The sequence below is a fragment of the Kitasatospora sp. NPDC051984 genome (assembly GCF_044593455.1).
Lineage (GTDB): Bacteria > Actinomycetota > Actinomycetes > Streptomycetales > Streptomycetaceae > Kitasatospora.
Genome location: NZ_JBIUCB010000003.1, coordinates 168,026 through 223,484, shown reverse-complemented (window position 1 = coordinate 223,484; position 55,459 = coordinate 168,026). Strand labels below are relative to the sequence as shown.

Below are 55,459 nucleotides of genomic sequence, written 5' to 3'. Positions count from 1 at the left end.
GTTGAGGACCCGGCGGCCGCGGACCACGGCCACCACCAGGTCGGGGAGTTCGCGGGGGCTCAGGCCGGCTTCGGCCTTGGTGACGGGGCGTTCGGCGACGTCCAGGCCGTTGCCGTAGGTGAGCAGGTCCTCCATGACGGCGCCCGCGTTGGGGCTGAGCATCGACATGCCGAGCAGGCGGCCGGCCGAGCTGGAGGAGGTGACCACGACGTCGGCGCCGCTCTGGCGGAGGAGGGGGGCGTTCTCGTCCTCGCGGACGGCGGCGACCACGGTGGCGCCGCGGTTGAGCTGGCGGGCGGTCAGGGTGATGAGTGCGGCGGTGTCGTCGCGTTCGGGGGCGACCACCACCTGGGCGGCGCGGGGCAGTTCGGCGCGCATCAGGGTCGCGGTGCGGGTGGCGTCGCCGAGCACGCCGACCAGGCCGTCGTGGGTGGCCTGGTCGATCGCCCGGGCCTGCGGGTCGACCACCACGATCGAGTCCTTCGGGACGCCCTGCCCGAGCAGGGTGTCCACTGCGCTGCGGCCCTTGGTGCCGTAGCCGATGACGACGGTGTGGTCCCGCACGGTGTGCCTCCAGCGTTCGATCCGCCACTGCAGGCGGGTGCGTTCGGTGAGCACTTCGAGAGTCGTGCCGACCAGGATGATCAGGAAGACCACGCGGAGCGGCGTGATCACGAAGATGTTCACCAGCCTGGCGCTGTCGCTCACCGGGGTGATGTCGCCGTAGCCGGTGGTGGAGAGGGTGACGGTGGCGTAGTACGCCGCGTCGAGGAAGCTGACCGAGCTGTTCGCGTTGTCGTTGTAGCCGCCGCGGTCGGCGTAGACGATCAGCGTGGTCGCCACCAGCACGCCCAGGGCCAGCAGCAGGCGGCGGCCGACCTGCCGCGTCGGCGGGCGGGTCCGGCGGGCGGGCAGGGCGATCCGGCGGGCGGGGTCGGTGTCTTCGGCGCCCTGGTCCCGGAAACGACTGAGCGTCAGACGGGACGGCCGGGCACCCGGGTCGGTGGGCGGGTTGGAGTTCGACACAGGCACAAGAATGAGGGGTGCGGACGTCACCGACCGACCCCGGGGGCGGAGTGTCGCCACCCTGTCCAGTGCCGGTGCCGGCCCTTGACGGACTGCCGGTTGACGGCGGGGGGAAGGGGTGCCCCAAAGGCGGAGGCGTAGCGTGGCGGCCATGCGAGCCATCACGATTCCCGAGCCCGGTGGTCCCGAACAACTGGTCTGGGCCGAGGTGCCCGATCCCGTTCCGGCGGCCGGCGAAGTGCTGGTCGAGGTTGCCGCCACCGCGGTCAACCGGGCCGATCTGCTGCAGCGTCAGGGCTTCTACGATCCGCCGCCCGGCAGTTCGCCCTACCCGGGGCTGGAGTGCGCGGGCCGGATCGCCGCGCTCGGCCCCGGCGTGGCCGGCTGGTCGGTCGGCGACGAGGTGTGCGCGCTGCTGGCCGGCGGCGGTTACGCCCGGCAGGTTGCCGTGCCGGTCGGTCAACTGCTGCCGGTTCCGAAGGGGTTGACGCTGGCGGAGGCCGCCGCGCTGCCCGAGGTGGCCTGCACGGTGTGGTCGAACGTCTTCCAGGTCGCGCACCTGCGCCCCGCCGAGACGGTGCTGCTGCACGGCGGGGCGAGCGGCATCGGCACCATGGCGATCCAGCTGGCCAAGGCGGTCGGTGCCCGGGTCGCGGTCACCGCCGGCAGCCCGGAGAAGCTCGCCAGGTGCGCCGAACTCGGCGCGGACGTGCTGATCGACTACAACAAGCAGGACTTCGTCGCCGAGATCGCCGCGCTCGGCGGGGCCGACGTCATCCTCGACATCATGGGCGCGAAGTACCTGCAGCGGAACGTGGACGCCCTCGCGGTCAACGGCCGGCTGGTGGTGATCGGCATGCAGGGCGGCATCAAGGCCGAGCTCAACCTGGCCACCCTGCTGTCGAAGCGCGCCGCCGTGGTCGCCACCAACCTGCGCGGGCGGCCGCTCGCCGAGAAGGCGGCGATCGTCGCGGCGGTGCGCGAGCACGTCTGGCCGCTGGTCGAGGCGGGCGTGGTCCGGCCCGTGGTGGACCGGGTTCTGCCGATCACCGACGCCGCCGAGGCGCACCGCGTGGTCGAGGCCGGCACCCAGGTCGGAAAGGTCGTCCTGGAGGTGTGAACCCGGGGCCCGAGGCGGCGGAAATGCCCGTAATGTCCGGGTGTGTGAGTCTGGTGGGAAGCTGTTCCGCCTCCGTCCGCACCTCGGTGCGGACGGCCGTCGGGAGGACCTGCTTTCGATGCTCGCTCGCCGCCGCCTCGTGCCCCCGGCCCCGCGCCGCACCCCCACCGCCCGCCCCGGCGTGCTGCTCCGCAGAGCGGCGCTGACCGGCCTGGCGCTGCCGCTGCTGCTGGCCGCCCCCGTCTTCGCCGTCGATCCGGCGGCCGATGCCCGTGATGCCCGTGAGCAGACCCAGGCGCGGCTGGACGCCGCGAGGGAGCAGGCGCGGGCGGAGTTCGACGCCGCGCGCGGGCAGGCGGCGGAGCGGATCGCCCGGGCCGTCGCGGCCGGGCAGTCCGTGCGGCCGGCGGCGCCGACCGACGGCGCGATATCCGCGACCGCCCCGGCCGTCCCCGTGCCGGTTCCGGTCCCGGTGCCCGCCGTCCCGAGCGCGACCCGGATCGCCGCCTCGCCGAGCCCCGCCCCGAGCCGCGCCCCCATGCCCGTTGGACCGGCCGCGCCGTCCCGCACACCGATGCCCGCCGCGGCGCCGTCCGCCGCCGCAGAGCCGTCGCCGTCTGCGGAACCTTCGGCCGAGCCCCCGTCGCCGTCGCGCGAGGAGCCTCCCGGCGCCCCGACGAGCAGCCCGGAGCCGGGCCGGCCCGGGTGGGCGCACCACCACCGGCCGGTGATGCCCCCGGCCCCGGCCCCGGCCCACGCCGCGGCTTCGACCCCGCCCAAGGCCGCGACCCAAGCCCCGGCCCAAGCTCCGACCCAAGCCCCGGTCCATGCCCCGACCCCTGCCGCGAAGCAGCCGGACCCGTCGACGGACCCGCCGGGCGGGGACGGCGGGCAGCAGGCCGCCCCCGGGGCGGGTGCGCAGGGCGGGGCGGATGGGGCCGGGGGGCGCGACGAGGACGTGCTCGAGCCCCCGGCGGAGCCGGGCGCCGGGGCGGGCGCGGACGGTTCGGTGGTCGCGGGCGGGGCGCCGCCGGTGGGCCCGGTGGTGCCGGTGGGGCCGCTCGGGTCGGGGGATCAGTCCGCGAATCAGCTGCCGCTGGGCGTCGGACTGGGCATGATCGGACTGGGCCTCGGCCTGGTCGGAATGAAGCTGCGCCGGCGGTGATGCCGTGCGACGCGGGTAGCCGCCGGGTGGGACGATCCGGATACCAGGTGCGTTGACCTCTGCGGTGGACGAAGCATATGAAGGAGCTATGACCAACCCGATGAACGAGCGGTCGCAGCAGGAGCCTCACCAGGCGTCGAGCGGGAAGTCCGAGGACAGTCCGAAGGTGCTGATCGTCGGACCGGACGGCATGGCGGTGGGCACCGCGCCGGTCGGCGGGCTCGGCCGGAGCGACGACGACGACGAGCCGCGTGAGCTGCCGGTGACCGAGATGGTCGAGCAGCCGGCGAAGGTGATGCGGATCGGCAGCATGATCAAGCAGCTGCTGGAGGAGGTGCGGGCGGCGCCTCTGGACGAGGCGAGCCGGGCCCGGCTGAAGGACATTCACGCCAGCTCGATCAAGGAGCTGGAGCTGGGCCTGGCGCCGGAGTTGGTCGAGGAGCTGGAGCGGCTGTCGCTGCCGTTCGCCGACGACGTCATCCCGACCGAGGCCGAACTGCGCATCGCCCAGGCGCAGTTGGTGGGCTGGTTGGAGGGCCTGTTCCACGGCATCCAGACCGCGTTGTTCGCCCAGCAGATGGCTGCGCGGGCGCAGCTGGAGCAGATGCGGCGGGCGCTTCCGCCGGGACTGCACGGTGCGGAGGGGGACTTGGACGAGCCGGTCCCCGGCCGCGGTATGCGTTCCGGCCCCTACCTGTAGCGGTCTCGGGGGCCGCGCTGCGGCGCGGCCCCGAACCGCTACCCTGGCCCCTGTCCGGAAGTACGGCGCGCCGAGGGGGAGCTGGGACCATGACTGAGGGCACCACCGAGGGCCACTCGCTCGGCCACGGCCGGTATGTGCTGCAGCGGTTGCTCGGGCAGGGCGGCATGGCGGCCGTTCATCTGGCGTACGACACGGTGCTGGACCGTCAGGTCGCGGTGAAGACGCTGCACACCGAGCTGGGCCGGGAGGCCTCGTTCAAGGAGCGGTTCCGGCGCGAGGCGCAGGCGGTGGCCCGGCTTCAGCACACCAACATCGTCTCGGTGTTCGACTCCGGTGAGGACGTCGGTCCGGACGGGACGGCGACGCCGTACATCGTCATGGAGTTCGTCGAGGGCCGTTCGCTGAAGGACGTGCTGGACGAGCAGGTGACCACCCGCGGCGCGATGCCGACCGAGCAGGCGCTGAAGATCACCGCGGCGGTGCTGTCGGCGCTGGAGGCCTCGCACGACCAGGGGCTGGTGCACCGCGACATCAAGCCGGCGAACGTGATGGTGTCCACCAAGGGCGTCGTCAAGGTGATGGACTTCGGCATCGCGCGCGCCCTGCAGTCCGGGGTGACGTCGATGACGCAGACCGGCATGGTGGTCGGTACCCCGCAGTACCTGTCGCCGGAGCAGGCGCTCGGCAAGAGCGTGGACGCCCGGTCCGACCTGTACTCGGTGGGCTGCATGCTGTTCGAGCTGCTCAGCGGGCAGCTGCCGTTCGACGGCGATTCGGCGTTCTCGATCGCGTACAAGCACGTGCAGGAGACCCCGCCTGCGCCGTCCACGCTGAACGGGGCGGTCACGCCCGCGGTGGACGGGCTGGTGGCGCAGGCGCTGCGCAAGGACCCGGCGCACCGGTTCCCGTCGGCGGAGGCGATGCGCGAGGAGGTCGAGCGGGTCGCGGCGGGGGAGCAGGGCGGTACGCCGTTGCAGGCGTCGACTCCGCTGGTGATCGGCGAGGGGCCGCGGTCGGTGCATGCCGCGCCGTCGCTGACCAACTTCCCGCCGGTGAACGGTGGCACTCCGCCGCCGCAGCCGTACCAGCCGGTGCCCGGGCCGCAGACGCCGCCGCCGTACGGGCAGACGCCGCAGCCGTTCCCGCAGACCCCGCCGCCGTTCCCGCAGGCGCCGCAGACGCCGCAGCCGTTCCCGCAACCGCACTTCCAGCAGGGTTTCCCGCAGACCACGCCGCCGCCGTTCCCGCAGCCGATGGCCGGGCCGCCGATGCCGGGCCCGATGACGGGGCCGATGCCGATGGCGTACCCGCCGCCGGCGAACAACAGCAACGGCTGTTCGACCGCGCTGATCGTGGTCGGTGTGATTGTCGGTGTGATCATCCTTGCGATCATCATCGTGTCGATCGCGGCGGCCGGAGCGAGCACCTCGACCTACTGATCCCGGGCCCTGCTCCGTGCTCGAACTCCCCTTCGGAGCAGGCTCGCAGAGTCCGTTGTGAGCCCCGCACCGGCCCTCCCGTGCCACGTCGGCGCGCGCGAGACGGTAGCGTTCTGAGGACGGAACCGACAGGGCGAACGCGCGCCGAGCGAATGCCCGGGGCGAGGAGCGATGGGTCAGAGCGAACGACCGGACGACGGCCGGGCGGACCAGCGGGACGTTCCGGCGCAGTACGCGCGGGACGAGGACGACGGCCGGGCCGCCGAGATCACCGGACCGACCGAGGCACTGCCGGTCGGGTCGGCCACCTCCGGGCGGGGCGGCGCGCTTCCCCTCTCCACCGTCGGTGACGGCCGCTACCGGCTGACCGGCCGGCTGGGCCGCGGCGGCATGGCCGAGGTGCTCGCCGCCCAGGACCTCCGGCTGGGCCGCACCGTGGCGGTCAAGCTGCTGCGCTCCGAACTCGCCGAGGACGACACCGCCCGGCTGCGCTTCACCCGTGAGGCACACTCGGTGGCGGCGCTCAACCACCACTCGATCGTGGCGGTCTACGACACCGGCGAGGAGCACCACGGCGGGGAGTCCACCCCGTACATCGTGATGGAGCTGGTCGAGGGCCGCACAGTGCGCGAGCTGCTGGTGGACGAGGAGGCGCCGCCGGTCGACCAGGCGCTGATCATCACCGCCGGAGTGCTGGAGGCGCTGGCGTACAGCCACCAGCACGGGATCGTGCACCGGGACATCAAGCCCGCCAACGTCATCATCACCAACGGCGGCGCCGTCAAGGTGATGGACTTCGGCATCGCCCGCGCGCTGACCGGCGCGGCCACCACCATGACGCAGACCGGCATGGTGATGGGCACTCCGCAGTACCTGTCGCCGGAGCAGGCCCTCGGCAAGGCCGTCGACCACCGCTCCGACCTGTACGCGGCCGGCTGCATGCTGTACGAACTGCTCACCCTGCGGCCGCCGTTCGTCGGCGAGACCCCGCTGTCGGTGGTGTACCAGCACGTCCAGGACGCGCCGGTGCCGCCGTCCCGGGTGAACGACCGGGTGCCACCGCAGCTGGACGCGCTGGTGCTTCGGGCGCTGGAGAAGAACCCGGACGACCGGTTCCAGAGCGCCGACGAGTTCCGCGCCCACGTGCAGCACGCGCTGCGGCAGCTGCACGGCGCGGCCGCCGGGGGCTACCCGGCCGAGACGGCGGTCCTCGGGGCCGGCGACTGGGACAGCACCCCGCCGGGCGGCTCGTCCGCGCCGACCACGGTGCTCGGCGCCCTCGGTGACCCTGCCGCCCGGACCGAGGCGCTGCCGTACCCGATGGCCTCGGGCTACCAGACGCCCGCCCGCGCGTACCCGGCCGTCGGCGGCGGGGACCACGGCGGCGAGGACGTGGAGGAGCGGCGCCGCCGCAACCCGTGGGGCCTGGTACTGGGCGCGGTCGCCCTGGTGCTGGCCGCCACCATCGGGGTGGCGCTGGCGCTGACCGCGAACGGGGGCAACCACAAGTCCACGGACCAGGACTCGAAGACGCCGGTGCACTCCACCAGCACCCCGTCCCCCGGCGAGCAGTCGGAGCACCCCACCAGCGCCCCGCCGACCCGCAGCCAGGGCACCGGCCGCCAGACCGAGCAGCCGAGCTGGTCGCCCTCGGCCAGCGCCTCCGCCTCCGCCAGCGCGTCCGCGTCCGCCTCGGCCAGCCCCTCGCACTCGACGAAGCCGTCGCCCTCGGCGAGTGCGTCCGGCGACAAGAGCTCGCCGCCGGCCAGCCCGAGCTCCAGCGCCCCGTCGGTGCCCAAGCCGAGCACCAGCCCGGGCACCGGGGCGCAGCTGACGGGCTGAGCGGAGGACGGGGCGCGGCAGGTCAGTTGGCGAACGCGTCCATGACCTGCTCGTAGTCCTGGCACCACCAGGTGAGCTGCCCGGCGGAGGCCGGGAAGAGCGGGTCGGCCCGGTGGTCGCGGCGCTGGTAGTGCCACTGCAGCATCCACAGGTCGTTCAGCCGCTCCCACCAGACCCGGTGGACCGCGGCGGCGACCTGTTCGGCGTCTGCGGCGCCGGTGGCCCGGTAGGCGCGGGCCCAGTGCCGGACCCGGACCAGGTCGAGGACGCCGGTGGTGCGGTCGTTGAACAGCAGCGTGGCGGCCCGTACCGCCTCCTCGGCGACCGGGTGCGGGGCGAGCTTGTCCCAGTCCAGGACGGCGCTGACGGCGTCGCCCCGGTGGAGCAGGTTCAGGCCGTGGAAGTCGCCGTGGGTCCAGCCGGTGGGCGGTGCGGCGGTCGGGCCGGGGCGGCGGTGCCGGTGCGTGGCGAGCAGGTCCAGCCGCTCGGTCAGGCGCTGCTCGGCAAGCCGGTCGAACGGCCCGTAGGGGCGGTGGGCGCGGGCCTGGTCGCGCAGCTCGAGGACGATCCGCTCGGTCTCCTGGACCTCGGCGCTCAGCACCCGGTCCGGCTGCCGCAGGGGGGCGCAGACCTCGTGGAGTGCGCCGTGCAGTGCTCCCAGCAGGGTGCCGAGTTCGCCGCACCGGGCGGGTTCGAGTTCGGTGCCGTGCCGGTGGCTGCCGGGCACCCACGGGTAGAGCGCGAACAGCCGGCCGCCGTACGCGGTGACGGTCCGGCCGTCCCGGTTGGTGAGCGGCGGCGGTACCGGGAGGCCGAGCGCGGCCAGGCCGGCGGTGGCGCGGTGCTGGCGGAGGATCGCGGGCTTGTGGGCGGTGGCCCGGTCGACGTAGCACTTCAGGAAGTATTCGGCGCCGTCGGCGGCAGCGATCCGGTAGCCGCGGTTGAGCAGTCCTTCCGCCACCGGCACCACCGCGCCGGGCGGCGCGGTGCGGTAGGAGCGCAGGACCCCGGCCACGGCGGCGTGCGCCACCGGGGGGCTGAGAGTGCCGATGGGAGGGGCGGTGGCGTCCGGGCGGGCCGGCGCGAGGGAGATGGTCTGACCGTACGTCACGGAGCAGAGCGTATTACTCGGCGTGATAGCGACTTGACACACCGTGTTCGGCGTGATCTCAGTGCTGCGGGTCCGTCCGGCGGCGCGCGACGTACGCGGCGACCTGGGTCCGGCGCTCCATGCCCATCTTCGCCAGCAGGCTGCTGACGTAGTTTTTTACGGTTTTCTCGGCCAGGTGCAGCTCATTGCCGATCTGCCGATTCGTCATCCCCTCGCCGATCAGATCGAGGATGCGGCGCTCCTGTTTCGTCAACTGCGCGATTCGTTCGTCCTCCTTCTCGCCACCGTCGCGCAGCCGGGCCAGCACCCGGCTGGTGGCGACCGGGTCGAGCAGGGATTTGCCGGCCGCGACGTCGCGGACCGCGGAGAGCAGGTCGGTGCCGCGGATCGCTTTCAGGACATATCCGGAGGCCCCCGCCATGATCGAGTCGAACAGCGCCTCGTCGTCGGAGAAGGAGGTGAGCATCAGGCATTTCACCGACGGGTACCGGGAGCGGATCTCCCGGCACACCTCGACCCCGTTTCCGTCGGGAAGTCGGACATCCAGCACCGCCACATCGGGGTGGACCACCGGAATCCGGTTGAGCGCCTCGGCGGCCGTGCCGGCCTCGCCGACCACCTCGATGTCGCCCTCGATCGAGAGGAGCTCGTGCACGCCTCGACGGACCACTTCGTGATCATCGAGGAGAAATACCCTGATATGTCCGTTATCAGTCATTTGCAAAGCCTCGCACAAATCGATGGGCGTTACCCCCTTTCGCAGCGGGCCGCGCCCGGATACCGTGCGCTGGTGTCCTGACCGGGAGGTTAGCCGCGTCACAGCGGCGGTTTCCCCACCGGAGAACAACTAGGACGTCCTAGCGCAAGAGCGCCAAGGGGTGCCGCTGGGTAACGTTCTCGTGAGGGACGCCGTCGGAAAGGGAACACCGCCTGCCCGTACTGCGCGCACACCCACGCGCGCGAGCCGGGAGGGCGACCGGACCGGCCACCTGGCGACCCCGGGCGGCCGGACAGACCGAGGGAGTGAACGTGACCGTCAAAAGCACGGCGAGGGCGCGCAAGAAGGCCGCCCCCGGCGTCCCTGACAAAGCCAGTGCCGGCTCCGCAGCACCGGAGCTCGTCCAGCTGCTCACCCCGGAGGGCGACCGGGTCGAGCACCCGGACTTCCCGCTCACCGTGACACCCGAGGAGCTGCGGGCGCTCTACCGGGACCTGGTACTGGTGCGGCGTTTCGACGCCGAGGCCACCTCACTCCAGCGGCAGGGTGAACTCGGCCTGTGGGCCTCGCTGCTGGGCCAGGAAGCCGCCCAGGTCGGCTCCGGCCGGGCGATGCGCCCCGGCGACTACGCCTTCCCCACCTACCGTGAGCACGGCGTGGCCTGGTGCCGCGACGTCGACCCGCTGAACCTGCTCGGCATGTTCCGCGGCGTGAACAACGGCGGCTGGGACCCGAACGAGAAGAACTTCCACCTCTACACCATCGTGATCGGCGCGCAGACCCTGCACGCCACCGGCTACGCGATGGGCATCACCAAGGACGGCGCGGACGACGCGGTGATCGCCTACTTCGGCGACGGCGCCTCCAGCCAGGGCGACGTCAACGAGGCCTTCACCTTCGCCTCGGTCTACAACTCGCCGGTGGTGTTCTTCTGCCAGAACAACCAGTGGGCGATCTCCGAGCCCACCACCGTGCAGACCCGCATCCCGCTGTACCGCCGCGCCTCCGGCTTCGGCTTCCCCGGCGTCCGGGTCGACGGCAACGACGTGCTGGCCTGCCTCGCGGTCACCCGCTGGGCGCTGGACCACGCCCGTACCGGCCAGGGCCCGGTGCTGGTCGAGGCGTTCACCTACCGGATGGGCGCGCACACCACCTCCGACGACCCGACCCGCTACCGGCAGACCGAGGAGACCGAGTCCTGGAAGGCCAAGGACCCGATCCTGCGGCTGAAGGCCCACCTGGAGAAGGAGGGCCTCGCCGACGAGGCGTTCTTCGCCGAGGTCGAGGCCGAGAGCGAGAAGCTGGGCCTGCGCGTCCGTGAGGGCGTCCGCTCGATGCCGGACCCGGACCCGACCCTGATCTTCGACCACGTCTACACCGAGCAGCACCCGCTGGTGGACGAGGAACGCGCCGAGTACGAGGCGTACGCCGCCTCCTTCGAGGGTGGGGAGCACCACTGATGGCCGGTCAGCTCAGCATTGCCAAGGCGCTCAACGACGCGCTCCGCAAGTCGCTGGAGAGCGACCCGAAGACCGTCCTGATGGGCGAGGACATCGGAAAGCTCGGCGGCGTCTTCCGAATTACCGACGGCCTGCAGAAGGACTTCGGCGACGACCGGGTGATCGACACCCCGCTCGCCGAGTCCGGCATCGTGGGCACCGCCATCGGCCTCGCGCTGCGCGGCTACCGCCCGGTGGTGGAGATCCAGTTCGACGGCTTCGTGTACCCGGCCTTCGACCAGATCGTCTCCCAGCTCGCCAAGATGCACGCCCGCGCGCTCGGCCACGTCAAGATGCCGGTCACCGTCCGCATCCCGTTCGGCGGCGGCATCGGCGCGGTGGAACACCACAGCGAGTCGCACGAGGCGTACTTCGCGCACACCGCCGGCCTGCGGGTGGTCAGCCCGTCCAACGCGCACGACGCGCACTGGATGCTGCGCCAGGCCATCGAGTCGGACGACCCGGTGATCTTCCTGGAGCCCAAGCGCCGCTACTGGGACAAGGGCGAGGTCGGCGAGGACCCGATGCTGCCGCTGCACTCGGCGCGCATCGTCCGGCCCGGCACCGACGCCACGCTGATCGCCTACGGGCCGATGGTGAAGGTCTGCCAGGAGGCCGCGAAGGCCGCCGAGGAGGACGGCCGCCAGCTGGAGGTCGTCGACCTGCGCTCGCTGTCGCCGATCGACTTCCCCACCCTGGAGGAGTCCCTCAAGCGCACCGGCCGCGGCATCGTCGTGCACGAGGCCCCGGTCTTCCTCGGCCTGGGCGCGGAGCTCGCCGCCCGGCTCACCGAGCGCTGCTTCTACCACCTGGAGGCGCCGATCCTGCGGGTCGGCGGCTACCACGCCCCGTACCCGCCGTCGCGGGTCGAGGAGACCTACCTGCCCGACCTCGACCGTGTGCTCGACGCCGTCGACCGCGCGCTCGCGTACTGAGCGGGGAACGAAGATGACCAACGGAACCACCGCGCTCCGCGAGTTCAAGATGCCCGACGTGGGCGAGGGACTCACCGAGGCCGAGATCCTCACCTGGTACGTCAAGCCGGGCGACACCGTCACCGACGGGCAGGTCGTCTGCGAGGTGGAGACCGCCAAGGCCGCGGTCGAGCTGCCGATCCCGTTCACCGGCGTGGTCGAGGCGCTGCACTTCCCGGCGGGCGCCACCGTCGACGTCGGCACCGCGATCATCGCGGTGGCCGTCGCCGGGGCCGCCCCGGCCGAGGCCGCTCCCGCTCCGGCCGCCGCTGCCGCGCCCGCCGCGGAGACCGAGCCCGAGCGCCGCGAGGTGCTGGTCGGCTACGGCCCGCGCACCGGTTCGGTGCAGCGCCGGGCCCGCCGCACCAACGGCGCGGCGCCTGCCGCCGCCCCGGCGGCTCCGGTCGCGGCCCCCGCTCCGGTTGCTGCCCCCGCGCCCGTCGCTCCGGCCGCCCCGGTCGCTCCGGCGGTCGTCGTGGCGGAGGGCGAGCGCCCGCTGGCCAAGCCGCCGGTGCGCAAGCTCGCCAAGGACCTCGGCATCGACCTGCGCACCGTGCGGCCCACCGGCCCGAACGGCGTGGTCACCCGCGAGGACGTGCACGCCGCCGCCACCGCCGCCCAGACGGTCGTCGAGCCGGCCGCCGCGCCGGTGACCGAGCCGGTCGCCGAGCAGGCTGCCCTCCCAGTGGCGACCGCCTCCGGGGACGTCCGGGTCCCGGTCAAGGGCGTCCGCAAGGCCACCGCGCAGGCGATGGTGGCCTCGGCGTTCACCGCGCCGCACGTCACCGAGTTCGTCCAGGTCGACGTGACCCGGACGATGAAGCTGGTGCGCAAGCTCAAGGAGAGCGGCGAACTCGGCGCCGGGGTGCGGGTCAGCCCGCTGCTGCTGGTCGCCAAGGCGCTGCTCACCGCGATCAAGCGGCACCCGGAGATCAACGCCAGCTGGGACGAGGCCGCCCAGGAGATCGTGATCAGGGGCGCGGTGAACCTCGGCATCGCCGCGGCCACCCCGCGCGGGCTGATCGTCCCGAACATCAAGGACGCCGGCGCCAAGACCCTCTCCCAGCTGGCCGTCTCGCTCGGCGAGCTGGTGGAGACCGCGCGGCAGGGCAAGACCTCCCCGGCGGACATGTCCGGCGGCAGCGTCACCATCACCAACGTCGGCGTGTTCGGCGTCGACACCGGCACCCCGATCCTCAACCCCGGCGAGGCCGCCATCCTGGCCTTCGGCGCGGTGCGGGATCTGCCGTGGGTGCACAAGGGCAAGGTGGTGCCGCGCCAGGTCACCACGCTGGCGCTGTCCTTCGACCACCGGATGGTGGACGGCGAGCTCGGCTCCAAGGTGCTGGCGGACGTCGCCGCGATCCTGGAGTACCCGAAGCGCCTGATCACCTGGGGCTGATCCGCCCCGGCCGCCGGCCCCGTTCCGTTCGCGGAGCGGGGCCGGCGGTTTTTCAGGGACCCTAGCCTCTGGCGGTCCGCCAGGCGGCGTGCGCCAGGGTGTGGAAGGCCTCGGTGCCCGGCCGGTCCAGGCCGAGTGCGGCGGACAGCAGTGCGGCGGTGGCCGGGCGCGGGCCGGCGGTGCCGCGTTCCAGGTCGGACAGCGTGCGGATGCCCAGGCCCGCCTTGACGGCCAGCTCCTGCTGGGTGAGCCGGGCCCCCTGCCGAAGTGTCCGCAGGGCCTGTCCGAATGCCCCGCGTGGGTCCGTGTCCGGCCCGATCTCCATGTCCGTCGCCTTTCCCCCCAGGTGGTTCACGTTCGGCAGGGTATCCCGCCCGGCGGCGGATCGTTCGCGGTTTCCAACTCCGCTGCGGGCATATGGAATTGACTGCCCCGATCGTTCTCCTCCGGTGATTCTCCGGTGATTTTCGAGGCCCTCCCGGGGCGCGCCGTGCATTACGCCGCCCGAGGGAGTTTCGCGCCGCCCGCGCCGGGCCGGGGACCGCGATGGGTACGTCTGTGCGACCAGCCACCCGCGCAGTCAGGCCGGGTGTCGTCGCAGCGAGGATTCCCGCGTATGCCGCCTGGTGCTCCCGGCCCCGTGATGCGTTCCGCGGCCGCTCTGGTGCTGGCCGCCGCCGCCGTGCTGCCCGTCGTGGTGGAGCTGGCCTCACCCTCGCCGTCCACCGTCATCGGCCCGCCGCTGCCGGGCCCGGACCGGGCCGCCCCGCCTGCCGCCCGTCCCGACCTGCGGGCGCCCGGCGCGCCGGCCGTGGACCTGCGGACCTCCGGTGATCCGGCCAACCGGATCACCCTGGTGCTGCTGGGCGACGGCTACACGGAGGCCCAGCTGCAGCTGTTCCACGAGCAGGCGGACCGGGCCTGGCACGCGCTGCTGGACATCGAGCCGTTCCGCACCTACCAGGGGTTGTTCAACATACGGCGGGTGGACGTGGTGTCCCCGGTGTCGGGGATAGCCGAGAGCGAGAGCGCCGGGAAGTCGCCCGTCACCCCGCTGGGCATGCACTTCTGGTGCGAGGGCACCGCCCGCCTGCTGTGCGCGGACGAGGACGCCACCGCCCGCTGGGCCGGGCAGGGCGAGGGCCCGCAGTACCTGATAGCGCTGGCCAACTCGACCGAGTACGGCGGGGCCGGCGGCACCGGGGTGACCACGCTGGCCGGCGGCAGCCCGGACGCCGGGCGGATCATCCAGCACGAGATCGGCCACACCGTCGGCCTGCTGGGTGACGAGTACGACACCGCCCCGAGCGACCCGGACTACCCGAACCTCTCCCAGGTGGACGCCGAGGAGATGGCGCGCGAGAAGGTCAAGTGGTGGCGCTGGCTGGGCGCGGTCTCCCCGGACGGCGGCGGCCCGGTGGGCGCCTTCCGCAGCGCGAACGGGCTGTACCGGCCGACCGAGGACTCGGTGATGCGCACCCTCGGCGGTACGTACAACCTGCCGTCCCGGGAGGCGATCATCGAGCAGCTGTACCGCCGGGTGAAGCCCACCGACGACCCCGAACCGGCCGCCGGGCAGGTGACCGGCCGGCCCAAACTGCACGTGCGGCCGCTGGCCCTGACCGGCCCGCGCCAGTTGCAGATCACCTGGTCGCTGGACGGGAAGCCGGTGGACGCCGGCACCGCGGACGGCACCTGGCTGGACACCGGCGCGCTCGCGCTGACGCCCGGTCACCGGCACACCGTCACCGCGACCGTCCAGGACACCACCGACTGGGTGCGCGACGAGGCGTTCCGCGCCCAGTACATGACCCGGACGGTGAACTGGACGATCACCGACTGAGCGGAGCCGCGCGGCGGGTTCCCGCCAGGTTCGTACCCTGACCAAAAGGTCAGGTGATGGGATGACTAGCCTGGTTCCACTATGAGCGTGGACCCCGCCCCCACCGCACCGTCCCTGTCCGTACCCGCTCCCCGTCCCGCCACCGACCCCCGAGCGGCCCCCCGGTCCGCGTCCCCGCACCCGCCCGGCGGCCGCGCCGCCTGGTTCGCCTGGTCGGTCGGCGTCAGCGTCTACGTCCTCGCCGTGGTGCACCGCACCAGCCTCGGCGTGGCCGGCCTGGACGCCGCCGCCCGGTTCGGCATCGGCGCCTCCGCCCTGTCCACCTTCTCGATCCTTCAGGTCCTGGTGTACGCCGGGATGCAGATCCCGGTCGGCCTGCTGGTCGACCGGATCGGCCCGCGCCGGGTGCTGCTGCTGGGCGTGGTGCTGATGAGCGCCGGCCAGTTGGCGTTCGCCTTCTCCACCGCGTTCGGGCCCGCGCTGGCCTCCCGCGCGGTGATCGGCTGCGGCGACGCGATGACCTTCATCAGCGTGCTGCGGCTCGCCATCCGCTGGTTCCCGGCCGCCCGCAACCCGTTCGTCGCCCAGCTCACCGGCCTGGCCGGCATGGGCGGCAACCTGTTCACCACCGTGGTGCTCGCGCAGGCCCTGCACACGGCCGGCTGGCGCACCACCTTCGGCGCCATCGCGGTGACCGGCGTGCTGGTCTTCGTCGCCGTGCTGGCCCTGCTGCGGGAGGCTCCCCCCGGGGCTCCCGCCCCGGTGCCGCGGGAGGGCGGCCGGCTGCCGGTCGGGCGGCTGATCCGGGCCGCCTGGTCCGAGCCCGGCACCCGGCTCGGCCTGTGGGTGCACTTCACCACGGCGTTCCCGGCGAACGCGTTCGGCCTGCTGTGGGGTCTGCCCTACCTGGTCGAGGGCCAGGGCATGTCCCGGGCCGGTGCGGGCGGCCTGCTCAGCCTGCTGGTGCTCAGCAGCATGGCGTTCGGCCTGCTGTTCGGCCGGCTGCTCTCCCGCTCGGCCGCGCTGCGGCTGCCCGTCACCTTCACGGTGCTGGGCGCCACCGCGCTCTGCTGGACCGTCACCCTCGCCTGGCCGCACGGCCACCCGCCGCTCTGGCTGCTGGTGGTGCTGGTGCTGGTGATGGGCAGCAACGGCCCGGCCTCGCTGATCGGCCTCGACTACGCCCGCGCGCACAACCCGCCGGAGCGGATGGGCACCGCGTCCGGCATCGCCAACATGGGCGGCTTCATCGGCTCGATGATCACCCTGCTGGGCATCGGCGTCCTGCTGGACGCGCTGGCCGACCCGGGCAGCGACAGCTACGGCGCGCACGCCTACCAGCTGGCGTTCTGCTTCCAGCTGGTGCCGCTGCTGCTCGGGACGGCGATGATCCTGCGGCTGCGGCGCAAGCTGGCCGCAGCCTGAGGGGCCTGTCCGCCCGGCAGGGTCGTGCGGGTCAGGGGGTGCTTGTCAGATGGGCGAGCACCCGCATGCCCAGCTCCTGGTCGCCGATCACGTTCACCAGCGCCGTCTCCGCGCGGACCCGGCCGCAGCACAGCCGGACGAAGGTCTGCCAGTCCATCGCCAGCCGCACGTCCGGGGCCGGCTCCACCGACTCGTCCACGGTGCCCCGGCCGTGCGCACCGACCCGCACGGTGCGCTGGAACGGCATCGCGCCCGCCACGTCGAACACCACGGTGCTGCCGATCGGCGCGCCCGCCTCCTTGGCCACCTGCTTCGGCAGCGAGTCGATCAGCAGGTCGCGCGTCACCAGGGCCGCCGGGGAGTCCAGGTTGCCGGGCTCCTGCAGCGCCCGGCGCAGGTCCTGCTCGTGCACCCAGACGTCGAAGGCGCGCAGCCGCAGCACCGTCGCGTACGGGAGCTCCCGGGCCAGCGGGCCGGCCGGCCAGCGCACCAGGTCCTCCGCGCCGTGGCGGGAGTTGCGCAGCGCCCGGGAGCGGCGGATCACCGTGTACTCCAGCTCGCTGGTGATCTCCACGGCGGTCCAGCAGCGGCGCTTGTCGACCGGCAGCTCCATGTAGCGGGTGAAATCGTTGCGGACGTGCGGCAGGTCGCGCGGCAGCGCGTGGATCGGCCGCGGGTCGCCGAGCATCTCCGACTCGACGCCGATGATGTGCGACACCACGTCGCGCACCGACCAGCCCGGGCACTCGGTGGCCCGGTTCCACGCGTCGGTCGGCAACGGGGCGAGCAGCTCGGATATGGACTCGATCGACTGCGTCCACGCATCGGTGTACGCCTGCACGGTCTGGTTGTCCGTCACGGGTATCTCCGGCCCCTCCGTCGGCTTGCGTCGTCCCACGTCGCCCGGGCTGCCGAGACCTCCGCACGGACGCGCATACGGCACGTTACGCTGCCGGGTGAGAGCAGGGCAGCGCTTTCGGGTGACGATCGTAGGACTCTTGTCGTGGACGGTGGTACTGTGCGCGCTTCATTGATCCAACTCGCGGTCTCGGACGCCGAGCCGGCCGCCGAGCGGCGGGCCAGGGCCGCGGCGCTGGTCCGCGCCCAGGACGGCGCCGACCTGGTCGTGCTGCCCGAACTGTGGCCGGTCGGCGGCTTCGCCTACGACGCCTGGTCGGACGGCGCCGAACCGCTCGACGGGCCCACCGCCGAGACGATGTCCGCCGCCGCCCGGGCGGTCGGCTGCTGGCTGCACGCCGGCTCGATCGTCGAACGCGACCCCGACGGGCCGATCTACAACACCTCGCTGCTGTTCGCCCCCGACGGCGAACTGGTCCGCACCTACCGCAAGATCCACCGCTTCGGCTTCGACGCCGGCGAGGCCGTCGTGATGGGCGCCGGCCAGGAGATCGTCACCGCGGACGCCGGCTTCGCCACCCTGGGCCTGGCCACCTGCTACGACCTGCGCTTCCCCGAACTGTTCCGGGCGCTGCTGGACGCCGACGCCGAACTGCTGGTGATCCCCGCCGCCTGGCCCGCCCGGCGTGCCGAGCACTGGAACCTGCTGGCCCGCGCCCGCGCCGTCGAGGAACAGGCCTACGTGCTGGCCTGCAACACCGCCGGCACCCACGGCGGCGTCGAACAGGCCGGCCGCAGCCTGGTCGTCGACCCGTGGGGCCGGGTGCTCGCCGAGGCCGGACCGGACGAGCAGGTGCTCACCGTCGAATTCGACCCCGCCGAAGTCGCCAGGAGCCGCGCCGAGTTCCCCGTCCACCGGGACCGGCTGCTCGGAATTCCGGCACCCGTACAACGCTGACATTTCGCCGCACATCGCCGTACCTTGGTCCGGATTGACCATTCCGGGGTAATCTGTGCCCGTTTTGGGGAGCTGGGCCCGGCCGCGATCGGCACGGCCCGGATAGGGGGGAGCGGCGATGAACGCTGCGGGAGCCGGGAGCGGCCGCGCCCTGATCCGGCGCAACAGTCTCCGCGAACAGATCGCCGACGCCCTGCGCGACGAGATGATGTGCGGCCGGCTGCCCGCCGGCCGCAACTTCACCGTCAAGGAGATCGCCGAAATCTACGGCGTCTCCGCCACCCCCGCCCGGGAAGCCCTGGTCGACCTCTCCGCCCAGGGACTGCTGGTCAGCGAACCCAACCGCGGCTTCACCGTCCCCGAGTTCGACTGGGACGACTACCTGGAGATCCTCGAAGCCCGGGCGCTGCTCACCGACAACGCGCTGCGCCACCTCGGCAACCGGGAACACCCCTACGACTGGACCCGGACCGTCTCGCTGCGCCGCCGCGCCGACGCCGCCACCCGCGCCGCCCGGGCCGGCCACCTCGACGTCCTGGTCGGCTGCGACCTGCGGTTCTGGCAGGAGGCCGCGGCCATCCTGTGCAACGAGCGGATCGCCGACTACCTCGGCTGGCTGCGCGTCCAGTCCTGGATGTTCGCCGCTCCCCACCTGCGCGCCGCCGGCGAACTGGCCGGCGTCTGCTGGGACCGGCACGGCGACCTCGTCGACCGGATCGAGGACCGCGACCACGACGGCGCCCGACGGCTCGTCAACCACTACAACCTGTTCACCATCGAACTGCTCGCCGGGCTGCTCGACCGGACCCTCGACGGTTTCTCCGTCATGCGACTGCTGCGCGAACCGGCCCCGGCCGACGCGCCGTCAGCCGCCCCCGAGAAGGGCGAGGACGCCCCCCAACCGCCCCACGGCGCCGTCGCATTGGGCCGGGTCCCACTGCCCCGGGTCGTCCCGCCCGGCCGGTTCACCCGGTCCTTCCGCCCGGGGCGCGGCGAGCCCGCCACGGGCCGGTAGGGTTGGGGCCCATTGCCCCGCCACCGAGAGGATGAGCCGGCCCATGGCCTGCGACCTCTGGCTCGTCCCGCTCGTGGACGTGCTCACGTACAGCCCCGAAAACCCCTTCCGGGACGACCTCGACCGCTACAACGGAGTGCTGGCCCAGCACGGGCTGCCGCCCGTCCCGGTCAACCCCTACGTACCGGGCTTCTCCGGAGACGTCGAGACGATAGCCGCGTTCGACTACGACTCGCTGCACTTCCTGCGCCGCGCCTACCTGTTGGGGCTCACCGGCTTCGAGGTGGCGCCGGTGGACGCACTCGGCAGCGACTACGAACAGCTCCTGGAGATGTTCGAGGCCACCGCCGAACAGTCGCACCTGGTCTGGCACTTCGACCACGCCGGGGCATACGTCCCGGTGGACTTCGCCGTCCCGCTGGTCGCCGACGAACTCCTCGCCGCAGGCGGCCCCTTGGGCTCCTCGTACGGCCTGCTCCGCGAACTCCAGGCCGTCGCCCCCCTGCTGGGCATCGACCCGCTCAACCCCCCGGCCCCCACCCGCCCCCTGGGCCCCACCCAACTGGAACAGCCCTTCGGCCCCCCGATCGACGACTTCCAGCACCCCTTCGCAAGGGAGCGCCACGCCTGGGCCGGCCTGTACTCGGCGGCGGCCCGCAGCGTCTCCCAGTCCTCGATGATCGTCTTCGCCTAAAGGGGATAGCCATCGGGGGGCGCGAGGACCTGCGCGAAGGGGAACGCACACGACCGCAAGATCGCGCCGCAGGACAATGACTTGCACGTGTTCGCGACCTTGCGGACGGGCCCGCGCTTGTCGCGCAGTTCCCGCGCCCCTGTCGGTTCACCGACTAGCGCAGGGGCCCCTCCGGGGGACGCTGTCGCGGCATGGTCGGCCTGGTGCCCGGCGGCGGCAGGACGCGGACCTGTGCGCCGGTGCCAACCTCGTTGCGGCCGCCCCAGCTGCCCGGGGTCTGGGTGGGCAGCTGGGTCATGCCGGCGCGGAATTCGAGCATCCACTCGGAGGTCTCGGTGCGGACCATCTCGGAGACGTCCTCGCAGAAGCGCCGCAGCACGCCGAGGCAGCGTTCGGCGGCCTCGCCGGCGGTGCCTTCGGTGGGGCCGAGGACTTCCCGGACGCATTCCGAAGCCCAGTCGAACTGGAAGGCTTCCAGGCGGCGTTGGAGTGCCTGCGAGGTGGAGACGTCGCGCATCCAGCCGGAGGTGAGTCCGAACGCGCGGTCGGCGGCCAGCGAGGCGGCGGCGAGCGCGAGGCCGACGTAGCCCCATTCGAGGGCGTGCGGGAGGACGCCGGTGAGGGAGACGATCGGGGCGGTGACGCCGGCGACGGTGAACAGGCCGGCGGCCTTGCGGAGCAGCCTGGCCCAGCGGCGCTTCCAGACCCGGTCGCGGCGGTACCACTCGATGGCCTCGACGGCGCGTTCTTCCGACCAGCGGTAGAGCTCCTCGAGGCGTTCGGCCGGTTCACCCCAGTCGCCGAGCGGGAACTGACGGGCGCTCAGGTCGGTGCGGCGGCGGGTGGGGATCCGTCCGCCGGAGCCGGGGGCGCTCTGGTCGTCGTCGGCGACCTCTTTGCCCCAAGGACTCTCCTCGGGCTGCATTTCCGGCTGGCTCACCTGTGGCGCTCCCTGTGGCGGGGTGACTGCGGAGGCCCGGCGGGTACCGGGACTGACGGTTCGGAACATCGAAGTGGCGTGGACATCGGGTTTTCGGCGCGGACCTCGAGTTCGGCGGAGCCGCCCATGGTGCCGTGCCCGCTCTGCGGCCGGGTTCTTGTCCAACAGCACTTCTTACCGCCAAATGGCTGACCGTGTGGGCGCTTCCGCAGTGATCGTTATGTGATTTCACCTCCGGAAGCCGAGGTCGGAGGGTTGTGCTGCCCGGCCGGATTTCACCCGTCCGAGCGAGGTGAACGGGGGCGGTCGGTGTGACTGCGCGGCTGTTCGAACAGGCCAGCTGCTTTTGGTGGGCGGGCACACCGGATTCGGGGCCGCGGACGGTGCCGCCGACGGTGCGGAACCGGCCACCGACTAGGCTCTCGACTCGTGAAGGTCCTCGTCATCGGCGGCGGCGCCCGCGAACACGCCCTGTGCCGCTCCCTGTCCCAAGATCCCGCCGTTACCGAGCTGCACTGTGCCCCGGGCAACGCCGGGATCGCGCGGGTGGCCACCCTGCACCCGGTCGACCAGCTGGACGGCGCCGCCGTCACCGCGCTGGCCCGTGAGCTGGGCGCCGACCTGGTGGTGGTCGGCCCGGAGGCTCCGCTGGTGGCCGGTGTCGCCGACCCGCTGCGGGCGGCCGGCATCCCGGTGTTCGGCCCGAGTGCCGAGGCCGCGCAGCTGGAAGGCTCCAAGGCCTTCGCGAAGGACGTGATGGCCGGGGCCGGCGTCCCGACCGCGCGGTCCTACGTGTGCACCACCGAGCAGGAGGCCGCCGAGGCGCTGGACGCGTTCGGCGCCCCGTACGTGGTGAAGGACGACGGCCTGGCGGCCGGCAAGGGCGTCGTGGTCACCGAGGACCGCGCCGCCGCGCTGGAGCACGCCAAGGGCTGCGAGCGCGTGGTGATCGAGGAGTACCTGGACGGCCCGGAGGTGTCGCTGTTCGCGATCACCGACGGCACCACGGTGCTGCCGCTGGTGCCCGCGCAGGACTTCAAGCGCGCGCTGGACGGCGACCAGGGTCCCAACACCGGTGGCATGGGCGCCTACACCCCGCTGCCGTGGGCCCCCGAGGGCCTGGTCGAGGAGGTGCTGGAGACGGTTCTCCAGCCGACCGTCGACGAACTGCGCCGCCGCGGCACCCCGTTCTCCGGTCTGCTGTACGCGGGCCTGGCGCTGACCTCGCGCGGCACCCGGGTGATCGAGTTCAACGCCCGCTTCGGCGACCCGGAGACCCAGGTCGTGCTGGCCCGGCTGCGCACCCCGCTGGCCGGTGTGCTGCTCGCCGCCGCCAACGGCACGCTGGCCGCGTTGGAGCCGCTGCGCTGGGACGAGGACGCCGCGGTCACCGTGGTGCTGGCGTCCGAGGGCTACCCGGCGAACCCGCGCACCGGTGACCCGATCGAGGGCCTGGACGAGGCGGAGGCCGACGGCACCGCGTTCGTGCTGCACGCCGGTACCAAGACCGGCCCGGACGGCGAGGTGCTGACCGCGGGCGGCCGGGTGCTGTCCGTCACCGCCACCGGCGCGGACCTCGCCGAGGCCCGGGCCAAGGCGTACGCGGGCCTGGCGAAGATCTCCTTCAAGGGCGCCCAGCACCGTACCGACATCGCGGCCGAGGCCGCGCAGTAAGCAGGGAGTACCCGCGGGGCGCTGCGCCCGGACCGACCCGTCCGGACGCAGCGCCCCGCGGCGTTTCCCGGGATCGGGGTGGAGCGGGCCGCACGCCGAAAAAGCAGTCCTTCGGGTGATCTGTTGGTCATCCCGCTGACGGGGCCGGAGCGAGCGCCGTAGGGTGCGCTGCATCGTGCAGGGGCGGGGGCGCCGGCGTGGGCGCGGCTCGTCGCCATGACGCGCCCGGGGGATGCTGGGAGCGGTGGCGGGTCCCGCCGCGGTGTCACCAGGACGGGTGGTCTCCCGGAAGTTCCGGAACACCCGCCCGTACCGGGGCGTCGAGACTGGCAGGAAAGCGCCACGCGAGTCGTACCACCGGGTTCGGCACCCGCCGCTTCCCGTACCGGAATTGATCGAGTCGAGTCGGCTGCGAAGGGGGTGCCGCGGCGATGGCTGCAGTGGACACCGCACGCGCACGAGCCCGGGCCGTCCTGCGTCTGCGCGGACGGGCCGTGGCCGCCGCCGCGCTGCCCGCCGCCTGCGCGGTGGTGCTGCTGGTCGGGCGGTTCACCGGACGGATAGGCGCCCCCGGGTCGCCGGACGCGCCCCTGTGGGACGGCATCCGCTGGGCGGTCTGCGCGGTCGCCGCGCTGACGCTGCTGCTGGCCGCCATGGTGGCCCGCGCGCACCGCCGGGCCGTCCCCCCGGTCACCCCCGCCGTGCCGCTGACCAGGGCGGACGCACCGGAGCTCTACCGGCTGATCGAGGAGCTCGCCGACCGGCTGGACGTTCCGGCGCCCGGCGCGATCGCGCTCACCCCCGACTGCGACAGCTGGCTGGAGGAGCCGCACCGGCCCGGCCGGCGGGCCGCGCCCGGCGCGCCGGTGCTGGTGATCGGCTCCCCGTTCCTGTGGTGGATGCGGGCCGGCGAGCTGCGCGCCCTGCTGGCCCCCGTGGTGGCCGGCACCGCGGCCGCCGCCGATCCGGACATCGCCGCCGCCCGCCGCTGGCTGCGCACCCTGGACGCCGCGCTCGGCGACCGGCACCGCGGCCCCGCCGCGCTGGTCGGCCGGGTCGACCGGCACCTGCTGGGCGCCTGCCGCGAGCACTCCGCCGAGCTGGAGCACGCCGTCGCCGCCTGGGCCTCCGAACAGGCCAAGGCCGTCGACTACGGGCTGCGGATCGCCGCCCAGGAGCAGGTCGGCCTGGCCTACGCGGGCTGGGACCGGCTGCTCACCCGGGTCGCGCTGCCCGCCTGGCGGCTCGGCCGGCACCCCTCGCACCTGAACGCCGGCGTGGTCGCCGCGCTCACCGAGCTCTCCCGCCGCGACCGGCTCGCCGACGGCTACGGGAACCGGCTCGGCGACCGCCCCGCCTGCGACCTGCTGGAGGAGCCCGGCCTGGTGGACACCCGGGTGTCCCGGCTGGCCGCCGAACTGCTGCACGAGGAGCCGCCCGGCGGCTGGCAGCCGCTGGACTGGGAGGACTACCCGGAGCAGGTGGTCGACCACGGCTGGCGGGAGAGCGCCGCAGCCCTGCAGAGCGCCCTCGGCGACGACCACCCGCACACCGGCCCCGCGCTGGACAAACTGCTCGCCCGGCTGGCGGCCGGGGAGTCCGAGACCCTGGCGGCCGCACTGGCGGGAAGGGTGGCGCGCGCCGCCGAGGTCGCGCCCCCCTTGCCTCCTGTGCGCAGCGGACGCGACCTGCTGGTCGAGCACCTCACCGCCACCGTCTGCTGCGCCGCGGTGGACGCGGGCACCGCGAGCCCGGGCCTGGACTGGCTGGACGGCCCGGTCCTGCTGTCCCGCGCGGCACCGAGAGCCGCTCTGTCCCCGGCGGTGACGGCCGCCGCGGAGGCCGGGCAGGACGGCCCGCTGCGGTCCTGGCTGGAGCGGGCCGGAGTGCGACTGGAGCGACCGGTGCGGCTTTCCGGATGAATTTCCGAAAGATCCCGGAAAACCCGGTTTCGCCGATACGAATTGCTACGGTGGGGTGACACTGCGCCAGCAACCTGTGATGTGCTGGTCCGCACGCACATCCGCATGGCAATTGCCACCCTCGGCGGATGCGCAAGGGTGGGGAGGGCGTGTGGGAACGGAATCCAACCGCCGGTGGGAGTCCGGCACGCTGGCGCACGGGGTGTCCGATCCGTTCGGCCAGGGCCCGCTGCCGTGGCTGCGCAGCCCCGACCACTACCTGGCGGACGGCGAGGGCGCGGTGCCCTGGTACGTCAGCGTGGACGCCCCGGGGCAGCAGCCGCTGGAAGGCGCGGCCCGGCCGCCGCGGCCCGCGGTGAGCGGTCCGAGCAACTCCGACGACGTGCGGCAGCAGATCAAGGGGTTCGCGTCCTCGGGCGTGGTCCGGCCGGGCGGTTCGGTGGATCTCCGGGTGACGGTCCACCCGCCGCAGGAGTTCCAGGTCGACGTCTACCGGATCGGCCACGACGGCGGCGACGGCGCCCGCCAGGTGTCCTCCAGCCCGCTGATCGCCGGTCTCGTCCAGCCCGCCCCGATGGTCGCCGACCGCACCGTCTCCTGCCACCACTGGTGGCAGTCCTGGCGGTTGCAGGTCCCGCAGGACTGGCGGCCCGGCGCGTACGTCGCGGTGCTGACCACCGCCGACGGCGGGCACCGCAGCCACATCCCGTTCACCGTCCGGGACTTCAACGCGGCGGAGCTGCTGCTGGTGCTGCCGGACGTGACCTGGCAGGCGTACAACCTGTTCCCGGAGGACGGGCACCTCGGGGCCAGCCTCTACCACGCGTGGGACGCGGCGGGGCGGCTGGTGCGCGAGGAGGAGGCGGCGGTCACCGTCTCCTTCGACCGGCCGCACGCCGGGGCCGGGCTGCCGCTGCACGTCGGGCACGCGTACGACTTCATCCGCTGGGCCGAGCGGTACGGCTACGACCTGGGCTATGCCACCGCCACCGACCTGCACGCCGGGCTGGTCAACGCCGAGCGGTACAAGGCGATGGTGTTCCCCGGGCACGACGAGTACTGGTCGGAGCCGATGCGGCGGGCCGTCGAGCGGGCCCGGGACGGCGGCACCTCGCTGGTGTTCCTGTCCGCCAATTCGCTGTACTGGCGGGTCGAGCTGACGGCCGGCGCGAACGGCGAGCCGTCCCGGCTGCTGAACTGCCGCAAGCGGCAGAAGGTCGGCGCCGACCACCCCGCGGCCGGCCCGGCGGGTTCGGCGAGCGCGCTCTGGCGCGACGCGGGGGAGCCCGAGCAGCATCTGCTGGGCATCCAGTACGCGGGCAGCGTGCCGGCGCCGGTGCCGCTGGTGGCCCGGAACACCTCGCACTGGCTGTGGGAGGGCACCGGCCTGGAGGAGGGCGAGGAACTGCCCGGCCTGGTCGCGGGGGAGGCCGACCGCTACTACCCGAAGGTCGCGCTGCCCGCCTGCACCGAACGCACCCTGCTGGCGCACTCCCCGTACCGGGACGCCGCCGGCCGGCTCACCCACCAGGAGACCTCGCTGTACCGGGCGCCCAGCGGCGCGTACGTCTTCGCGTCCGGGACGTTCGCCTGGTCGCCCGCGCTGGACCGGCCCGGGCACACCGACGAACGGATCCAGAAGGCCACCGCCAACCTGCTCGACCAGCTCTGCAAGGAGGGCCGCACCCGTCCCTGACCTGGTGCTGAGCGGGGCCGCACCCGCCCCCTGCCCCGTGCGCATGAAAGACTCCCCGCAGCAGAGCCCCCCAGCTGTGAGGACTTTACGACCGTGAGCGGATTCGTCACCAAGCCCGAGCCGGTCCAGGTGCCCGGCCTGGTCCACCTGCACACCGGCAAGGTGCGCGACCTGTACCGGGACGGGAACGGCAACCTGGTGATGGTGGCCAGCGACCGCACCTCCGCCTACGACTGGGTGCTGCCCAACGAGATCCCCGACAAGGGCCGGATCCTCACCCAGCTGTCGCTGTGGTGGTTCGAGCGGATCGCCGACCTGGTGCCCAACCACGTGATCTCCACCGAGCTGCCCGAGGGCGCCCCCGCCGACTGGGCCGGCCGCACCCTGATCTGCCGCAGCCTGGAGATGGCGCCGGTGGAGTGCGTGGCCCGCGGCTACCTGGCGGGCTCCGGCCTGGAGGAGTACCGGGTGTCGCGCACGGTGTGCGGCATCGCGCTGCCCGAGGGCCTGGACAACGGCTCGGAGCTGCCCGCCCCGATCTACACCCCGGCGCTGAAGGCCGAGGTCGGCGAGCACGACGAGAACGTCTCCTACGAGGAGACCGCCCACCGGATCGGCGCCGACCTGGCCGCCACCCTGCGGCAGACCACTCTCGCCGTGTACTCGCGGGCCCGGGAGATCGCCCGTGACCGGGGCCTGATCCTCGCCGACACCAAGTTCGAGTTCGGCCTGCTGGACGGCGAACTGGTCATCGGCGACGAGGTGCTGACCCCGGACTCGTCCCGCTACTGGCCGGCCGACGAGTGGCAGCCGGGCCGCGACCAGCCGTCCTTCGACAAGCAGATCATCCGCGACTGGCTGACCTCGCCCGCCTCCGGCTGGGACCGCAAGAGCGACAACCCGCCGCCGGCGCTGCCCGCCGAGATCGTCGAGCACACCCGGCAGCGCTACATCGACGCGTACGAGAAGCTCACCGGTCTCGACTGGAAGTAGATCCCCGGGGCTGGCTGTGACGCGCCGTCACAGCCAGCCGTGCTCGCGGGCGATCCGCACCGCCGCGTGCCGGTTCTCCGCGCCCAGCTTGCCCGCCGCCGAGGACAGGTAGTTGCGCACCGTGCCCTGCGACAGCGAGGCCCGGTCGGCGATCTCGGCTATCGAGGAGCCGTCGGCGGCCAGTTCCAGCACGTCCGTCTCGCGCGGCGTCAGCGGGGAGTCGCCCGCGCTGATCGCCTCCGCGGCCAGTTCCGGGTCCACGTAGCGGCCGCCCGCCCGGACGGTGCGGATGATGCCCGCCAGGTCGGAGGCGGAGACGGTCTTCGGCAGGAAGCCGCGCACCCCGACCTCCAGGGCCCGCTTCAGGTAGCCGGGGCGGCCGTGCCCGGTCACGATCATCACCCGGCAGTCCGGCAGTCGGTGCCGCAGTTCCGCGGCCACCTCCAGGCCGTCCAGGCCCGGCATCTGCAGGTCCAGCACCGCCACGTCCGGGCGGTGCGCGGCGGCCATCGCCAGCGCCTCCGGGCCGGACGCCGCCTCGGCGACCACCGCCAGGTCGTCCTCCAGCGCGAGCAGTGCGGCCAGCGCTCCCCGGATCAGATGTTCGTCGTCGGCGAGCAGTACTCGCACCCGGTCGCTCACGCCACGGACTCCCTTGCCTCGATGGGTAGTTCGGCGGTCACCCGGAACCGCCCGGGGCCGGGTCCGGCCGCCGTCAGGATGCCGTTGTGGGCCGCCAGGCGCTCGCGCAGACCGCGCAGGCCGCTGCCCGCGCCGTCGGTGCGGGACGGCGGGACGGCGGGCACCCCGTCGTTCTCCACTTCCAGCACCGCGAGGCCGCCCGAGACCCGCAGCCGGAACGAGCAGTTGGCGGCCTCGGAGTGCCGCAGCACGTTGGTCGCGGCCTCCCGCACCACCCAGCCGAGCACCGACTGCGCCTCGGAAGGCAGCGCGTCCGTGCCCGCCAGTTCGGTCCGGCAGTCGACGTTCGCGGCGCGCAGCACCGAGGCCGCGCCGATCAGTTCGGTGTGCAGTTCGACGGTGCGGTAGCCGCGCACCACCTCGCGGACCTCGCGCTGCGAGTCCTGCGCGATCCGCTGCACCTCGGTCATCTGGTCCACCGCCTCCGGGCGCCCGCGGCGGGCCAGCTGCACCGCCAGTTCGCTCTTCAGCGCGATGGTGGCGAGGTTGCGGCCCAGCACGTCGTGCAGGTCACGGGAGAACCGCAGCCGCTCCTCGGCGACCGCGAGCCGGGCCTGGGCCTCCCGGGCCCCGTCCAGCTCCCACACCACCTTCGCCGTCCAGGACGAGCAGCGGGCGGTGGCGCCGGCCATCGTGGCGCCGAGCAGGCAGCCCACCAGCAGGCCGACCACCGCGGCCGGGTGGGCGCCGGCCAGCAGCAGCGGCGCCGCGAGCAGCGTCAGCGAGACGGCCGCGGTCAGCAGCGCCTCGCGCACCGACAGGGCGAGCACGCAGGCGCCGAGCCAGAACGTCACCGTCATCGGCGCGATCGCGTTCGGCACCATCGCCTTGTCGCCGGTCATCGATGCGGTGGGCAGCATCATCGCCAGTGACATTCCGACCGCCACCGCCCCCGTCAGCGCCACCCAGCAGTACGGGTGCGGGCGGCGGCCCAGGTAGGCATTCAGCCCGGTGCGGAACAGCACCAGGTTCAGCGCCGCCGCCAGCAGCACGCCCGGCACCGCCAGCAGGAGCTGGCCGGTCGGCACCTCCCGCCGGGCGCTCACCGACCCGACCACCAGGAGCGCGGCCAGCACCTGCATCACCGACACCAGGTACAGCGACCAGCGCACGTACAACTCGGTGCGCTGCGGTTTCGACAGGGACCGCCACCGCCTGATCGGCCTCGGCCTGTTCATCGCTGGGTACCCCGCTTCCTGACGACTCCCCAGCATCCTGCCAGCCCGCCCGCGGCCGCTCAGCGGCGCGGTTCCCAGCGGAACCAGCGCCGGGCCGCCCAGGCGGCCGCAGCCGTCCACACCACGGCCAGCAGCAGCGGCACCGCGCCCTGCGACCACGTGCCCGCGAAGCCCTCCGCCGGGCCGGAGCCGTCGGTGCCGAACCAGCCGATCCGCAGCAGCTCCAGCGCCGGGGTGGTCGGCAGCAGCCGGCAGATGTTCGCCATCGAGTCCGGCATCGACTCCAGCGGGACCATCAGGCCGGAGCCGAGCTGCGCCACCAGCAGCAGCGGCAGGGTGGTGATGCCGGCGGTCTCCACGGTCTTGGTGAAGGCGCTGGACAGCGCGGCCAGCGCGGTCAGCAGGGCCGCCGACAGGGCCAGTCCGGCCAGCATCAGCACCGGGTTCACCGGGGCGGGCAGGTCGAGCAGCAGTGCGCCGCCGACGCCCAGCAGCAGGCACTGGGTGAGCGCCAGCGCGATCGACGGGGCGGCGGTGCCGAGCAGGATCTCGGCGTCGGTGCCCTCGCCGGTGCGCAGCCGCTTCAGCACCAGTTCGCTGCGCCGGGCGGTGTAGGCGGAGGTCAGGTTGCAGTAGATGACGATCATCAGCACGATCCCCATCGATCCGGCCACCAGGTTGCCGTTCACGTCCAGGCCGGGGGAGTGCTCGGAGAGGCGGTCGAGCATCCCGCGGAGCGTGGTGACCAGGATCAGCGGCAGCGCCAGGGCCATGAACATCGCGGTGCGGTTGCGGCGCAGCAGGGTGGCCTCGGCGCGGCCGAGGGCGAGCAGGCGTCCGGCGGGGGTGGTCGCGGCGGTCATGCGGCACGTCCGATCTGCGGCGGGGCGGTGGCCGCGTCGGACGCGGCGATGGCGAGGAAGGCCTCTTCCAGCGAGGCGCTGCGGGCGTCCAGCCGGTCCAGTACGACCTGGTGGTGGGCGGCCCAGCCGAGCAGCTCGGTCAGGGTGCCCTGGAGGTCGGTGGTGCGCAGGGTGATCCGGCGGCCGTCGATCCGCAGGTCGGCGCCGGGCAGGGACGGCAGGTCGAGTGCGGCGTGCGGGCCGGTGCGTTCGGGCAGTTCGAAGCCGATCCGGGCGGGGTGGTCGGCCAGCACCTCGGCGACGGTGCCGCCGGCCACCACCCGGCCGCCGTGCATGATCGCCAGCCGGTCGGCGAGTTCCTCGGCCTCTTCCAGGTAGTGCGTGGTGAGCAGGACGGTGGTGCCGGCCTCGCGCAGTTCGCGGATCAGCCGCCAGACCGAGGCGCGGGCCTCCGGGTCGAGGCCGGTGGAGGGCTCGTCCAGGAACAGCACCTCGGGCCTGCCGAGCAGGGCCATCGCCAGGTCGAGGCGGCGGCGTTCGCCGCCGGACAGCTGCTTGACCCGCACCGAGCGCCGGGGCAGCAGGCCGACCAGGTCGAGCGCCTCGTCCACGGTGCGGGCGTCGCTGGTCATTCCGGCCCAGCAGGTGCCGGTCTCGGCGACGGTCAGTTCGCCGGGGAAGCCGCCCTCCTGCAGCATGATGCCGATCCTCGGCCGGAGTGCGGGCCGCTCCCGGGCCGGGTCCAGGCCGAGCACCCGGACCTCGCCGGCGCTCGGCGCGGCCAGGCCCTCCAGCACCTCCATGGTGGAGGTCTTGCCGGCGCCGTTGGTCCCGAGCAGCGCGAAGAGTTCGCCGCGGGCGACGCTGAGGTCCAGGCCGCGGACGGCCTCGAACCCGGCGGCACCGGACGGTCCGTAGCGGCGGTGCAGGCCGCGGGCCTCGACGGCGGGGCGGGGACGGCTGGTGTCGGTCATGGCTCCAGCCTTCCGCCGGGCCGGGCCGTCCAGTAGTGCGGGCCGTCACCGGGTGCCGGTGGAGTTCCACGGGTCGGCGATGACAAATGTCATCGGGTGGCTGTCGTCGGGCGTCCTGCCGTCGGGGTGCCGGTCGGGGCCGGAAACGCCGAAGGCCCCCTCGGTCGAGGGGGCCTCCGGAACTGGAGCGGACGACGAGATTCGAACTCGCGACCCTCACCTTGGCAAGGTGATGCTCTACCAACTGAGCCACGTCCGCATGATATTGAATTGTTACAGCCTGTAACGCTAGCTGCGAGCGGACGACGAGATTCGAACTCGCGACCCTCACCTTGGCAAGGTGATGCTCTACCAACTGAGCCACGTCCGCACGGTGCCTGGGCACCGGCCGCCCCGCTCGGGTTTCCCCGGTTGCGGCGACGAGAAGAACTCTACAACATCAATCGACCTGCTTGCCCCACCTTTCCCCGGCGGGGCGGCCGGGGAAGGGGCCGGCGGCCCGCAACGGGCCGCCGGCGAGGGTCAGTTGTTCTCGGAGAACGCCTCGTACACGTGCTTCGGGATGCGGCCGCGGGCGGGCAGCTCCATGCCGTTCGACTGCGCCCAGGCGCGGACCGCGGCCGGGTCGGGGGTGAGCGCGGTACGACGGAAGGACTTTCCGCTGCGGCTCTGCCGGCGTCCTGCGGCGACGAACGGGGCGAGAGCCTCCCGAAGCTTTTCCGCGTTGTCGGCGGACAGGTCGATCTCGTACGACTTCCCGTCCACGCCGAAGTGGACGGTTTCCGCGGCGGCGCCGCCGTCCAGGTCGTCGGAGAGCGTGACGACTACACGCTGAGCCATGGGTGTCAATCCTCTCGGGCAATTCGGCCGGCGGAGGTCTCGGATGCCCCGCCGGTCCGTTGGGCCGGGATCACGGCATCCGTCGGCGGGCAGGGGGAGCCCACGCCGAGATGCGGCGCGTTCGGCTGCCGGTCGCCCTATTCTGCACCCGGAACGGGTGGAAATCGAAGAGTTCGGGATTCCTTTTTTCTGGATATTCACGGGGTTCCCTCGGATGCCGATACAGCCTCGTTACAGACGGGATTAAACCGACGAAATCGGGTGCCGCCGGGGATCCGGGTGCCCGGGGGAGAGGCTTGGAGGCCTTGGCTCGTAAGGGGCATGGGTCTACGCGCGTTGCCGCAGGTAGGCCGCAAGAAGGCCTTCCGGCCCAGGTAGGCTGAAGGTCCCCCGCCTTCACGCAATCACCACCGGGAGTGCCAGTGGCACGCGTCGTAGTCGACGTCATGCTCAAGCCGGAGATCCTCGACCCGCAGGGACAGGCGGTGCAGCGTGCACTGCCGCGTCTCGGATTCGCCGGGATCGCCGACGTTCGCCAGGGCAAGCGTTTCGAACTGGAGCTGGAAGGGCCGGTCGATGACGCCGCGCTCGCCCGCATCCGTGAAGCTGCCGAGACCTTCCTCGCCAACACCGTGATCGAGGACTTCACCGTCCGCGTCGAGGAGACCGCGACAATGGTCCCCTCCTCCTCCGTCGGAGGAGACGCCAAGTGACCACCCGCGTTGGCGTTGTCACTTTCCCCGGCTCCCTCGACGACCGCGACGCCCAGCGCGCGGTCCGCCTGGCCGGCGCCGAGCCGGTCGCCCTCTGGCACCGCGACAAGGATCTCCACCAGGTCGACGCCGTCGTCCTGCCGGGCGGATTCTCTTACGGCGACTATCTGCGCTGCGGTGCCATCTCCCGCTTCTCCCCGGTGATGGACACCATCATCGAGCAGGCGAAGCTCGGAATGCCGGTCCTCGGTATCTGCAACGGCTTCCAGGTGCTGTGCGAATCGCACCTGCTGCCCGGCGCGCTCACCCGGAACGACTCGCTGCACTTCATCTGCCGCGACCAGAAGCTCCGCATCGAGAACGCCGACACCGCCTGGACCCGGGATTACTCGGCCGGCCAGGAAATCGTCGTTCCGCTGAAGAACGGCGAAGGCCGGTTCGTCGCCGACGAGCACGTCCTGGACGAACTCGAGGCGGAGGGCCGCATCGTGGCCCGGTACCTGGATGTGAACCCGAACGGTTCGTACCGCGACATCGCCGGCATCACCAACGCCGCCGGCAATGTCGTCGGCCTGATGCCGCACCCGGAGCACGCCGTGGAGCCGCTCACCGGTCCGACCACCGAGGGCCTGGGCTTCTTCACTTCCGTCCTGAAGCAGCTGGTGAACGCCTGATGAGTCTCGATACCGTCAAGAACGCCGAGCAGACCCCGGACGCGGGCCAGCCCTGGGCGGAACTCGGCCTCAAGGAGGACGAGTACGCCCGGATCCGCGAGATCCTGGGCCGCCGTCCGACCGGCGCCGAGCTGGCCATGTACTCGGTGATGTGGTCGGAGCACTGCTCGTACAAGAGCTCCAAGATCCACCTCAAGCAGTTCGGCGAGAAGGCCCCGGAGAACGACGCGATGCTCGTCGGCATCGGCGAGAACGCCGGTGTGGTCGACGTCGGCCAGGGCTACGCGGTCACCTTCAAGGTCGAGTCGCACAACCACCCGTCGTACATCGAGCCCTACCAGGGCGCGGCCACCGGCATCGGCGGCATCGTGCGCGACATCCTGGCGATGGGCGCCCGCCCGGTCGCCGTGATGGACCCGCTGCGCTTCGGTGCGGCCGACCACCCGGACACCCGGCGCGTGCTGCCCGGGATCGTCGCGGGCATCGGCGGCTACGGCAACTGCCTGGGCCTGCCGAACATCGGCGGCGAGGTCGTCTTCGACTCCTGCTACCAGGGCAACCCGCTGGTCAACGCGCTGTGCGTCGGCGTGATGAAGCACGAGGACATCCACCTCGCGAAGGCCTCCGGCCCCGGCAACAAGGTCATCCTGTACGGAGCCCGCACCGGCGGCGACGGCATCGGCGGCGTCTCGGTGCTCGCCTCGGAGACCTTCGACGCGACCGGGCCGGCCAAGCGCCCCGCCGTCCAGGTCGGCGACCCGTTCCAGGAGAAGCTCCTCATCGAGTGCACCCTGGAGATCTTCAAGGAAGACCTCGTCGCGGGCATCCAGGACCTCGGCGGCGCCGGCCTGTCCTGCGCCACCTCGGAGCTGGCCTCGGCCGGCACCGGCGGCATGCGGATCGAGCTGGACACCGTGCCGCTGCGCGACCACACGCTCTCGCCGGAGGAAATCCTCATGAGCGAGTCGCAGGAGCGCATGTGCGCCATCGTCGAGCCCGGCAAGGTCGACCGCTTCCTGGAGATCTGCGAGAAGTGGGACGTCATCGCCACCGTCATCGGTGAGGTGACCGACGGCGAGCGCCTGGAGATCTTCTGGCACGGCGAACTGGTGGTCGACGTGCCGCCGCGCACCGTCGCCCACGAGGGTCCGACCTACCAGCGCCCGTACGCCCGCCCGTCCTGGCAGGACGCCCTGCAGGCCGACGCCCCGACCGCCGAGCGGCTCGCCCGCCCGGCGAACGGCGCCGAGCTGAAGGACGCGCTGCTGAAGGTCGCGGGTTCGCCGAACCAGGCCTCCAAGGCGTGGATCACCAACCAGTACGACCGTTACGTGCTGGGCAACACGGTGCTCGCCAGCCCCGAGGACTCCGGCATGATCCGGATCGACGAGGAGACCAACCTCGGCGTCTCGGTCGCCACCGACGGCAACGGCCGCTACACCAAGCTGGACCCGTACACCGGCGCCCAGCTGGCCCTGGCCGAGGCGTACCGCAACGTCGCGGCCGGTGGCGCCAAGCCGCTCGCGATCTCCGACTGCCTCAACTTCGGCTCCCCCGAGGACCCGGACGTGATGTGGCAGTTCGCCGAGGCCACCCGCGGCCTGGCCGATGCCTGCCTGGTGCTCGGCACCCCGGTCACCGGCGGCAACGTCTCGCTGTACAACCAGACCGGCGACGTCGCCATCCACCCGACCCCCGTGGTCGCGGTGCTCGGCGTCATCGACGACGTCACCCGGCGCACCCCCGTCGGCTTCGCCGAAGAGGGCCAGCTGCTCTACCTGCTCGGCGACACCGCCGACGAGCTGGGCGGCTCCGCCTGGTCGCAGGTCGTGCACAACCACCTCGGCGGCCTGCCGCCCAAGGTGGACCTGGAGCGCGAGCGCCTGCTGGGCGACATCCTGATCGCCGCCTCCCGCGACGGCATGATCGACGCCGCCCACGACCTCTCCGACGGCGGCCTCGCGCAGGCCCTGGTGGAGAGCTGCCTCAAGGGCGGCAACGGCGCCCGGGTGGTCGTGCCCGAGGGCATCGACCCGTTCGTGTTCCTGTTCTCCGAGTCCGCCGGACGCGCCGTGGTGGCCGTCCCGCGCAGCGAGGAGCTCCGGTTCAACGACATGTGCGGCGCCCGCGGCCTGCCCGCCGCCCGCATCGGCGTGGTCGACGGCGACGCCCTGGAGGTCCAGGGTCAGTTCACCGTCACGCTGGCCGAACTGCGCGACGCCCACACCGGCGTCATCGAGGCGCTGCTCGCCTGACGCGGCGTTGTTTCGACGGGCGGTCGGTTCGGAGTTCTCCGGACCGGCCGCCCGCCTTTTTGTACGCTGCGGGCATGCCCACTGCGAAGCCCCGAACCTACGACCCGGTGAAGGTGCGCGCCGCGCTCACCGGGCAGCTCGACGCGATCGCCGCCGTCGTCCGCGCGCTGGACGACGAGCAGCTCGCCCTGCCGACCCGGCTGGACGGCTGGCGGGTGCGTGAACTCGTCGCCCACCTCGGCATGGTGGCCAGCTGGGTGCCGCTGCACCTGCACGACCCGCTGCCGCCGCAGTCCCCGATCACGCCGCTGTACTGGGCCTCGAAGACCCGCACGGCGGCCGCCGCGATCAACTCGACGGCGGTGGAGCTGGTGGCCGAGCAGTTCGCCGGGGACGCCGCCCAGGTCTCCGGCGAACTCGACCGGCAGTTCGGCGAGTTGTGGAAGACCCTGGACAGCGACGAGGGCCGCGACCCCGGCCGGGTGATCCTGATGCGCTTCGGCCCGATGCTGCTGGCCGACTTCCTGGTCACCCGCCTGGTGGAGACGGTGGTGCACGCAGACGACCTGGCGGACGCGCTGGGCATCGACGCCTTCCCGCACGACCGCTTCGCGCTGGCCTCCGCCACCCGGCTGCTCGCCGACGCCTTCGCCGCCCAAGTGCCGGGCGGCGCCGTCGAATTGCGGATCCCCCCGCACGCCGTGGTGCAGGCCGTCGAGGGCCCCCGGCACACCCGCGGCACCCCGCCGAACGTCGTCGAGACCGACCCGCTCAGCTGGATCCGCCTCGCCACCGGCCGCCTCGCCTGGCCCGACGCCCTGGACGCCACCCTCACCGCGAGCGGCGAGCGCAGCGACCTGTCCGGCTACCTGCCGGTGCTGGGCTGAGGCTGCGGGGCGGGCGTCAGTAGCCGTAGCGGAAGTGCCGGACGATCGACTCCCAGCCGGCGTGGCGCAGCAGGTCGGGCTCGATCTGCCGCAGCTTGTCGGAGAGCCGGGCGATCACCTCGTCGGGATGCGGTGCGGTGCCGTCCGGCTCCTCGTCGACCGGATATCCGTCCTCGTCGAGCTCCTCGGGCGGGAACGCTTCGGCGAAGCCGGCGATGTGGGCCCGGCACCAGTTGACGGTGTCCGGGTCCATCAGGTCGCCGAGCAGGCTCAGCTCGTCGGCGCCGAAGGCGATCTGGCAGCGGAGCAGGGAGTGCAGGTCGCGGTGGGCGGGCCGGCCGTCGACGGTGGCCGGCTGGTGGGGGATCAGGGCGTACACCTCGCCGGTGGCGCCGTCGAGGGCGAACGTCGCGCCCCAGTACCCGAGTGCGACCAGGCCGGCGCCGCCGTCCGGCAGGTCGGGCCAGAGCGCGGCCGGATCGCTGACGTACTCCGCCAGCGGGGTCGGTACCTGGCCGAAGAAGAGGAACGCGCCGGGGCCGTCGGGCAGCCCGATGTCGGTGAGCAAGGCACGGGCGGATGGGTCGGTGACGACGGCGGGCAGCTCCGCCGCAGGGTAGCGGCGGAGCCCGTCGGCGCCGTAGACCTGCTCCAACTCGGCGCGGGTGACGGGCCGGACGGGTGGGGTGGGCATCAGGGCACCGACGGGCCCTTGAGGTAGGTGCCGTTGGTGTCGTAGGGCCAGGCGTTGGCGGTGCAGCCGTTCAGGCCGTAGATCTGTTGCATCATCGCGGGGGCGGGCTTGCCGGGGCCGGGGCAGCCCTCGTGGCCGTGGCCTATGCGGTGGCCGACCTCGTGGTTGACGATCAGGGCGCGGTAGTCGTCCAGGGTGCCGTTGAACTGGGGTGAACCGGTCAGCCAGCGCTTGGAGTTGACCACCACCTGCTTGCCGACGTCGCAGTTCACCTCGCCCTTGGTGTCCAGGCCGCCGGCGCCGCAGATCTTGTCGGTGGTGTCGGGCGAGGCGATCATGACGGTGAAGTCGTAGGTGCCGGAGGAGACCAGCTTGAAGCTGTCGCGCTTGTTGGAGATCCAGCTGCGCTTGTCGCCCAGCACCTTGTGGATCGCGTCGGCGGCGGCCTTCGGGTCGATGTTGATGCCGTCCTCGACCTGGACCTGGTAGCGGCGTACGGTGCCGCCGGTGCCGACCGCGCCGCTGCTGGCGGTGGCGGTGGTGAAGTTGCCGCTGCCGTGCTGCACGACCTGCGAGTCGTTCTTGGACGGGTCGTTCTTGGACGGCTCGCTCTGCGGCGGCGCGCTGCTCTCCGCGGGCTTCGCGGGCTCGGGGGAGTCGCTGACCGGGGGGACGGGCCGGGCCTGGGTGGTGGATCCGGCGTCCTGCGGCTGGCCGTCGGTCGGGCCGAGCAGGGTGAATCCGGCCGCACCGAGCACGACCAGCGCCGCGGTGCCGCCCAGCGCCAGGGCCGTCCGGCGGCGGCGCGAGCGGGCGCGGCGCCGGGCGGACCTGCTGGGTGACCTGCGGGCTGCGGGCATCTGGTTTCCCTCGGGACGACGACAGTTGCGGGTGTGCGGTGCGGTTCGGTGGCCCGTTTCGCACGGTTGTGTTGCATCGTGAACATACGCGGCCTGGCTGCGGTTGGTTCCGCCGGGCCGGGTCTCAGCCGTGGATCCGGCCCTGGAGCTGCTTCAGCACCTTGGTCAGCGGTTCCCCGGTCAGGGCCGGGTCGGCCGGGTCCGCGTCGCCCTGGGAGAGCAGCAGTACCAGGTCGCCGTCGCCCTTGAGCGGCACCCGGGCGATGGCGGCGATCCCGTTGCCGGGCAGCAGTTTCGGCCGGTCGCCGGGCTCGGGCCGGCCGGTGACCACTTCGCCGAGCTGGTCGACGGTCAGCTGCCCGGTCCGCTGGAGGGTCGGCAGCATCACGCTCACGCCGACGTCGTCGATCGGTACGGCCTCCAGGTCGAGCCGGACGGTGGCGCTGCCGGCCGTCCAGGTGCAGGTCACCCAGGCGTGCGGGGGCATGCCGGGCGCGGAGGCGGTGGTCGGCGACGGGCTGGTGCCGGACGGCCACGGGTAGGGCGGGGTGCCGTCGCCGGGCTCGCCCTCGACCGCCTTGGTGTCCTTGGCGCCCGGGGCGACGGGGCGGTCGATCCCGGCGTTCCTGAGCGCGGCGGCCAGCTCGTCCAGGCCGAACGGGCAGGCGGTGGACGGCTGTTGGCGGAGCTGCTCGGCGGTGGAGCGCACCTTGGCGTACGACAGGCCGCTGCCGGAGCTGTCGTCCGAACAGGCGGCCGCGCCGAGGGCGAGGCCGACGGCGGCGGGCAGCGCGAGCAGTCGGCGGGCGGCCGGGCCGGGTATGCGGTCAGCAGTCACCGGCCCAGGCTACGTCCTTGGCACGAAGGGTAGTTGAGACCGCGTCAGTCGCGCGCGGTCAGTGCCTCGGCGAGTTCGCGGATGCCGGCCTCGCGCTCGGCGGCGGTGTCGCCGTAGTCGTAGCTGTGGGTGAACGCCGCCTGCGGGAAGGTTTCGGCCATCCACACCGAGCAGTAGTGGCCGGGCATGAAGCAGGCCTGCAGCTCGGTGTAGACCTCGACGACCTGCTCGGACTGGACGCCAAGGGCCCGGGCGCGGTGCCAGAGCGCCTCCTCGGCGTGCAGGGCGAGCGAGCCGCCGGCTGTGATGATCTGCGGCTCGCCCTTGGCGTCCAGGTACTTGAAGGAGGCGTAGCTCGGCACGCCGCGGGTGTGCCGGACGTCCTCCAGGACCCGGGGCCACCACAGTTCGTCGTCCTCGAAGGCGCGCAGGTCGGTGGCGCGCAGCCGGCTCTCCACGGTGGTGAACTCGGCGAAGACCTGGTCGGGCTGTTCGGCGGCGGCCAACGCGGCCAGGCTGCGGTCGAGTTCGGCGAGCGAGGAGAGGAACGCCTCCAGGCTGGTGTTGACCAGCACGGACGGCTCCTCGAAGTCGACGAACACCGACCAGACGCGGCCCTGCGGGTCGAGGCAGAGTTCGGAGCCGCCGTCGGTGCCGAGCCGGGCCCACTGCTCCTCGCCGTCGCGCGGGCCGGGCCGGTCCTGGCCGGCGGTGAGGTCGCCGAGGGCGAGCGCGTCCTCGGCGGAGGTGCGGAAGTAGGGGCCGACCTGGACCGGCAGGCCGGTGGCGGCCAGCAGTTCGGCCGCCGCGGCGGGGATGGTCACGCGGGCGAACTCGGCAGCGTCCGGGCGGCGGAGGCCGGCGGGGCCGAAGCGGTCGAGCAGGCGCTGGGCGAGTTCTGCGGTCATGGCAGCAGTGTATGCGCGGCGCGTTCGGTCGGCGCCGGACCGGCCGCAGGCGGCGGATCGGTGCGATGATACGGCGAGCGCCCCGATCGAGGGCGGCAACTGCGGTGGGCGGGACGGGGGTTGACGTGGACGACATCGCGCACCACTACGACAACGTGGAAAAGGCCGCGGCCGAGTTCGACCAACTGCACGCGAAGCTGAGCGCCAAGAAGCACAAGGTCAACTACGGCCATGCGAAGGCGAGTTCGACCGGCCGTGGGGACAAGCTGGGCGAGGTGGTGGCCAAGGCCGCCTCCACCGCCCTGCAGAGCATCGAGAAGGCCCTGGACGCCCTGGCGGACCACGCCGACAAGGCCTCCAAGGGCCTGCTGACGATGAACAAGAACCACCGCGAGAACGAGGAACGCCTCGGCCAGGAGTTCAAGCGGATCACCGCCAAGCACGACACCACCCCGGTCTACCTGCTCAGCGCCGACGGCCAGCTCCACCGGCTGCACAGCGACGGGAGCGCCCCGAAGCCGATCGCCGGTCACGAGCCGGGCATCCGGGACCTGCTCGATCCCAACCCGCACGGGCCGGGCAACCTGACCACCGTCGGCCCGCCCAACGACCGCAAGAACTACCCGTTCAACCCCAAGCGGCGCCCCAAGACGGGCCGCCCGCTGGTTCCGTCGACCCAGATCGACACCGGCAGCTCCGAACTGGCCCGCGCCACCCAGCGCGCCCGGCGGGCGACCAACCAGTACGGCGGCGGGGTCCTGGAGAACCCGAGCGCCAACTACGCGGCCTTCCACTACGACAACGGCACCGGGAACCCGGTCATCGTGGTGGCCCAGAGCATCCCGCGCAGCTCCCACTCCGAGATCGTGCTCGGCCTGCCCTTCCTGCGCAAAGGCCTGCAGGACAACGTCGACGCCGTCTACACCGAGCGCCAGCCATGCCCGAAGGGCAGCACCTGCGGGGCCTGGCTCAAGCAGTACTTCCCGAACACCACCGACGTCACCCACAGCTTCGACTACAACGGCGACGCATCCTCCGACGGCAACAAGCAGCACAACCGCTATCTGATAAACCTGAAGCGCAGACACCAGCAGATCTACGGCTGAGCCGCGCCGGCCCGCACCGGGCCGGGCGGGGCCGTGGCGGACGGCGGGAGGACCCCGGGTGGCAGTGACACGCGCGGAGATGGAGCGGGAGTTCGGGCCGGACGGCCTGGTCCGGCCCCCCGCGGAGCGGATCGCCGAGTCGGTGACCGACCCGGGCGCCCGGGACTTCCTGACCACCGTCGGCCTGCCGGCCGGCCGCACCGCGGTGTTCGAGGCGGAGGAGCACCTGGCCACCGGGCCCGTGCCGCTGCGCGAGCACTTCGGCGACTGGAGCGAGGCCGAGGACGAGTACCTGGAGCTGTTCGGCCCCGGTGTCGGCTCCTGGCTGATCCTCGGTGAACTCGCCACCGGCACACTGGCGTTGAACGGCGCCACCGGCGGCGTCCACGCCATCCCGCTGGACATCGCCGAGGACGGCCTGGACCGCCCGTACCACGCCGACCTGTCCTCGCTGGCGGCCTTCCTGCTGGCCTTCCAGCGCGAACTGCCGCACTACGACGAGGGCAGCGGGGCGGAGGAGCTGCGCGACTCGGTCGAGCGGCTCACCGCCGAACTGACCGCCCTGGAGCCGCGCGCCATGGCCGAACCGGAGGGCGTCTGGCGGCTGCTGCTCGACGAGATCCGGTACGGCTCCTGACGGCCCATCGGGGTCAGCGTCCGCGCGGGGCGTTGCCGGACGGGGCCGCACCGCGGTTGGCGGCGGCGCCGGAGACCACGTTCTGGCCGAACTGCTCGGCGGAGCCCAGCGGGTCGGCGGCGTAGCCCTTCACCTGGTCGACGGACTGCTGCACGCCGTCCTTGAAGCCGTCCTCGCCGGCCCGCGCCGTGCGGCCCAGGTCGATCCCGTGCTGGGCGCCGACCGCGTTCATCGTCAGCTGCACCACCAGGTCCTGCGCCATGCCGCCGAGCGCCGCGAACACCGGGCCCTCGACCAGCGACATCAGCTGCGACAGCAGCTGCTGCTCGGCCTCCTTGAGGAGGCGTTTGACGATGATCCGGGTGGCCTGGGTGGCGCCCACCGCGCCCGCCTCGGACAGCCCGAAGGTGAACGGCGCGGCCGCCTGCGCGGCGATCAACTCGGTGGCCATGATGATGAGTTGGGCGATCGCGGCGACTTTCGCGCCGGTGATCACCAGCGCGGCGCCGTCCAGCCCGGTGGCGAACAGGTCCAGCGCCTTGCTGACCTGCGGCAGGTGGGTGCCGACCACCTTGTCGAACTTCGCCTGGAACGCCTCCGCGGCCGGCCCCTGGTTCATCCCCATCAGGTTGCCGACGACGTTCGACAGGACGTCCCGGTCCTCGGTGAGCGAGGAGGCGAGCTCGCGGAGCTCGTCCGCCATCTCGCGGTACTCGTCCTCGTCCACGTTGGGCCAGTTCACGCCGATCAGGTCGAGCACCCAGGCGAGTTCACCCGGCAGTACGACGCCCATGCGCTCTCCTTCCCCCGTCTTCCGGAACGACTATTCAGGCTGCACCGAGAGTCGGTCAACTCCCTTGCCCCGGCGGGATTCCCGATGGGTAGGCTCCGACAAGGACAGTGCCGAACACCGAACGGAACGGGGGCCAGGGGATGGACGAGCACCGGATACCGCCGCTGCGCGCCGGCCGCAGGGCCGCCGGAGCGGCCCTGCTCGGCTGGCTGCGGGACCCGAGGGCGCCGCGCCTGTGCCGGGTCTCCGGGTCGCCGGGCAGCGGCCGGACCCACCTGCTGGCCTGGCTGATCGCCGGCGCCACCGCCCCCGACACCCCCGTGGAACGGCGGGTCAACGCCTTCCTGCCCGCCGACGGGTACGGCGTCCGGGCCGCGGTCTGGCAGCTCGGACAGCAGCTGGACGTGCCGGCCCGCACCCCCGGGGACCTGCTCGACCGGCTGGCCGCCGACCCGCGGCGCACCGTGATCTGCGTCCCCGAGCTCGACAAGGCCCTCGACCCGGCCCGGCTGGTGGCCGAACTCCTCGACCCGCTCCTGGGGTTGCCGCACGTCCGGCTGGTGGTCGAGGCCACCCCGGAGCTCGCGTTCACCGCGGTCACCGGGCCCGCCGAGCTCGACCTGGACGACCCCCGCTGGACCGACCGCGAACGCTGGGACGCCTGGTGCGAGCACGAGGGCCACGACCCGACCGGGTACCCGAACCCCGGGCGGGCCCTGGGCGCCGCCGAGCCGCCCGCGCCGCCCGCCTTCGCCGACCTGCTGGCCCGCGTCCCGCTCGGCGCCGACGGCGGGCCCGACCTCCCCGCCGCCGGGACGGAGCTGCTCACCGGCCTGTGGGCGGCCGCGGCCCGCGCCGGCGAGCTCGGCCCGCTGGCCGCCGACCCGCTGCTGTACGTGCTCGCCGAACCCGTCGCCGTCACCGCCGCCCTGGAGAGCGCGGCCCCGGGCACCGTTCCCGCCGTGCTGGACGCCGCCTGGCAGGCCGCCGGCCCCGCGCTGATCGACACCCCCGAGCCCGCCGTCCGGGCCCACCAGCTCCGCGCCCGGCTGCTCGGCACCGACCCCGCGGACCCGGCGGTCGCCGTCGCCGCCGCATTCGCCGCCGACCGGCTCGGCACCGCCCCCGGCCGCTGGGCCGCCCGCTGGGCCCGTCACAGCCCCGGCGCGGCCGCCACCGCTCCCGGCGCCGGCCCGTCCCTCGGCCAGTGGCTGCTCGCCGACGCGGGCGGCGCGGTGCACGCGCTCTCCCCGGCCGACGGCACCGTGCTCGGCCGGATCGCCGTGCCCGGCCCGAAACCGCTGCGCGCCCTCGCCGCCACCCCCGGCGGCAGCGTCGTCCTGCTGGACGTCTGGGGCGGCCTCGAGCTGGTCACGCCCGGCCCGACCGCCCCCGGCCTCGATCCGTACGCCCTGGACGAGGCGCTGGCCCGGCTGCGCGCCGCCGCGGGCGGCGAACCGGCCGTCCTGGCCGCCGCTCCCGGCCTGCCCGGCGCGGCCCCGGCGCTCGGCGACAGCGACGGCGGCGTGCACTGGTACCAGGACGGCGCGGTGCTGAGCGAGAAGCTGCACACCGGCCCGGTCACCGCGCTGGCGGCCGACGCGGTGGGCGCCGACCGGACCGGGCCCGGCGCCCCGCTGCTGGCCAGCGGCGGCCTGGACGGTGCCGTCCGGCTCTGGGGGCCCGGCTCCGAGCCGATGCCCGAACCCGCCGAGCGCCGCCCGTGCCCGGTCACCGCGCTCGCCCTCGGCACCGGGCCGTCCGGGCTGCTGCTGGCCACCGCCTGGTCCGACGGCCTGATCCGGGTCAGGCGCCCGGAGCAGCCCGACAGCGTGCTCGACCTGCGCCTCGGCTCCCCGGCCGGCGGGCTCTCACTGGCCGGCGACGTCCTGCTGGTGGGCCTCGACGAGGGCCCGCTCGCCGTCGACCTGAAGGGCTGACGGGATCGGGCCGCCCCCCGCGGTGGGGGACGGCCCGTCGGTGCGTGTGCTTGCGGTTACTGCTTGAGTTCGGCGTACGCCTCGGCGCTGCTGTCCTTCAGGAACTGCCAGCAGCGGGCCTCCTCCTCGGTCTCGCCGATCGAGCCGGCGGCCCGGGCGAGCGCGGCCAGGCAGCGCAGGAAGCCGCGGTTGCCGCGGTGCTCCCACGGGACCGGGCCGTGTCCGCGCCAGCCGCTGCGGCGCAGCTGGTCGAGGCCGCGGTGGTAGCCGGTGCGGGCGTAGGCGTAGGACTCGACGGTCCGGCCGGCCGCGAACGAGTCGTCCGCGAGCATCGCCCAGGCCAGGCAGAACGCCGGGTACTCGGCGGCCACCTGGGTCGGGGAGGCGGACTCCTCGGCGAGCATCCGGTAGGGCTGCTCCTCCTCGGGCAGGAGGGTCGGCTCCGGTCCGTCGAGCAGGTTCTTGTGCATCTCCATGGTGTGCCAGTCTGCCACTCGGGCGGCCGGTGGTCGCCGCTTCCGGAAACGCCGGTGCCCCGCACCCGGGCGGGTACGGGGCACCGGCGGTGGCGCTGTTACTTCATCCGCTTGCCGGCCGAGCGCAGCTGCTGCGCGGCCTCCAGCACGCGGGCGGCCATGCCGGCCTCGGCCAGCTTGCCCCAGGTGCGCGGGTCGTAGGTGTTCTTCTTGCCGACCTCGCCGTCGACCTTCAGCACGCCGTCGTAGTTGCGGAACATGTGGTCCACGACGGGGCGGGTGAAGGCGTACTGGGTGTCGGTGTCGAGGTTCATCTTGACCACGCCGTTCTCCAGCGCGGTCCGGATCTCCTCCGCGGTGGAGCCGGAGCCGCCGTGGAAGACGAAGTCGAACGGGTCCTGCTTGCCGTACTGCTTGCCGATCTCGGCCTGCAGGTCGGCCAGCAGCTCCGGACGGAGCACCACGTTGCCCGGCTTGTACACGCCGTGCACGTTGCCGAACGAGGCGGCCAGCAGGTAGCGGCCCTTCTCGCCCAGGCCGAGCGCCTCGGCGGTGCGCACCGCGTCGTTCACGGTGGTGTACAGCTCGTCGTTGATCTCGTGCGAGACGCCGTCCTCCTCGCCGCCGGTCGGGGTGATCTCGACCTCGAGGATGATCTTGGCGGCGGCGGCCTGGGCCAGCAGCTCCTGCGCGATGGACAGGTTGTCGGCCAGGGTCTCGGCCGAGCCGTCCCACATGTGCGACTGGAACAGCGGGTTGTCGCCGCGGGCGACGCGCTCGGCGGAGATCGCCAGCAGCGGGCGGACGTAGCCGTCCAGCTTGTCCTTCGGGCAGTGGTCGGTGTGCAGGGCCACGGTGATGTCGTACTTGGCCGCGACGATGTGCGCGAACTCGGCCAGCGCGACGGCGCCGGTCACCATGTCCTTGTTGTGCTGGCCACCCAGGAACTCCGCACCACCGGTGGAGATCTGGATGATGCCGTCGCTCTCGGCCTCGGCGAAACCGCGCAGGGCGGCGTGCAGAGTCTGCGACGAGGTGACGTTGATGGCCGGGTAGGCGAACTTGCCCGCCTTGGCCCGGTCGAGCATCTCGTTGTAGGCCTCGGGAGTTGCGATGGGCATGCGAATCCGCTCCTGTCGGTGTGGGGCGATCGGACGACGCTGTCCGAAGGCTCGATACGCCTGTGGTTCACGACGGATGCGGCACGAGCTGAGGGTGGTTGCTCGACCGCGGGCCGGACACCTCGGTCATCTTCCCAGACTCGCCCCGCGGACACACCCAGCGGCCCGCAGGTTGGGACAACGGCTCGGGCGGGCGCTCCCGCAGAGGGTTCGCGGGCCTCCGGCCGAGCCTTCGCGAAGCGAGTCGGGCTATCCTGCGCGCGTGGAACACATCCAGCTCGCCGTCAACGTCCTTGACGCCAAATCGCTCGTCGCCTCCGTCGGCGCCATCGGGATCCTGGCGATCATCTTCGCCGAGACCGGCCTGCTGGTCGGGTTCTTCTTCCCGGGTGACTCGCTGCTCATCCTGGCCGGTGTCGCCGCCTCCAGCGCCGCCCCGGCGGTGCTCGGCGACGGTGCCCAGATGAACATCGCCATGCTGCTGATCGGCGCACCGCTCTGCGCGATCGCCGGAGCCCAGCTCGGCCACCTGCTCGGCCGCAAGGTCGGCCCGAAGATGTTCGACAAGCCGAACTCGAAGATCTTCCGGCCCGAGTTCGTGGAGAAGGCCGAGGACTACTTCGACAAGTTCGGCCCCGCCAAGGCCGTGGTGCTGGCCCGGTTCATCCCGATCGTGCGGACCTTCCTCAACCCGGTCGCCGGCACCCTGCAGATGCCCGCCAAGACCTTCCTGCTCTGGAACGTCGTCGGCGGTGTGCTGTGGACCGAGACCATGCTGCTGATCGGCTACTTCACCGGCGACCAGCTCGCCCCGGTGATCGACAAGTACCTGCTGCCCGCGATGGCGCTGATCATCCTGATCTCGATCTCGCCGATCATCGTCGAGGTGATCCGCGAGCGGAAGAAGAAGAAGGCCGGCGGCGCCGCCGCCGCCGCCGAGGCCGAGGCCGCGGAGGCGCTCGGCAGCGGCCGGCACCGCAAGCACTGAGCCCGCACCGCTCGACGCGAGAGGCCCCGACCACCTTCCGGTGGCCGGGGCCTCCGGCTTGTTCCACGTGGAACCGGCGCGCTTCCCGGGCGCCGGTTCAGGGGCTCACAGGCCCAGGTCGTCCAGGGTGTACGCGGTGATGTACGGCAGGCCGGTCTCCGCGATCGCCGGGGCCGCGCCGCGCTCCACGATCACCGCGACGCCCACGACCTCGGCGCCCGCCTCGCGCAGCGCCTCCACGGCGGTCAGCACCGAGCCGCCGGTGGTCGAGGTGTCCTCCACCGCCAGCACCCGGCGGCCCTTCACGTCCGGGCCCTCGATGCGGCGCTGCAGGCCGTGCGCCTTGCCCGCCTTGCGGACCACGAAGGCGTCCAGCTTGCGGCCGCGGGCCGCCGCCGCGTGCAGCATCGCCGCGGCCACCGGGTCGGCGCCCAGGGTCAGGCCGCCCACCGCGTCGAACTCCAGGTCCGCCGCCGCGTCCAGCATCACCTTGCCGACCAGCGGGGCCGCCTCCGCGTCCAGGGTGATCCGGCGCAGGTCGACGTAGTAGTCGGCCTCCCGGCCCGAGGAGAGGGTGACCTTGCCGTGCACGACGGCCTTGTTCTTGATCTGCGCCAGCAGGGCGTCCCGGTCGTTGCTCATGGACAGCCAGTTTAGGTGCAGAAAGGGCCTCGTCAGCGCCGCCGCAGCGCCCGGACCAGCACCACCGCGCCGCCGAGCAGCGCCACCCCGCCGCCGATCACCCACGGCAGCGCGCTGCGCTCGCCGCCCGCGCCCGGCACCAGGGCCGGCTCCGCGCCGCCCCAGCGGGTGGCGGCCCGGGCCCGCGCGCTGTGCGCCGGCGGGGCGGGCGCGTACCGGCCGTGCGGCGGGGCGTGGTCGACCTCCTCCGCCGAGCGGCCGACGATGCTGCGCCGCACCGGGGCGCTCTCCTGCTCGAACGCCGGCTCCGGGCGGGTGACCGGCACCGGCTCGGGCAGGTCGTCCTCGCCGAACGCGATCAGGTCGGACAGGTCGTCGTCCAGGTCCGGTCCCTGTGCCCGCTCGTCCAGAAACACCACGGTCGCGCCGTCCGCCGGCTCGTCCTCGGCGTCCTCGCCCGGCCCGGACAGCTCGGCCACCAGGGCCGCCACCGCCCGGTCGATCAGCCGGCGGCCGGCCGTCTCCAGCACCGGGGCGGTGAAGCCCGCCAGCCGGCCGGACGCGGTCAGCGAGGTCGCGAAGCACACCACGGTCTCGCCCGGCCGCTCCCGCAGGGTGACCCGCAGTTCGGCGGTCACCGGGGCGGCGCCGCGGATCTCCTCGCCGGTCAGCCGCAGCTCCAGCGCGCCGTCCTGCCAGTCGCCCACCGACAGCCGGCCGGCGAAGGTGATGGTGGAGCCGGCGATCCGGACCCTGAGCCGGCTGTCCGCCGCCGAGGGCGCGGACGTGGACGCGACCGCGCTCAGCCCCGGCACGCAGCGGGCCACCAGTTCGCGGTCCAGCAGCGCCTCCCGCACCACCTCGGCGGGCACCGGGACGACAACCTCATGCTCCATACCGGCGAGCCTACCGACCGGCCGCCGCCGTGCCGAGCCCCGCACCCGAAGCCGGGCCGGGCGTGCCGCGAACGGGCGCACGGCGAACGGCGGTTCGAACGCCGCGGGCCCGGCCGGACGGCGCCCGGTCAGGGGCCGATCAGCGAGTGCGGCGGCGACAGTTGCGACGGCCGGTGCGCGGACAGCCGGGCCGGGTCTGCCGTGAACGGGCGCACGGCGGACGGTGGTTCGAGCGCCGCGGGCCCGGCCGGACGGTGGCCGAGCGCGGCGACGGCCGGTGGGTGGACAGCCAGGCCCCGCGCCCACAGCCGGGCTGGGTGTGCTCGGAACGGGCGCACGGCGAGCGGTGGTTCGAGCGCCGCGGGCCCGGCCGGACGGCGCCCGGTCAGGGGCCGATCAGCGAGTGCGGCGGCGGCAGCGGCGACGGCCGGTGCGCGGACAGCCGGGCCGCCGTGCCGCGCAGCCCGTCGACGGTGAGCGAACGCGGCGCGGGCGCGGCCGGGTCCAGCGCCAGCGCGGGCGCCTCGTGGGCGGCCAGCAGGAACGCCGGGGCGGGCCCGGCCGCCCCGCAGTCGTCGGCGGCCGGCGCGACGCCCTGGTACGGGACGGCGTCCAGCCCGGCGGCGGCCAGCCCCGCCTCGGAGCTCCACAGCCCGCCGTCCGGGGCGCCGCCGCGCACCGCCAGCCGCCCGTCCGTGGCGAGGCGCCGGGCGGCCAGGCCGTAGAACTCGCGCGAGCGGTACTTGCCGTGCGCGGCCTCGTCGTCCAGGTCGGAGACGATCACGTCGAACTGGTCGGGGGTCTCCCGCAGCCAGCCCATCGGTTCGGCGGTCACCAGCCGCACCCGGGGGTCGTCCCAGGCGTGCTCGGTCAGCGCGTCGTAGGCGTCGTCCCGGCGGGCCAGCGCGGACAGTGCCGGGTCGCGTTCGACCACCAGCACACTGCGCACCGCCGGGTGCCGCAGCACCTCGCGCAGCGCCAGGCCGTCGCCGCCGAGCACCAGCACCCGGTCGCTGGGGCCGCCGGCCAGCGCGGGGCGGACCAGCGCCTCGTGCTCGCGGTACTCGTCGGCGCCGCAGACGGCGAGCCGGCCGTCCAGGAAGAGCTTCAGCGGATCCGGCGGGAGCACGCCGGCCGGGCCGCCGGTGAGGACGATCTCCTGGTAGCGGCTCTGCGCCGCGTACCGGATCGGCCCGCCGTACAGGGCGTGCCGGGCGGCGCGCTCGATCGCGCCGGTGCAGGCGGCGGCCAGCCCGAGGACGGCGAGCACCAGGCCGCAGCCGGTCCACAGCAGCAGGCGGGCCCGCCGGGTGGGTTCGGCGCGGAACAGCCAGAGCACCACCACCGCCCCGGCGACGGCGTTGACGGCGCCCGTCACCAGCGCGCCGGCGGCCTGCCCGAGCGCGGGCAGCAGCACGAACGGGAAGGCCAGGCCGCCGATCAGCGCGCCCACGTAGTCGGCGGCGAACAGGTCGGCGACGGCCCGGCCGGCGTGCTCCCGCCGGATCCGCTGGATCAGCGTCATCAACAGCGGGATCTCGGCGCCGATCAGCAGCCCGATCAGCACGGTGGCGGCGACCAGCGCGACCAGCGTGGCGTGCGGCTGGCGCAGCCAGGCCCAGCCGCAGTACAGGGCGAGTGCGGACAGGCCGCCGGTCAGCGACAGCGCGTACTCGACCAGGGCGAAGGAGGTGGCGGGGCGGCGGGTGAGGCCCTTGGCGAGCAGCGAGCCGATGCCCATCGCGAAGACCATCACGGAGAGCACCACGGAGGTCTGGGTGACCGAGTCGCCCAGCAGGTAGCCGCCGAGCGCGACCAGTTCGAGTTCGTACACCAGGCCGCAGGCCGCGCAGACGAACGCGGCCAGCAGCACCAGGATCCGGGCCGGCCGGGCGGGCAGGGCGAGCGGTATGGCGCCCGCTGCCCGGATCGCGCCGCCGAGGCCCGCGGTGCGGGTGGCGGTGGGCCGGGACTCGGCCGCCGGCGGGGGAGCGGGGGCGTCCGGACCCGGCTGCGCGGACCGTCCGACCGGATGGTTGATCATGAATGAACGCTAGGCGAGAGCCCGGGTGAATGGCTGCGCCCAATCGGGGGACAGCGGGCGGCGTCCGGTTGACGTCCGGTCACCGTCCGGCCTGCGGTTCCGGTCCGTTTCCGGGGCCTAGCCGCTGTGCCCGCTGTGCCCGCCGTGCTCGCCGTGCTCGCCGTGCTCGCCGTGCCCGCTCCGGCCGCCCCCGCCGCCCGGGGCTGCTTCGACGGTGCGGCGAAGCGAGAGCGAGGAGCGGGTGCACACCAGGCGGCCCTCCTGCGGGTAGGCGTGCCAGGTGCGCCAGTGCACCCGGCGGTCCCCGCAGTGGGCGACCAGCGCGGTGAAGGCGCTCGGGTCGCCGGGGAAGACCCCGGCCAGCGCCCGCGGGTGCCCTTCGACCAGGGCCAGCAGCTCCTGGGCGCGGGCCGCGAACACGTGCGGCGGGAGTTCCTCGATCCGGGCGGCGAACTCGTACTCCCAGCCGGCCACCTGCTCGGCGACCCGGGCCGGCAGCGGGGTGCGGCGGCCGGGCAGGCAGGCCACCGTCTCCAGGCAGTCGCCCGGGCCGGCCGCCAGGACGACCTGGTGGGAGGCGCCCAGCAGCCGCAGCTGGAGGGTGCCGCCGAGGGCGCCGGACCGGCCGGTCCCGTCGTCGAGTCCGATGTCACGGACGGCCAGCGCGGGAAGCGGATCGCCGCCCAGCTGCCAGGCCAGGTCGCCGGCGCGGGTGTCCGTGTAGGAGGTCTGCAAGGTGGTGAGCATGCTCGGCTCCGCGTTTCAGCTCCGTACGCGCCCCAACGGCCGGATTCCACTCCTCAGTGCGTGAGGCTGTTCGAGACTGTCTGATCCGGGGCGCGGCCGACCGGGGGGGAAGGAGGAATTCCGGCTGGAGATTCAGCAGCAGAGAAGCATGAATTCTCCGGGTCCGTCAGGGATTTACCCATGTTTGGCACTCATTCACCGTTCTGAGGCCTGTGCCCGACTGGGTGTGATCGGTCCTGGGTTGCACTCTGTCCGACGGGCGCCACCACGCCGGTCTCGTGCGCCGTGCACTCCTAGAGTGCGCTCGGGGTGAAGGGCGTCCGGACACGACAGGACGCCCGGCACCGGAATCGCCGCCCACCGGATGCCCCGTACTCGCGGCGCCTCGCCGGGCCGGGGGGAACCGCGTGGGAAGTCCCGTTCGGCCTTCGTGTTGGAACCAAGCAAGTGTCCGTTCGGATCTGGGGGTTGAGCGTTGTCGATCGAGTTACCGTCGGAGCTTGTCTGGATCACGGCAACGGCGGACACCGTCTGGTCACCATGTTCCCGGAACCCGACAGAGGGAGGAACAGGTGAGTTTCCAGCCGTCCAGCATTCCGTACTTCGACGCCGACCCGGCGATCGGTACGTTCTTCCGCTACGCGCTCTCGCCCGAGTTCATCGATGACGTCCACGAGACGCGGGTGAGCACGGAACGACGGAATTCCGCGTTCTCCCGCCATCTTCGAGAGGCCCTGGAGAACCTACTGCGGGAGCGGCCCTGCGACGTGATCGACTGGGCCCGTCTCACCAAGGTCGCCTTCAACGATGAGGCGCATCTGTACGGTTACCTGCAGGATCTCTTCGACCACCTCTTCGAGGGCCGGAGCGAGCCGCCGGTGGCACCGGACCCGGAGGCCCCGATGCCGGACTGGGTCGACATGCTCTGGTCCTGACCTGTCGGTCCTTGCTCCGATCACACCCTGGAAGGAAGCAGCGGCACCATGCCGCTTCGCAACGAGCTCCCGCCCCGCAGTGGGCCCTGGGCCAGCCGGTTCGACTCCGAGGACGCCCTGTACCAAGCCGAGGACGCCCTGCGGGCTGCGGCACTGAAGAACCACGACCTGTCGCCGATCCTCCCGTTCGAGGCGGTCTACGGCCCGTTCCTGGAGTGCGCGGGCAAGGCCACCGCGTTCGCGATCGATCCGACCGAGATCGGCCTCGGCGAACTCGGGCTGGACGCGCCGGGGGTGGACCGTCGGTTCGTGCACTTCTGCGCCGGGAGTCTCGGAGTGGAGGCGGTCGACGATCTCGGTGAGCTGCGCGAGACCTTCGACGAGGCGTGGCCCGACTATCGGGACGTGATTCGGGCCGGCCTGCTGCACCTCATCCGCAACCGCCCACTGACGGTCGACCAGTGGTACGCGCTGACCTACGTCCGCTTCCCCGACCAGCGCCGGCTGACGGCTTTTCTGGGCCAGGTCTACGCCTACCTGTTCGACGGTTTCGACGCGATGCCGGTGGCTCCCCGGTAACGGGTGGGCCCTCAGAGCCGGTGCAGCCGCTCGACGGCGTCCCGCAGCACCGACTCCCGCTTGCAGAAGGCGAATCGGACCTGGCTGATGCCGAGGTCGGTGTTGTCGTAGAACACCGCGTTGGGAATCGCCACCACCCCGCACCGGCCGGGCAGCGTGCGGCAGAACTCGATGCCGTCCTTCTCGCCGAGCGGGGTGATGTCGGTGGTGATGAAATACGTGCCCTGCGGTTCGAACACCCGGAACCCGGCCTCGGTCAGCCCGGCGGCCAGCAGGTCGCGCTTGCGGTGCAACTCGGCGCGGAATTCGGCGAAGTACGAGTCGGGCAGCCGCAGCGCCTCGGCGACGGCGTACTGGAACGGGCCGGCCGAGACGTACGTCAGGTACTGCTTGGCGGTGCGGACGGCGGCGACCAGCTCGGGTGCGCCGGTGACCCAGCCGACCTTCCAGCCGGTGAACGAGAAGGTCTTGCCGGCCGAGGAGATCGCGACGGTGCGCTCGCGCATGCCGGGGAGGGCGGCGAGGGGGTGGTGGGCGCCGGCGAAGACCAGGTGCTCGTAGACCTCGTCGGTGATCACCAACAGGTCGTGCTCGACGGCCAGTTCGGCGATCGCGGCGAGTTCCTCCGGGGTCAGCACGGTGCCGGTCGGGTTGTGCGGGGTGTTGATCAGCAGTAGCCGGGTGCGCGGGGTGATCAGCGAGCGCAGCTCGTCGAGGTCCGGGCGGAACGCGGGCTGGCGGAGGGTGAGCGGCACCCGGACCGCGCCGGCCATCGCGATGCAGGCCGCGTAGGAGTCGTAGAACGGCTCGAAGGCGATCACCTCGTCGCCGGGCTCCAGCAGGGCGAGCAGGGCGGCGGCGATGGCCTCGGTGGCGCCGGCGGTGACCAGTACCTCGGTGTCCGGATCGACCGTCAACCCGTAGAAGCGGTGCTGGTGTTCGGCGATCGACCGGCGCAGCTGGGGCACGCCCGGGCCGGGCGGGTACTGGTTGCCGCGGCCGTCACGGAGGGCCCGGACCGCCGCCTCCCGGACCTCCTCGGGGCCGTCGGTGTCCGGGAACCCCTGCCCCAGGTTGATCGAGCCGGTGGCGGTGGCCAGGGCGGACATCTCGGCGAAGATCGTCGTCCCCATGCCCGCCAGTCGGCGGTTCAGCAGCGGCCTTGCACCCATTGCGGCTCCTCGCAGGTTGTGGTCGGCCAATCCTCCGACGGCGGCAGGCCGTGGACAAGCACACAGCGGTGCTCGTTCCGGTGGGGCGGATCGGCGCAATCCGGGTTGCGGGTACCGGCCGCGCTGGATTGGCTGATCGCACGTCAAGAGACGTTTTCGATCGGTATGTCAGTCGGTGGGGGGTTACTACAGGAGCTATTGTGCGTGCACGAATTCTGTCTGCCGCGGCCGTGGCCGCCGTCCTCGCCATGACCCAGCCGGGCCTGGCTGTCGCCGACGAGGCGGACGACCCCAGTACCACCGTCACCTTCGTGGTCACCTCCGGCGCGCTGACGCTGTCGGTACCGGCGTCCGCGACCCTCGGCTCGGGAGCGCCGGGCACCACGATCAGTTCCCCGATCGGCCCCTGCACCGTCACCGACGACCGCGCCCTGCTCTCGGCGTCCTGGACGGTGACCGCGGCGGAGACGAACTTCGCGAACGGGACGCAGACGATTCCCGCCTCCGACGCCACCTACACGGTCGGCTCGGTGACGACGACCGGCACCATCACCGTCACCCCGACCAACGTGACGCTGAGCAACGCCGCGCAGACCGTGCTCACCGGAAGTGCCGGGGTCGGGGACAACACCGCGACCTGGGACCCGACCGTCAGCGTCAACGTGCCCGCCTCGGCGGTCGGCGGGCTGTACACCGGCACGCTGACCCAGTCCGTGGCCTGACGCGATGAAGGGTGCGCGCAGGTACGCGGCTTTGCTGCTGCTGGCGGCCGCCGTCCAGACGGCCGCCGTGCTGCCTGCCGTGGCGGACGGCATGCCCTCCCCGGTGCCGAGCACGTCCGGGCACGAGCAGCACGAGCAGCGCGGGGAGCACGGGGAGCGCGGGGAGCGCGGGGAGTACGGGGAGTCGAACCCGGCGGAGCGGAAAGTCGGCATCAAGCTGCTCGACGCCCCGGAGGACCGCCGCGACGACCCCAGGGCGCAGGCGTACATCGTCGACCACCTCGCACCCGGCTCGAGCATCGAGCGGCGGGTGGAGGTCAGCAACGAGTCGTCCACGCCGATGCACGTCGACGTCTACGCGGCGGCGGCGTCCGTCACGAAGGGGAAGTTCACCTTCGCGCCGGACCGCACTCCCAACGAGCTGACCGGCTGGACGTCGCTCGACACCACGGGCCTCGACCTGGCGGCCCACGGGACGGCGCAGGTCCGCGTCACCGTCCAGGTGCCCAAGAATGCCTCCGCCGGCGAACGGTACGGCGTCATCTGGGCGCAGACCGGCCCGCCCGAGAAGCGCGCGGGCAATCTGACGCTCCTGGGCCGGGTCGGCGTCCGCATGTACCTCGACATCGGTCCGGGGGGCGAGCCGGCCTCGGACTTCGAGGTCGAGCAGCTCACTCCCGGCCGGAGCCGCGACGGGAAGGCGGAGCTGCACGCCCGGATCCACAACACCGGGGGACGTGCCCTGGACATCGGCGGGACGCTGGTGCTCTCCGACGGGCCCGGCGGACTTCGCGCCGGACCCTTCTCCGCCGCGACGGGCACCACCGTGGCCCCGGGCGAGCGGGCGGACGCGATCGTCCCGATGGACGCCCGGGTGCCGGAGGGCCCGTGGACCGTGGAGCTCGCGCTCCGGAGCGGCCAGGTCGAGCACTCCACGCGGGCCACCGTCACGTTCCCGACGACCCCCGGCGGCACCGGGGCGGTCGCCGCGTCGGCCGCCCGGGCGTGGCAATTCCCCACCCCGATGGTCACCGGGCTTTCGGTCCTCGTGCTCGCCGCGGTGGGCCTGCTGCTGCCCAAGTCCCTTCGCCGGCGCCGCCGCTGACCACGGAAAGCCCGCTCGACCCTCTGGGCCGCGGGGCCCCCCGGCCCCCCCCCCCCGGCCCGCGGGGGGGGGGGGGCGGCGCGGGGGGGGCGGGGGGGGGGGGGGGGGGGGGGGTAGTGTGGGGGCCCCGGGGGGGGTCGGAACGGCGGGGCC

Annotated in this window: 51 protein-coding genes, 2 tRNA genes and 1 pseudogene (1 of these 54 only partly in view); 29 read left to right on the top strand and 25 right to left on the bottom strand. The window is 73.1% G+C overall.

Annotation, left to right across the window (positions count from 1 at the left end; all coding sequences use genetic code 11):
- On the bottom strand, positions 1-1,026 hold the 5' portion of the coding sequence (locus tag ACIHEI_RS07590; protein ID WP_387639748.1) for a potassium channel family protein. 81 nt of this gene lie to the left of the window's left edge; the window shows 1,026 of its 1,107 coding nt (coding positions 1-1,026); its start codon is at positions 1,024-1,026; the stop codon falls past the left edge of the window.
- A 151-nt stretch (positions 1,027-1,177) separates the two neighbouring features.
- Between ACIHEI_RS07590 and ACIHEI_RS07585 the strand changes: the two genes are divergently transcribed.
- From ACIHEI_RS07585 to ACIHEI_RS07565, 5 genes and pseudogenes are all read left to right on the top strand, one after another.
- On the top strand, positions 1,178-2,146 hold the full coding sequence (locus ACIHEI_RS07585) for an NAD(P)H-quinone oxidoreductase (RefSeq protein WP_396606005.1): 969 nt from the start codon (positions 1,178-1,180) through the stop codon (positions 2,144-2,146).
- A gap of 118 nt (positions 2,147-2,264) precedes the next feature.
- Positions 2,265-3,311, top strand: a complete 1,047-nt coding sequence (locus ACIHEI_RS07580; protein WP_396606004.1) for a hypothetical protein — start codon at positions 2,265-2,267, stop codon at positions 3,309-3,311.
- A gap of 88 nt (positions 3,312-3,399) precedes the next feature.
- Positions 3,400-4,011, top strand: a complete 612-nt coding sequence (locus ACIHEI_RS07575) for a bacterial proteasome activator family protein (RefSeq protein ID WP_387639740.1) — start codon at positions 3,400-3,402, stop codon at positions 4,009-4,011.
- Between the two features lie 89 nt (positions 4,012-4,100).
- Positions 4,101-5,423: pseudogene (locus tag ACIHEI_RS07570) on the top strand (protein kinase); the annotation flags it as partial.
- Positions 5,424-5,624: 201 nt separating this feature from the next.
- A complete protein-coding gene (locus ACIHEI_RS07565; protein ID WP_396606003.1) occupies positions 5,625-7,295 on the top strand; it encodes a protein kinase in 1,671 nt (556 codons plus the stop codon).
- Between the two features lie 22 nt (positions 7,296-7,317).
- Here ACIHEI_RS07565 and ACIHEI_RS07560 read toward each other — a convergent pair whose 3' ends face one another.
- Together ACIHEI_RS07560 and ACIHEI_RS07555 are read right to left on the bottom strand one after the other, a co-directional pair.
- The gene (locus tag ACIHEI_RS07560) at positions 7,318-8,406 is read right to left on the bottom strand and encodes a phosphotransferase enzyme family protein (RefSeq protein WP_396606002.1); all 1,089 of its coding nucleotides are present in this window, start codon (positions 8,404-8,406) and stop codon (positions 7,318-7,320) included.
- A 58-nt stretch (positions 8,407-8,464) separates the two neighbouring features.
- On the bottom strand, positions 8,465-9,124 hold the full coding sequence (locus tag ACIHEI_RS07555; protein ID WP_392948803.1) for a response regulator: 660 nt from the start codon (positions 9,122-9,124) through the stop codon (positions 8,465-8,467).
- A 311-nt stretch (positions 9,125-9,435) separates the two neighbouring features.
- On the opposite strand from ACIHEI_RS07555, the gene pdhA reads away from it, so the two are divergent.
- Genes pdhA through ACIHEI_RS07540 form a run of 3 tightly spaced genes read left to right on the top strand, consistent with a single transcriptional unit; the run spans position 9,436 to position 12,999 of the window.
- Positions 9,436-10,584 carry a pyruvate dehydrogenase (acetyl-transferring) E1 component subunit alpha gene (pdhA, locus tag ACIHEI_RS07550; RefSeq protein WP_387639732.1) on the top strand — a complete coding sequence of 383 codons (1,149 nt, stop codon included), beginning with the start codon at positions 9,436-9,438 and terminating at the stop codon, positions 10,582-10,584.
- Positions 10,584-11,558: an alpha-ketoacid dehydrogenase subunit beta gene (locus ACIHEI_RS07545; RefSeq protein WP_387639730.1), complete on the top strand. Its 975-nt coding sequence runs from the start codon at positions 10,584-10,586 to the stop codon at positions 11,556-11,558. Before pdhA ends, ACIHEI_RS07545 begins: the two co-directional genes overlap by 1 nt.
- 13 nt (positions 11,559-11,571) lie before the next feature.
- Complete coding sequence (locus ACIHEI_RS07540; protein ID WP_396606001.1) at positions 11,572-12,999, top strand: dihydrolipoamide acetyltransferase family protein; 1,428 nt, start codon at positions 11,572-11,574, stop codon at positions 12,997-12,999.
- Between the two features lie 61 nt (positions 13,000-13,060).
- On the opposite strand, the gene ACIHEI_RS07535 is transcribed toward ACIHEI_RS07540, so the two are convergent.
- Positions 13,061-13,354: a helix-turn-helix domain-containing protein gene (locus ACIHEI_RS07535; protein WP_387639725.1), complete on the bottom strand. Its 294-nt coding sequence runs from the start codon at positions 13,352-13,354 to the stop codon at positions 13,061-13,063.
- Between the two features lie 288 nt (positions 13,355-13,642).
- Between ACIHEI_RS07535 and ACIHEI_RS07530 the strand changes: the two genes are divergently transcribed.
- A complete protein-coding gene (locus ACIHEI_RS07530; RefSeq protein ID WP_396606191.1) occupies positions 13,643-14,842 on the top strand; it encodes a M64 family metallopeptidase in 1,200 nt (399 codons plus the stop codon).
- An 81-nt stretch (positions 14,843-14,923) separates the two neighbouring features.
- Positions 14,924-16,267: an MFS transporter gene (locus ACIHEI_RS07525; protein ID WP_396606000.1), complete on the top strand. Its 1,344-nt coding sequence runs from the start codon at positions 14,924-14,926 to the stop codon at positions 16,265-16,267.
- Positions 16,268-16,298: 31 nt separating this feature from the next.
- On the opposite strand, the gene ACIHEI_RS07520 is transcribed toward ACIHEI_RS07525, so the two are convergent.
- Positions 16,299-17,126, bottom strand: a complete 828-nt coding sequence (locus tag ACIHEI_RS07520) for a maleylpyruvate isomerase family mycothiol-dependent enzyme (protein WP_387639720.1) — start codon at positions 17,124-17,126, stop codon at positions 16,299-16,301.
- A 159-nt stretch (positions 17,127-17,285) separates the two neighbouring features.
- Between ACIHEI_RS07520 and ACIHEI_RS07515 the strand changes: the two genes are divergently transcribed.
- The 3 genes from ACIHEI_RS07515 (at position 17,286) to ACIHEI_RS07505 (ending at position 19,792) form a co-directional block, all read left to right on the top strand.
- Positions 17,286-18,083 carry a carbon-nitrogen family hydrolase gene (locus ACIHEI_RS07515; protein ID WP_392948815.1) on the top strand — a complete coding sequence of 266 codons (798 nt, stop codon included), beginning with the start codon at positions 17,286-17,288 and terminating at the stop codon, positions 18,081-18,083.
- Positions 18,084-18,201: 118 nt separating this feature from the next.
- Positions 18,202-19,098, top strand: a complete 897-nt coding sequence (locus ACIHEI_RS07510; RefSeq protein ID WP_396605999.1) for a GntR family transcriptional regulator — start codon at positions 18,202-18,204, stop codon at positions 19,096-19,098.
- A gap of 43 nt (positions 19,099-19,141) precedes the next feature.
- The gene (locus ACIHEI_RS07505) at positions 19,142-19,792 is read left to right on the top strand and encodes a hypothetical protein (RefSeq protein WP_387639712.1); all 651 of its coding nucleotides are present in this window, start codon (positions 19,142-19,144) and stop codon (positions 19,790-19,792) included.
- Positions 19,793-19,946: 154 nt separating this feature from the next.
- Here ACIHEI_RS07505 and ACIHEI_RS07500 read toward each other — a convergent pair whose 3' ends face one another.
- Positions 19,947-20,732: an SLATT domain-containing protein gene (locus tag ACIHEI_RS07500; protein ID WP_387639709.1), complete on the bottom strand. Its 786-nt coding sequence runs from the start codon at positions 20,730-20,732 to the stop codon at positions 19,947-19,949.
- A 429-nt stretch (positions 20,733-21,161) separates the two neighbouring features.
- Here ACIHEI_RS07500 and purD point away from each other — a divergent pair, with 429 nt between their 5' ends.
- From purD to ACIHEI_RS07480, 4 genes are all read left to right on the top strand, one after another.
- Positions 21,162-22,406, top strand: a complete 1,245-nt coding sequence (gene purD / locus ACIHEI_RS07495) for a phosphoribosylamine--glycine ligase (protein ID WP_392948821.1) — start codon at positions 21,162-21,164, stop codon at positions 22,404-22,406.
- Between the two features lie 431 nt (positions 22,407-22,837).
- Positions 22,838-24,328 carry a hypothetical protein gene (locus tag ACIHEI_RS07490; protein WP_396605998.1) on the top strand — a complete coding sequence of 497 codons (1,491 nt, stop codon included), beginning with the start codon at positions 22,838-22,840 and terminating at the stop codon, positions 24,326-24,328.
- 151 nt (positions 24,329-24,479) lie between these two features.
- Positions 24,480-26,024: a N,N-dimethylformamidase beta subunit family domain-containing protein gene (locus ACIHEI_RS07485; protein WP_392948825.1), complete on the top strand. Its 1,545-nt coding sequence runs from the start codon at positions 24,480-24,482 to the stop codon at positions 26,022-26,024.
- Positions 26,025-26,117: 93 nt separating this feature from the next.
- Positions 26,118-27,017, top strand: coding sequence for a phosphoribosylaminoimidazolesuccinocarboxamide synthase (locus tag ACIHEI_RS07480; RefSeq protein ID WP_396605997.1), 900 nt, complete (start codon positions 26,118-26,120; stop codon positions 27,015-27,017).
- Positions 27,018-27,044: 27 nt separating this feature from the next.
- Here ACIHEI_RS07480 and ACIHEI_RS07475 read toward each other — a convergent pair whose 3' ends face one another.
- From ACIHEI_RS07475 to ACIHEI_RS07445, 7 genes are all read right to left on the bottom strand, one after another.
- On the bottom strand, positions 27,045-27,659 hold the full coding sequence (locus ACIHEI_RS07475) for a response regulator (RefSeq protein ID WP_387639696.1): 615 nt from the start codon (positions 27,657-27,659) through the stop codon (positions 27,045-27,047).
- Positions 27,656-28,831 carry a sensor histidine kinase gene (locus ACIHEI_RS07470; protein ID WP_396605996.1) on the bottom strand — a complete coding sequence of 392 codons (1,176 nt, stop codon included), beginning with the start codon at positions 28,829-28,831 and terminating at the stop codon, positions 27,656-27,658. Before ACIHEI_RS07470 ends, ACIHEI_RS07475 begins: the two co-directional genes overlap by 4 nt.
- A gap of 125 nt (positions 28,832-28,956) precedes the next feature.
- Complete coding sequence (locus ACIHEI_RS07465; RefSeq protein ID WP_396605995.1) at positions 28,957-29,760, bottom strand: ABC transporter permease; 804 nt, start codon at positions 29,758-29,760, stop codon at positions 28,957-28,959.
- Positions 29,757-30,734, bottom strand: coding sequence for an ABC transporter ATP-binding protein (locus ACIHEI_RS07460; RefSeq protein WP_396605994.1), 978 nt, complete (start codon positions 30,732-30,734; stop codon positions 29,757-29,759). Before ACIHEI_RS07460 ends, ACIHEI_RS07465 begins: the two co-directional genes overlap by 4 nt.
- 183 nt (positions 30,735-30,917) lie before the next feature.
- A tRNA-Gly gene (locus ACIHEI_RS07455) sits at positions 30,918-30,993 on the bottom strand.
- A gap of 38 nt (positions 30,994-31,031) precedes the next feature.
- A tRNA-Gly gene (locus ACIHEI_RS07450) sits at positions 31,032-31,104 on the bottom strand.
- A gap of 152 nt (positions 31,105-31,256) precedes the next feature.
- A complete protein-coding gene (locus ACIHEI_RS07445; RefSeq protein ID WP_073807183.1) occupies positions 31,257-31,574 on the bottom strand; it encodes an Lsr2 family protein in 318 nt (105 codons plus the stop codon).
- Between the two features lie 416 nt (positions 31,575-31,990).
- On the opposite strand from ACIHEI_RS07445, the gene purS reads away from it, so the two are divergent.
- The 4 genes from purS (at position 31,991) to ACIHEI_RS07425 (ending at position 36,103) form a co-directional block, all read left to right on the top strand.
- The gene (purS, locus tag ACIHEI_RS07440) at positions 31,991-32,287 is read left to right on the top strand and encodes a phosphoribosylformylglycinamidine synthase subunit PurS (protein WP_392948841.1); all 297 of its coding nucleotides are present in this window, start codon (positions 31,991-31,993) and stop codon (positions 32,285-32,287) included.
- Positions 32,284-32,961 (top strand): phosphoribosylformylglycinamidine synthase subunit PurQ, encoded by a 678-nt coding sequence (purQ, locus tag ACIHEI_RS07435; protein WP_387639683.1) that lies wholly within the window; start codon positions 32,284-32,286, stop codon positions 32,959-32,961. Before purS ends, purQ begins: the two co-directional genes overlap by 4 nt.
- Positions 32,961-35,216, top strand: a complete 2,256-nt coding sequence (purL, locus tag ACIHEI_RS07430) for a phosphoribosylformylglycinamidine synthase subunit PurL (protein WP_387639680.1) — start codon at positions 32,961-32,963, stop codon at positions 35,214-35,216. The genes purQ and purL overlap by 1 nt, the downstream gene beginning before the upstream one ends.
- A gap of 74 nt (positions 35,217-35,290) precedes the next feature.
- Entirely contained in the window at positions 35,291-36,103 is an 813-nt protein-coding gene (locus ACIHEI_RS07425; protein WP_396605993.1) for a sterol carrier family protein, read from the top strand.
- A gap of 16 nt (positions 36,104-36,119) precedes the next feature.
- Here the strand turns inward: ACIHEI_RS07425 and ACIHEI_RS07420 are convergent, their stop codons facing one another.
- The 4 genes from ACIHEI_RS07420 to ACIHEI_RS07405 all read right to left on the bottom strand — a co-directional run bounded on the left by ACIHEI_RS07420 (position 36,120) and on the right by ACIHEI_RS07405 (position 39,403).
- Positions 36,120-36,797 (bottom strand): SUKH-4 family immunity protein, encoded by a 678-nt coding sequence (locus ACIHEI_RS07420; RefSeq protein WP_396605992.1) that lies wholly within the window; start codon positions 36,795-36,797, stop codon positions 36,120-36,122.
- Positions 36,797-37,657 (bottom strand): DUF3152 domain-containing protein, encoded by an 861-nt coding sequence (locus ACIHEI_RS07415; protein ID WP_396605991.1) that lies wholly within the window; start codon positions 37,655-37,657, stop codon positions 36,797-36,799. The genes ACIHEI_RS07420 and ACIHEI_RS07415 overlap by 1 nt, the downstream gene beginning before the upstream one ends.
- A 124-nt stretch (positions 37,658-37,781) precedes the next feature.
- Complete coding sequence (locus tag ACIHEI_RS07410; protein ID WP_396605990.1) at positions 37,782-38,495, bottom strand: hypothetical protein; 714 nt, start codon at positions 38,493-38,495, stop codon at positions 37,782-37,784.
- 44 nt (positions 38,496-38,539) lie between these two features.
- Positions 38,540-39,403 (bottom strand): nucleic acid/nucleotide deaminase domain-containing protein, encoded by an 864-nt coding sequence (locus ACIHEI_RS07405; RefSeq protein ID WP_392948857.1) that lies wholly within the window; start codon positions 39,401-39,403, stop codon positions 38,540-38,542.
- A gap of 125 nt (positions 39,404-39,528) precedes the next feature.
- Here ACIHEI_RS07405 and ACIHEI_RS07400 point away from each other — a divergent pair, with 125 nt between their 5' ends.
- Together ACIHEI_RS07400 and ACIHEI_RS07395 are read left to right on the top strand one after the other, a co-directional pair.
- On the top strand, positions 39,529-40,509 hold the full coding sequence (locus tag ACIHEI_RS07400; RefSeq protein ID WP_396605989.1) for a nucleic acid/nucleotide deaminase domain-containing protein: 981 nt from the start codon (positions 39,529-39,531) through the stop codon (positions 40,507-40,509).
- A gap of 58 nt (positions 40,510-40,567) precedes the next feature.
- The gene (locus ACIHEI_RS07395) at positions 40,568-41,146 is read left to right on the top strand and encodes an SUKH-4 family immunity protein (RefSeq protein WP_387639661.1); all 579 of its coding nucleotides are present in this window, start codon (positions 40,568-40,570) and stop codon (positions 41,144-41,146) included.
- Between the two features lie 13 nt (positions 41,147-41,159).
- Here the strand turns inward: ACIHEI_RS07395 and ACIHEI_RS07390 are convergent, their stop codons facing one another.
- On the bottom strand, positions 41,160-41,939 hold the full coding sequence (locus ACIHEI_RS07390) for a hypothetical protein (RefSeq protein WP_396605988.1): 780 nt from the start codon (positions 41,937-41,939) through the stop codon (positions 41,160-41,162).
- A 140-nt stretch (positions 41,940-42,079) separates the two neighbouring features.
- Here ACIHEI_RS07390 and ACIHEI_RS07385 point away from each other — a divergent pair, with 140 nt between their 5' ends.
- Positions 42,080-43,879 (top strand): hypothetical protein, encoded by a 1,800-nt coding sequence (locus ACIHEI_RS07385; RefSeq protein WP_396605987.1) that lies wholly within the window; start codon positions 42,080-42,082, stop codon positions 43,877-43,879.
- A gap of 56 nt (positions 43,880-43,935) precedes the next feature.
- On the opposite strand, the gene ACIHEI_RS07380 is transcribed toward ACIHEI_RS07385, so the two are convergent.
- Together ACIHEI_RS07380 and fbaA are read right to left on the bottom strand one after the other, a co-directional pair.
- Positions 43,936-44,355 (bottom strand): DUF3151 domain-containing protein, encoded by a 420-nt coding sequence (locus ACIHEI_RS07380; RefSeq protein ID WP_396605986.1) that lies wholly within the window; start codon positions 44,353-44,355, stop codon positions 43,936-43,938.
- Between the two features lie 98 nt (positions 44,356-44,453).
- Positions 44,454-45,476, bottom strand: coding sequence for a class II fructose-bisphosphate aldolase (fbaA, locus tag ACIHEI_RS07375; protein ID WP_387639651.1), 1,023 nt, complete (start codon positions 45,474-45,476; stop codon positions 44,454-44,456).
- Between the two features lie 262 nt (positions 45,477-45,738).
- Between fbaA and ACIHEI_RS07370 the strand changes: the two genes are divergently transcribed.
- Positions 45,739-46,464, top strand: coding sequence for a DedA family protein (locus ACIHEI_RS07370; RefSeq protein WP_396605985.1), 726 nt, complete (start codon positions 45,739-45,741; stop codon positions 46,462-46,464).
- A 105-nt stretch (positions 46,465-46,569) separates the two neighbouring features.
- Here ACIHEI_RS07370 and pyrE read toward each other — a convergent pair whose 3' ends face one another.
- From pyrE to ACIHEI_RS07350, 4 genes are all read right to left on the bottom strand, one after another.
- Positions 46,570-47,106 (bottom strand): orotate phosphoribosyltransferase, encoded by a 537-nt coding sequence (gene pyrE, locus ACIHEI_RS07365; RefSeq protein WP_387860498.1) that lies wholly within the window; start codon positions 47,104-47,106, stop codon positions 46,570-46,572.
- Between the two features lie 32 nt (positions 47,107-47,138).
- Positions 47,139-48,002, bottom strand: coding sequence for a CoxG family protein (locus tag ACIHEI_RS07360; protein WP_396605984.1), 864 nt, complete (start codon positions 48,000-48,002; stop codon positions 47,139-47,141).
- A gap of 385 nt (positions 48,003-48,387) precedes the next feature.
- The gene (locus tag ACIHEI_RS07355) at positions 48,388-50,046 is read right to left on the bottom strand and encodes a spermidine synthase (protein WP_396605983.1); all 1,659 of its coding nucleotides are present in this window, start codon (positions 50,044-50,046) and stop codon (positions 48,388-48,390) included.
- A 117-nt stretch (positions 50,047-50,163) separates the two neighbouring features.
- Positions 50,164-50,793: a DUF2617 family protein gene (locus ACIHEI_RS07350; RefSeq protein WP_396605982.1), complete on the bottom strand. Its 630-nt coding sequence runs from the start codon at positions 50,791-50,793 to the stop codon at positions 50,164-50,166.
- A 572-nt stretch (positions 50,794-51,365) separates the two neighbouring features.
- Here ACIHEI_RS07350 and ACIHEI_RS07345 point away from each other — a divergent pair.
- Both ACIHEI_RS07345 and ACIHEI_RS07340 read left to right on the top strand, forming a co-directional pair.
- Positions 51,366-51,728: a hypothetical protein gene (locus tag ACIHEI_RS07345; protein ID WP_396605981.1), complete on the top strand. Its 363-nt coding sequence runs from the start codon at positions 51,366-51,368 to the stop codon at positions 51,726-51,728.
- A gap of 48 nt (positions 51,729-51,776) precedes the next feature.
- The gene (locus ACIHEI_RS07340) at positions 51,777-52,307 is read left to right on the top strand and encodes a hypothetical protein (protein ID WP_396605980.1); all 531 of its coding nucleotides are present in this window, start codon (positions 51,777-51,779) and stop codon (positions 52,305-52,307) included.
- Positions 52,308-52,318: 11 nt separating this feature from the next.
- Here ACIHEI_RS07340 and ACIHEI_RS07335 read toward each other — a convergent pair whose 3' ends face one another.
- Positions 52,319-53,479, bottom strand: coding sequence for a pyridoxal phosphate-dependent aminotransferase (locus tag ACIHEI_RS07335; protein WP_396605979.1), 1,161 nt, complete (start codon positions 53,477-53,479; stop codon positions 52,319-52,321).
- A 200-nt stretch (positions 53,480-53,679) separates the two neighbouring features.
- Here ACIHEI_RS07335 and ACIHEI_RS07330 point away from each other — a divergent pair, with 200 nt between their 5' ends.
- A complete protein-coding gene (locus ACIHEI_RS07330) occupies positions 53,680-54,201 on the top strand; it encodes a hypothetical protein (protein WP_396605978.1) in 522 nt (173 codons plus the stop codon).
- A gap of 4 nt (positions 54,202-54,205) precedes the next feature.
- Entirely contained in the window at positions 54,206-55,306 is a 1,101-nt protein-coding gene (locus ACIHEI_RS07325; RefSeq protein WP_396605977.1) for a peptidase, read from the top strand.
- The last annotated feature ends 153 nt before the right edge of the window (positions 55,307-55,459 follow it).

What these genes read in the sequence shown, in the direction of transcription:
- ACIHEI_RS07585 (WP_396606005.1), top strand. Translation starts at nt 1,178, where the DNA reads ATGCGAGCCATCACGATTCCCGAGCCCGGTGGTCCCGAACAACTGGTC.
- ACIHEI_RS07580 (WP_396606004.1), top strand. Translation starts at nt 2,265, where the DNA reads ATGCTCGCTCGCCGCCGCCTCGTGCCCCCGGCCCCGCGCCGCACCCCC.
- ACIHEI_RS07575 (WP_387639740.1), top strand. Translation starts at nt 3,400, where the DNA reads ATGACCAACCCGATGAACGAGCGGTCGCAGCAGGAGCCTCACCAGGCG.
- ACIHEI_RS07565 (WP_396606003.1), top strand. Translation starts at nt 5,625, where the DNA reads ATGGGTCAGAGCGAACGACCGGACGACGGCCGGGCGGACCAGCGGGAC.
- ACIHEI_RS07555 (WP_392948803.1), bottom strand. Translation starts at nt 9,124, where the DNA reads ATGACTGATAACGGACATATCAGGGTATTTCTCCTCGATGATCACGAA.
- ACIHEI_RS07545 (WP_387639730.1), top strand. Translation starts at nt 10,584, where the DNA reads ATGGCCGGTCAGCTCAGCATTGCCAAGGCGCTCAACGACGCGCTCCGC.
- ACIHEI_RS07540 (WP_396606001.1), top strand. Translation starts at nt 11,572, where the DNA reads ATGACCAACGGAACCACCGCGCTCCGCGAGTTCAAGATGCCCGACGTG.
- ACIHEI_RS07530 (WP_396606191.1), top strand. Translation starts at nt 13,643, where the DNA reads ATGCGTTCCGCGGCCGCTCTGGTGCTGGCCGCCGCCGCCGTGCTGCCC.
- ACIHEI_RS07525 (WP_396606000.1), top strand. Translation starts at nt 14,924, where the DNA reads ATGAGCGTGGACCCCGCCCCCACCGCACCGTCCCTGTCCGTACCCGCT.
- ACIHEI_RS07510 (WP_396605999.1), top strand. Translation starts at nt 18,202, where the DNA reads ATGAACGCTGCGGGAGCCGGGAGCGGCCGCGCCCTGATCCGGCGCAAC.
- ACIHEI_RS07505 (WP_387639712.1), top strand. Translation starts at nt 19,142, where the DNA reads ATGGCCTGCGACCTCTGGCTCGTCCCGCTCGTGGACGTGCTCACGTAC.
- ACIHEI_RS07490 (WP_396605998.1), top strand. Translation starts at nt 22,838, where the DNA reads ATGGCTGCAGTGGACACCGCACGCGCACGAGCCCGGGCCGTCCTGCGT.
- ACIHEI_RS07465 (WP_396605995.1), bottom strand. Translation starts at nt 29,760, where the DNA reads ATGACCGCCGCGACCACCCCCGCCGGACGCCTGCTCGCCCTCGGCCGC.
- ACIHEI_RS07460 (WP_396605994.1), bottom strand. Translation starts at nt 30,734, where the DNA reads ATGACCGACACCAGCCGTCCCCGCCCCGCCGTCGAGGCCCGCGGCCTG.
- ACIHEI_RS07445 (WP_073807183.1), bottom strand. Translation starts at nt 31,574, where the DNA reads ATGGCTCAGCGTGTAGTCGTCACGCTCTCCGACGACCTGGACGGCGGC.
- purL (WP_387639680.1), top strand. Translation starts at nt 32,961, where the DNA reads ATGAGTCTCGATACCGTCAAGAACGCCGAGCAGACCCCGGACGCGGGC.
- ACIHEI_RS07425 (WP_396605993.1), top strand. Translation starts at nt 35,291, where the DNA reads ATGCCCACTGCGAAGCCCCGAACCTACGACCCGGTGAAGGTGCGCGCC.
- ACIHEI_RS07420 (WP_396605992.1), bottom strand. Translation starts at nt 36,797, where the DNA reads ATGCCCACCCCACCCGTCCGGCCCGTCACCCGCGCCGAGTTGGAGCAG.
- ACIHEI_RS07415 (WP_396605991.1), bottom strand. Translation starts at nt 37,657, where the DNA reads ATGCCCGCAGCCCGCAGGTCACCCAGCAGGTCCGCCCGGCGCCGCGCC.
- ACIHEI_RS07405 (WP_392948857.1), bottom strand. Translation starts at nt 39,403, where the DNA reads ATGACCGCAGAACTCGCCCAGCGCCTGCTCGACCGCTTCGGCCCCGCC.
- ACIHEI_RS07390 (WP_396605988.1), bottom strand. Translation starts at nt 41,939, where the DNA reads ATGGGCGTCGTACTGCCGGGTGAACTCGCCTGGGTGCTCGACCTGATC.
- ACIHEI_RS07385 (WP_396605987.1), top strand. Translation starts at nt 42,080, where the DNA reads ATGGACGAGCACCGGATACCGCCGCTGCGCGCCGGCCGCAGGGCCGCC.
- ACIHEI_RS07380 (WP_396605986.1), bottom strand. Translation starts at nt 44,355, where the DNA reads ATGGAGATGCACAAGAACCTGCTCGACGGACCGGAGCCGACCCTCCTG.
- fbaA (WP_387639651.1), bottom strand. Translation starts at nt 45,476, where the DNA reads ATGCCCATCGCAACTCCCGAGGCCTACAACGAGATGCTCGACCGGGCC.
- pyrE (WP_387860498.1), bottom strand. Translation starts at nt 47,106, where the DNA reads ATGAGCAACGACCGGGACGCCCTGCTGGCGCAGATCAAGAACAAGGCC.
- ACIHEI_RS07360 (WP_396605984.1), bottom strand. Translation starts at nt 48,002, where the DNA reads ATGGAGCATGAGGTTGTCGTCCCGGTGCCCGCCGAGGTGGTGCGGGAG.
- ACIHEI_RS07355 (WP_396605983.1), bottom strand. Translation starts at nt 50,046, where the DNA reads ATGATCAACCATCCGGTCGGACGGTCCGCGCAGCCGGGTCCGGACGCC.
- ACIHEI_RS07350 (WP_396605982.1), bottom strand. Translation starts at nt 50,793, where the DNA reads ATGCTCACCACCTTGCAGACCTCCTACACGGACACCCGCGCCGGCGAC.
- ACIHEI_RS07340 (WP_396605980.1), top strand. Translation starts at nt 51,777, where the DNA reads ATGCCGCTTCGCAACGAGCTCCCGCCCCGCAGTGGGCCCTGGGCCAGC.
- ACIHEI_RS07335 (WP_396605979.1), bottom strand. Translation starts at nt 53,479, where the DNA reads ATGGGTGCAAGGCCGCTGCTGAACCGCCGACTGGCGGGCATGGGGACG.
- ACIHEI_RS07325 (WP_396605977.1), top strand. Translation starts at nt 54,206, where the DNA reads ATGAAGGGTGCGCGCAGGTACGCGGCTTTGCTGCTGCTGGCGGCCGCC.